46 protein-coding genes (2 of these 46 only partly in view) are annotated in these 57,671 nt (G+C 72.8%); 29 read left to right on the top strand and 17 right to left on the bottom strand.

What is annotated here, in order from left to right:
• Positions 1-18: the 5' portion of an O-methyltransferase gene (locus OG776_RS16710; protein ID WP_148010317.1), read on the bottom strand. It extends 681 nt beyond the left edge of the window; only the first 18 of its 699 coding nucleotides appear in the window; its start codon is at positions 16-18; the stop codon falls past the left edge of the window.
• A 239-nt stretch (positions 19-257) separates the two neighbouring features.
• Between OG776_RS16710 and sigE the strand changes: the two genes are divergently transcribed.
• The 5 genes from sigE (at position 258) to OG776_RS16685 (ending at position 5,581) form a co-directional block, all read left to right on the top strand.
• Positions 258-959: an RNA polymerase sigma factor SigE gene (gene sigE, locus OG776_RS16705; protein WP_329323717.1), complete on the top strand. Its 702-nt coding sequence runs from the start codon at positions 258-260 to the stop codon at positions 957-959.
• Entirely contained in the window at positions 956-1,933 is a 978-nt protein-coding gene (locus OG776_RS16700) for an anti-sigma factor family protein (protein WP_329321397.1), read from the top strand. Before sigE ends, OG776_RS16700 begins: the two co-directional genes overlap by 4 nt.
• 138 nt (positions 1,934-2,071) lie before the next feature.
• Positions 2,072-4,078, top strand: coding sequence for a S1C family serine protease (locus OG776_RS16695; RefSeq protein ID WP_329321395.1), 2,007 nt, complete (start codon positions 2,072-2,074; stop codon positions 4,076-4,078).
• A 189-nt stretch (positions 4,079-4,267) separates the two neighbouring features.
• Positions 4,268-4,720: a sec-independent translocase gene (locus OG776_RS16690; RefSeq protein WP_329321393.1), complete on the top strand. Its 453-nt coding sequence runs from the start codon at positions 4,268-4,270 to the stop codon at positions 4,718-4,720.
• 204 nt (positions 4,721-4,924) lie between these two features.
• Positions 4,925-5,581: a hypothetical protein gene (locus OG776_RS16685; RefSeq protein WP_187285688.1), complete on the top strand. Its 657-nt coding sequence runs from the start codon at positions 4,925-4,927 to the stop codon at positions 5,579-5,581.
• Between the two features lie 193 nt (positions 5,582-5,774).
• Here the strand turns inward: OG776_RS16685 and OG776_RS16680 are convergent, their stop codons facing one another.
• The 3 genes from OG776_RS16680 to OG776_RS16670 are packed head-to-tail and all read right to left on the bottom strand — an operon-like array spanning position 5,775 to position 8,816.
• A complete protein-coding gene (locus tag OG776_RS16680; protein ID WP_148010321.1) occupies positions 5,775-6,908 on the bottom strand; it encodes an Mrp/NBP35 family ATP-binding protein in 1,134 nt (377 codons plus the stop codon).
• Between the two features lie 44 nt (positions 6,909-6,952).
• Positions 6,953-7,537 carry a DUF1003 domain-containing protein gene (locus OG776_RS16675; RefSeq protein WP_148010322.1) on the bottom strand — a complete coding sequence of 195 codons (585 nt, stop codon included), beginning with the start codon at positions 7,535-7,537 and terminating at the stop codon, positions 6,953-6,955.
• Positions 7,527-8,816 carry a magnesium transporter MgtE N-terminal domain-containing protein gene (locus OG776_RS16670; RefSeq protein ID WP_329321390.1) on the bottom strand — a complete coding sequence of 430 codons (1,290 nt, stop codon included), beginning with the start codon at positions 8,814-8,816 and terminating at the stop codon, positions 7,527-7,529. Before OG776_RS16670 ends, OG776_RS16675 begins: the two co-directional genes overlap by 11 nt.
• 305 nt (positions 8,817-9,121) lie before the next feature.
• Here OG776_RS16670 and OG776_RS16665 point away from each other — a divergent pair, with 305 nt between their 5' ends.
• Entirely contained in the window at positions 9,122-9,871 is a 750-nt protein-coding gene (locus tag OG776_RS16665) for a hypothetical protein (RefSeq protein ID WP_148011031.1), read from the top strand.
• Positions 9,872-9,944: 73 nt separating this feature from the next.
• On the opposite strand, the gene OG776_RS16660 is transcribed toward OG776_RS16665, so the two are convergent.
• On the bottom strand, positions 9,945-10,487 hold the full coding sequence (locus OG776_RS16660) for a hypothetical protein (protein ID WP_329321388.1): 543 nt from the start codon (positions 10,485-10,487) through the stop codon (positions 9,945-9,947).
• A 32-nt stretch (positions 10,488-10,519) separates the two neighbouring features.
• Positions 10,520-11,632 carry a magnesium and cobalt transport protein CorA gene (locus tag OG776_RS16655; RefSeq protein WP_148010325.1) on the bottom strand — a complete coding sequence of 371 codons (1,113 nt, stop codon included), beginning with the start codon at positions 11,630-11,632 and terminating at the stop codon, positions 10,520-10,522.
• Positions 11,633-12,152: 520 nt separating this feature from the next.
• Here OG776_RS16655 and OG776_RS16650 point away from each other — a divergent pair.
• Entirely contained in the window at positions 12,153-12,737 is a 585-nt protein-coding gene (locus OG776_RS16650; RefSeq protein ID WP_148010326.1) for a suppressor of fused domain protein, read from the top strand.
• Between the two features lie 28 nt (positions 12,738-12,765).
• On the opposite strand, the gene OG776_RS16645 is transcribed toward OG776_RS16650, so the two are convergent.
• Positions 12,766-14,019 carry an MFS transporter gene (locus OG776_RS16645; RefSeq protein ID WP_329321385.1) on the bottom strand — a complete coding sequence of 418 codons (1,254 nt, stop codon included), beginning with the start codon at positions 14,017-14,019 and terminating at the stop codon, positions 12,766-12,768.
• Positions 14,020-14,189: 170 nt separating this feature from the next.
• Here OG776_RS16645 and OG776_RS16640 point away from each other — a divergent pair, with 170 nt between their 5' ends.
• The 3 genes from OG776_RS16640 to OG776_RS16630 all read left to right on the top strand — a co-directional run bounded on the left by OG776_RS16640 (position 14,190) and on the right by OG776_RS16630 (position 17,299).
• The gene (locus OG776_RS16640; RefSeq protein ID WP_148010328.1) at positions 14,190-14,831 is read left to right on the top strand and encodes a DUF6758 family protein; all 642 of its coding nucleotides are present in this window, start codon (positions 14,190-14,192) and stop codon (positions 14,829-14,831) included.
• Positions 14,832-15,678: 847 nt separating this feature from the next.
• Positions 15,679-16,536 carry a PHP domain-containing protein gene (locus tag OG776_RS16635; RefSeq protein ID WP_148010329.1) on the top strand — a complete coding sequence of 286 codons (858 nt, stop codon included), beginning with the start codon at positions 15,679-15,681 and terminating at the stop codon, positions 16,534-16,536.
• A 157-nt stretch (positions 16,537-16,693) separates the two neighbouring features.
• Positions 16,694-17,299, top strand: coding sequence for a MarC family protein (locus tag OG776_RS16630; protein ID WP_148010330.1), 606 nt, complete (start codon positions 16,694-16,696; stop codon positions 17,297-17,299).
• Between the two features lie 111 nt (positions 17,300-17,410).
• Here OG776_RS16630 and OG776_RS16625 read toward each other — a convergent pair whose 3' ends face one another.
• Complete coding sequence (locus OG776_RS16625) at positions 17,411-17,563, bottom strand: hypothetical protein (RefSeq protein ID WP_105968294.1); 153 nt, start codon at positions 17,561-17,563, stop codon at positions 17,411-17,413.
• 229 nt (positions 17,564-17,792) lie between these two features.
• On the opposite strand from OG776_RS16625, the gene OG776_RS16620 reads away from it, so the two are divergent.
• Positions 17,793-18,689: an NYN domain-containing protein gene (locus tag OG776_RS16620; RefSeq protein WP_148010331.1), complete on the top strand. Its 897-nt coding sequence runs from the start codon at positions 17,793-17,795 to the stop codon at positions 18,687-18,689.
• A 70-nt stretch (positions 18,690-18,759) separates the two neighbouring features.
• On the opposite strand, the gene OG776_RS16615 is transcribed toward OG776_RS16620, so the two are convergent.
• A complete protein-coding gene (locus tag OG776_RS16615; RefSeq protein ID WP_148010332.1) occupies positions 18,760-19,626 on the bottom strand; it encodes an alpha/beta fold hydrolase in 867 nt (288 codons plus the stop codon).
• Between the two features lie 308 nt (positions 19,627-19,934).
• Positions 19,935-22,304, bottom strand: coding sequence for a DEAD/DEAH box helicase (locus OG776_RS16610; RefSeq protein ID WP_329326452.1), 2,370 nt, complete (start codon positions 22,302-22,304; stop codon positions 19,935-19,937).
• Positions 22,305-22,763: 459 nt separating this feature from the next.
• Here OG776_RS16610 and OG776_RS16605 point away from each other — a divergent pair, with 459 nt between their 5' ends.
• Positions 22,764-23,534: a ferritin-like fold-containing protein gene (locus tag OG776_RS16605; RefSeq protein WP_187285689.1), complete on the top strand. Its 771-nt coding sequence runs from the start codon at positions 22,764-22,766 to the stop codon at positions 23,532-23,534.
• Positions 23,535-23,625: 91 nt separating this feature from the next.
• On the opposite strand, the gene OG776_RS16600 is transcribed toward OG776_RS16605, so the two are convergent.
• The 4 genes from OG776_RS16600 to OG776_RS16585 form a co-directional block, all read right to left on the bottom strand.
• Complete coding sequence (locus OG776_RS16600) at positions 23,626-23,895, bottom strand: hypothetical protein (RefSeq protein WP_148010336.1); 270 nt, start codon at positions 23,893-23,895, stop codon at positions 23,626-23,628.
• Between the two features lie 235 nt (positions 23,896-24,130).
• Entirely contained in the window at positions 24,131-24,358 is a 228-nt protein-coding gene (locus OG776_RS16595) for a DUF3107 domain-containing protein (protein WP_028801993.1), read from the bottom strand.
• Positions 24,359-24,493: 135 nt separating this feature from the next.
• Positions 24,494-25,135 carry a TetR/AcrR family transcriptional regulator gene (locus OG776_RS16590; protein ID WP_148010337.1) on the bottom strand — a complete coding sequence of 214 codons (642 nt, stop codon included), beginning with the start codon at positions 25,133-25,135 and terminating at the stop codon, positions 24,494-24,496.
• 254 nt (positions 25,136-25,389) lie between these two features.
• The gene (locus OG776_RS16585; RefSeq protein ID WP_148010338.1) at positions 25,390-25,608 is read right to left on the bottom strand and encodes a hypothetical protein; all 219 of its coding nucleotides are present in this window, start codon (positions 25,606-25,608) and stop codon (positions 25,390-25,392) included.
• Between the two features lie 158 nt (positions 25,609-25,766).
• Between OG776_RS16585 and OG776_RS16580 the strand changes: the two genes are divergently transcribed.
• The 12 genes from OG776_RS16580 (at position 25,767) to moeZ (ending at position 41,482) form a co-directional block, all read left to right on the top strand.
• The gene (locus OG776_RS16580; RefSeq protein WP_148010339.1) at positions 25,767-26,756 is read left to right on the top strand and encodes an alpha/beta fold hydrolase; all 990 of its coding nucleotides are present in this window, start codon (positions 25,767-25,769) and stop codon (positions 26,754-26,756) included.
• An 8-nt stretch (positions 26,757-26,764) separates the two neighbouring features.
• Positions 26,765-28,402 (top strand): DUF3152 domain-containing protein, encoded by a 1,638-nt coding sequence (locus OG776_RS16575; RefSeq protein ID WP_443077271.1) that lies wholly within the window; start codon positions 26,765-26,767, stop codon positions 28,400-28,402.
• Positions 28,403-28,481: 79 nt separating this feature from the next.
• Positions 28,482-28,574 (top strand): Ms4533A family Cys-rich leader peptide, encoded by a 93-nt coding sequence (locus OG776_RS16570; protein ID WP_315986905.1) that lies wholly within the window; start codon positions 28,482-28,484, stop codon positions 28,572-28,574.
• A gap of 151 nt (positions 28,575-28,725) precedes the next feature.
• A complete protein-coding gene (locus OG776_RS16565; RefSeq protein WP_148010341.1) occupies positions 28,726-30,444 on the top strand; it encodes an ABC transporter substrate-binding protein in 1,719 nt (572 codons plus the stop codon).
• Between the two features lie 4 nt (positions 30,445-30,448).
• Entirely contained in the window at positions 30,449-31,441 is a 993-nt protein-coding gene (locus tag OG776_RS16560) for an ABC transporter permease (protein ID WP_329321372.1), read from the top strand.
• Positions 31,438-32,454, top strand: coding sequence for an ABC transporter permease (locus OG776_RS16555; protein ID WP_329321370.1), 1,017 nt, complete (start codon positions 31,438-31,440; stop codon positions 32,452-32,454). Before OG776_RS16560 ends, OG776_RS16555 begins: the two co-directional genes overlap by 4 nt.
• A gap of 5 nt (positions 32,455-32,459) precedes the next feature.
• Complete coding sequence (locus tag OG776_RS16550; protein WP_329323713.1) at positions 32,460-34,358, top strand: ABC transporter ATP-binding protein; 1,899 nt, start codon at positions 32,460-32,462, stop codon at positions 34,356-34,358.
• A gap of 190 nt (positions 34,359-34,548) precedes the next feature.
• Positions 34,549-36,426: a DUF3492 domain-containing protein gene (locus tag OG776_RS16545; protein ID WP_261994630.1), complete on the top strand. Its 1,878-nt coding sequence runs from the start codon at positions 34,549-34,551 to the stop codon at positions 36,424-36,426.
• A 584-nt stretch (positions 36,427-37,010) separates the two neighbouring features.
• Positions 37,011-38,255: a hypothetical protein gene (locus OG776_RS16540; protein ID WP_443077364.1), complete on the top strand. Its 1,245-nt coding sequence runs from the start codon at positions 37,011-37,013 to the stop codon at positions 38,253-38,255.
• Positions 38,256-38,543: 288 nt separating this feature from the next.
• Positions 38,544-39,503 carry an NAD-dependent epimerase/dehydratase family protein gene (locus OG776_RS16535; protein WP_148010345.1) on the top strand — a complete coding sequence of 320 codons (960 nt, stop codon included), beginning with the start codon at positions 38,544-38,546 and terminating at the stop codon, positions 39,501-39,503.
• Positions 39,491-40,240, top strand: a complete 750-nt coding sequence (locus OG776_RS16530; RefSeq protein ID WP_148010346.1) for a spherulation-specific family 4 protein — start codon at positions 39,491-39,493, stop codon at positions 40,238-40,240. Before OG776_RS16535 ends, OG776_RS16530 begins: the two co-directional genes overlap by 13 nt.
• A 63-nt stretch (positions 40,241-40,303) precedes the next feature.
• Positions 40,304-41,482 carry an adenylyltransferase/sulfurtransferase MoeZ gene (gene moeZ / locus OG776_RS16525; RefSeq protein ID WP_148010347.1) on the top strand — a complete coding sequence of 393 codons (1,179 nt, stop codon included), beginning with the start codon at positions 40,304-40,306 and terminating at the stop codon, positions 41,480-41,482.
• A gap of 152 nt (positions 41,483-41,634) precedes the next feature.
• Here moeZ and OG776_RS16520 read toward each other — a convergent pair whose 3' ends face one another.
• The 3 genes from OG776_RS16520 to OG776_RS16510 form a co-directional block, all read right to left on the bottom strand.
• Positions 41,635-43,194, bottom strand: a complete 1,560-nt coding sequence (locus tag OG776_RS16520; RefSeq protein WP_148010348.1) for an alpha/beta hydrolase — start codon at positions 43,192-43,194, stop codon at positions 41,635-41,637.
• Positions 43,195-43,309: 115 nt separating this feature from the next.
• The gene (locus OG776_RS16515) at positions 43,310-44,860 is read right to left on the bottom strand and encodes an alpha/beta hydrolase (protein WP_329326449.1); all 1,551 of its coding nucleotides are present in this window, start codon (positions 44,858-44,860) and stop codon (positions 43,310-43,312) included.
• A 103-nt stretch (positions 44,861-44,963) separates the two neighbouring features.
• A complete protein-coding gene (locus OG776_RS16510; RefSeq protein WP_329321360.1) occupies positions 44,964-47,789 on the bottom strand; it encodes a lysylphosphatidylglycerol synthase domain-containing protein in 2,826 nt (941 codons plus the stop codon).
• 186 nt (positions 47,790-47,975) lie between these two features.
• Here OG776_RS16510 and OG776_RS16505 point away from each other — a divergent pair, with 186 nt between their 5' ends.
• From OG776_RS16505 to nudC, 5 genes are all read left to right on the top strand, one after another.
• Entirely contained in the window at positions 47,976-48,341 is a 366-nt protein-coding gene (locus OG776_RS16505; protein WP_261994632.1) for an MGMT family protein, read from the top strand.
• Between the two features lie 248 nt (positions 48,342-48,589).
• Entirely contained in the window at positions 48,590-52,042 is a 3,453-nt protein-coding gene (locus OG776_RS16500; RefSeq protein WP_329321357.1) for an ATP-dependent helicase, read from the top strand.
• 219 nt (positions 52,043-52,261) lie between these two features.
• A complete protein-coding gene (locus tag OG776_RS16495) occupies positions 52,262-55,834 on the top strand; it encodes an ATP-dependent DNA helicase (protein ID WP_329321356.1) in 3,573 nt (1,190 codons plus the stop codon).
• 10 nt (positions 55,835-55,844) lie between these two features.
• Complete coding sequence (locus OG776_RS16490) at positions 55,845-57,257, top strand: dipeptidase (protein ID WP_329321354.1); 1,413 nt, start codon at positions 55,845-55,847, stop codon at positions 57,255-57,257.
• 141 nt (positions 57,258-57,398) lie between these two features.
• On the top strand, positions 57,399-57,671 hold the 5' portion of the coding sequence (gene nudC / locus OG776_RS16485) for an NAD(+) diphosphatase (protein ID WP_187285690.1). It continues 669 nt past the right edge of the window; only the first 273 of its 942 coding nucleotides appear in the window; the start codon lies at positions 57,399-57,401; its stop codon lies off the right edge, out of view.

Here is a 57,671-nt window from a genome sequence, read left to right as displayed (position 1 = left end):
TGCCGGGAACCTGCTGATGGGACCGGGCGTTTAGAGGGATGGGGAAACGGACCAGGGGGAAGCGCATGGATCAGGTCGCGGAGCGGGAGGCGGAGCGAGGTGCCGGGCACGTGCTGACACAGCCATATGAGCGCGTATCAATTTCCCGTAAAACCGCTTATCCGGAGCTAACGGGCGAGGTGGCTATGGTAGGGGCTCCACTGGACACCACCAGAGCCGACAGGGGAGGTGCGGCTGCGCCTGTGGATCGGGGACGGGTGCTGCGGCGCCTGCTGCGATCAGCGGGTGAGCCGAAATCCGTGACCGACACCGCTGACACGTTCCATGCTGCTGCCCCCGCGCAGACCGCGACGTTCACCACCGACGCGGAACCGCAGGCGTGGACTCCGCCCACCTGGGAGGAGATCGTCAGCACGCACAGCGGCCGGGTCTACCGGCTCGCCTACCGCCTGACGGGAAACCAGCACGACGCAGAGGACCTCACCCAGGAGGTCTTCGTCCGCGTCTTCCGATCCCTGTCGACCTACACGCCCGGCACCTTCGAGGGCTGGCTGCACCGCATCACCACCAACCTCTTCCTGGACATGGTGCGCCGCAAGCAGCGCATCCGCTTCGACGCCCTCGGCGACGACGCGGCCGAGCGGCTGCCCAGCCGTGAGCCCTCCCCGCAGCAGGTCTTCAACGACGCGCACTTCGACGCGGACGTCCAGCAGGCGCTGGACACGCTCGCGCCCGAGTTCCGCGCCGCGGTCGTCCTCTGTGACATCGAGGGACTGTCGTACGAGGAGATCGCCGCCACCCTGGGCGTCAAGCTCGGTACGGTCCGCAGCCGGATCCACCGTGGTCGCTCGCAGCTGCGCAAGGGGCTCTCGCACCGGTCCCCCGAGGCCCGTGCCGAGCGCCGCGGCTTCGCGATCACGGGGGTTCCCGCGCTGGGAGGAGGGGGCGCGACCGCGTGAGTGGATCACGGCCTGACTCTGCGGAGCGGCGTGTTGCCGACCAGCACCTTGGGGACCGACTCTCCGCCCTGGTGGACGGAGAGCTCGGTCATGAGTCGCGCGAGCGCGTCCTGGCCCACCTCGCCACCTGCGCGAGGTGCAAGGCCGAGGCGGACGCCCAGCGCCGACTGAAGAACGTCTTCGCGGAAGTAGCTCCTCCGCCCCCTTCCGAGAGTTTCCTGGCCCGGCTCCAGGGACTGCCGGGGGGAGGTGACACCGACGGCGGTGACGGCTCACCGCTCGACGGCGGGATCTTCGGGGGAAGACTGCCCTCCGGCGCCGGGGCGACCGGAGTGTTCGGCGTGCGCGGCGAGCCCTTCGGGTACGTGCCCGCCGGGCCGCACGCGGACGTGCTGCCCCCTTCCGCCGGACGTGGCTTCCGTATCCATGACGTCAGCCGCCACGAGACCGAGAGATCGTCCTCGCGCGGTCTGCGCTTCGCCTTCGCCGCCGCCGGCGCGGTGTCGCTGGCCGCGGTCGCGCTCGGCGGGGTGTCGACCGGGGTCCCAGGCGACACCGCGGACGCGCGCGGCTCCGGCGGGAGCAACGTGACACCGATGCGCACCCCGGGCTCGGGAGCCGCGACGGCACCCGAGACACAGCGGCGCCGCTCCACCGGACCGCTGCTCGCCCAGGGCCAGCGCGGGTTCGGCGACGCCCCCGTGCAGCCCACCGAGGTCTCCGCGCCGCTGCTGCCCGGAGTCCCCGCTCCGGCGCCCCAGGGGCAGGACATGGTGCACACGCTGACGACCCCCGTGGTGGCCGGCGCCGCCGCGATGTCCCCCCTGATACGTCCGCTCACCGAGGTACAGCCGGCCGTGACGGCCGGCTGGTCGATGGCGCCCGACGTCGCGACCCCGGGGCTGCTCGCGGCCCCGGCCCCGTCCCCCTCTTCCTCCCCTCCCCCTCCGTTCTCCTCCCGCACCGCCCGCTGACCCGCCCTCTGCGCCGCGGCCCCGGAACCTGGTTGAATCCGGGGAGGGGCGCGTCCGCCGGAGGGATTCCCGGACGCGGTGTCGGCAATCTGCGGTGGCCGTCGGCGTGCTGTGCCACGGGCCGGGTGTGGGGAGAACATGGACGACGGGAAACCCGCGAAGGCGACGTGGTGGAACCGGCCGGTACCTCCGGTGGCCGAAGGGGGGACGACCCCGGGGGCCGCGGAGCGCGCCTCCGCGGAGGCGGCCTCCCCGCCCGAGGGTGATCCGGGGCGCGCGGGCGACGCGCGCGACGCCGACCCGGTCCGGAGCGACGGCTGCGGGCGGGACGAGACCTCCGTAGGGGACGAGGACTCGGGGTGGCACGCGGACTCCGAGCAGGACGGGGACTTCCGGCTCCAGCGGCCCGATCCGGCACCCGCCGCCGCGGCTGACGTGCCGGACACGACCGAGATGCCGCACACCGGGACCACCGTCACGACCGAGATGCCGCACACCGGGACCACCGTCACGACCGAGATGCCGCACACCGGGACCGACGCCCCGGTGCCCGGCGCCGTACCCACGTCCCCGGAGGCCGACGGCCGTCCCGTGCCCCTGCACGATCCCGACCCCTACAGCACCCCGCCGTACGGTGAGCCGGGCCCCTGGGCTCCCGCTCCGCCGGTCCAGCACCCGGCGGTCACCGCGGCGCACGGCATCCCCGCGACGGCTTCCGGCGACGCCCCCACGCGGACCACGCCCGCGCCCGTCACACCCGCGCCGGCGTACGGCACCCCCGCCCCGCCGATGGCGCCCGCACCGCCCCTGACTCCCGCGGCGGCGCCCGCACAGGGCACGCCCGCCCCCGTGGCCGTCTCCGGGGACGGGGAGGGGGTCCCGGCGGGATTCCCGGTCCCGGGAGCCTCTCCTGCCCCAGAGGGCCCTCCAGGCCCGTACGCGGACGCTTCCCGCCCCGCTCCGGACCCGTGGCGGAACTACGACCCCTGGGCCGCTCCGGGGCCGCTCCAGCAGAACGGCGCGGCGGCGCCCCGGACGCGGCGGCCGAGGCGGACGCTGGTCCTCGGGGCCGTGCTGATCGCCGTCCTGGCCGGAGGCGTCGGCGGAGCCGTGGGGGCCGCTCTGGAGCGCGAGGGCGCCACCGGGGACATCCGGCTGCCCCAGGCCGCGAAGGAGGCTCCCGGCAGGCCCGCGGACAGCGTCGCGGGGATAGCCGCCCGCGCGCTGCCCGGCGTCGTGACGCTGCACGTGCGCGGGACGGACGAGCAGGGCACCGGCACCGGCTTCGTGCTCGACGGCCGGGGCCACATCCTCACCAACAACCACGTGGTCGCGCCGGCCGGCAGCAGCGGCCGGATAACCGTGACGTTCAGCGGCGGCCAGAGCGCCGAGGCCACCGTCGTCGGGCGCGACAGCGGATACGACCTCGCCGTCGTCAAGGTGTCCGGGGTCGGCGGACTGCGTCCCCTGTCGCTTGGCAACTCCGACAGCGTCCAGGTGGGCGACCCCGTCGTCGCCATCGGGGCGCCCTTCGACCTCGCCAACACCGTGACCTCCGGGATCATCAGCGCCAAGGAGCGGCCCATCACGGCGGGCGGTGAGAAGGGCGACGGGAGCGACGTCTCGTACGTGGACGCCCTGCAGACCGACGCCCCCATCAACCCCGGCAACTCCGGCGGACCGCTGCTCGACTCCCGGGCGCGTGTCATCGGCATCAACAGCGCCATCCGCTCGGCTGACGGCAGCACCGACCCGCAGGCCGGCCAGGCCGGTTCCATCGGGCTCGGCTTCGCCATCCCCGTCAACCAGGCCAGACGCGTCGCCGAGGAGCTGATCAACACCGGCCGGGCGACCCACCCGGTGATCGGTGTCACGCTGGACCTGCAGTACGGCGGCGACGGCGCCCGGGTCGGCACGAAGACGACCGGGGGCCCGCCGGTCACCCCGGGCGGCCCCGGTGCCCGGGCGGGGATCAGAGCGGGCGACGTGATCATCGAGGTCGACGGGGTGCCCGTGCACTCGGGGGAGGAGCTGATCGTGCGGACCCGGGCGCACCGCCCCGGGGACCGGCTGCTGCTGACCCTCAGGCGGGACGGCGGCCGGAAACGGATCACCCTGGTCCTGGGCTCGGCCGACGGCGGCTGACACGGGCGGCGGACCGGTGGCCGCCCCCGGAAGGAGCGGCGGACATCCGGGAGAACTCGACGTGTACACGGACCCGGAGGCCCCGGGACAGTTCCGGACGGACGGGATCGGCGGGTACCGTAGATCCGGCCCGGACCACGGAACGACCGCCGGGGGCCGAGGACCGAAGGACATCGCAAGGAGCTTCAGGTGTTCAATGACATAGGACCGCTCGAGCTGGTGGCGCTCGTTGTCCTCGCCGTGCTCGTCTTCGGTCCGGACAAGCTCCCGAAGATGATCCAGGACGTCACGCGCACCATCCGCAAGATCCGCGAGTTCTCGGAGACGGCCAAGGCCGACATCCGCGAGGAACTCGGCCCCGAGTTCAAGGACTTCGAGTTCGAGGACCTGAACCCCAAGACGTTCCTGCGCAAGCAGCTGGACAACGACGAGCTGGGGCTCAAGGAGATCCGTAACGGCTTCGATCTGAAGAAGGAGATGGCCGAGGTCACGGACGCGGTGCACAGCGGTGCGTCCGAGTCGTCGGCTCCGGGCTCCGGCACGGCTTCCGGCTCAGGCTCCGGTTCGACCGTGGACATGACCAAGAAGCCCGAGAAGCCGGGCGAGGACGAGCGCCCGCCCTTCGACGCCGACGCCACCTGACACGTACTCCGGCCCGGGCGGGTCAGGAGTCCGGGGCGGCTCGGCGCGGCCGGAAATCGACGGCGGCCGCGACCCACGCGCCGGGTGCTTTCCCTGCTGCTCGGAGCGGTGTGGCTATGCTGCCCAGTTGTTGTGCGGACCGCTGAGGACGCCCGAGGGGGGCGGGCCACCCGGTCCGACGAGAGCAAGGAGGCGTCCGGGCAGATGGAGACGACAAGTCGGGTAGGCGCGCAGTCACCGGCCACGGAGGGCGGGCAGCAGCTCTCCTCCGCCCGGCGTACGGTCGACGGCTACCTGCTGGCGCCCTTCCCGTGGTACGGCCTCGACGAGGCCTTCACGGGACCGCGCTGGCTGATGCAGGTGGGCATGTCGGCGGACGGCGCCGTCGAACACGGTTCGATCGGGCACGGGGAGGAGCCCTCGGTGCGCAGCGAGTCGACCGAGGACAAGGAACGCTTCGCGGTCGTGGTGACCGTCGCGGCGAACCCCTCGCGCCGCAGCGCGGACGGTACGGGGCTGCTGGAGGCCACCTCGGTGTCCTCGGCGGCCTGGCTGGCCGGTGTGGGGCTGCTGTCCTTCACCTGGCCCGGCCAGATGGACCACACCCTGCGGGACGACTGGCTGGACCAGCAGACCGAGACGGCCTGGGTCCTCGCGGACGACCTCGACGGGCCGGACTGGTCCTCGCTGTCCCTCCCCGTGGACGGTGTGCCCACGCCGTTCCACTACCGGGAGTCCGAGTTCGGCTGGGTCCTCGCCGGGTCCACCCAGGAGGGCGTGCACGTCGGCGCGTACGGGCGCGGCATGAGCGCGTACGGGCTGGGCTTCGCCGTGGTCAAGGACATCGCCGCGTACGCGTGAGCGCACCGCGCGGCGCTTCGCGGGGGGTTCCCCGAGGGCGCTGCGGGGCGGCCGTCCGGCCGCGCGCCGGACACGGCCGGGTCGCGCGGCTCCCCGCGGCCCTGACGAGCCGGCCGCGCCCTTGACGAGCGGGCCGTGCCCCTGACGAGGTGGGCCCACCTCGCCGGGGCCGGAAGGTCCGGGAGACCGTCGGTCAGAACTTGTTCTTCGGGGTGATGCCGAGGGACATGCCCGACAGGCCGCGCTGCCGGCCGCCCAGCTTGCCCGCGATGGCGCGCAGGGCCGAGCCGGCCGGGGACGAGGGATCGGTCAGGACGACCGGCCTGCCGTCGTCGCCGCCCTCGCGCAGCCGGACGTCGATGGGGATGGAGCCGAGGACCGGGACGCTCGCGCCGGTGGTGCGGGTCAGCCCGTCCGCTACGGTCTGGCCGCCGCCGGTGCCGAACACGTCGACCATCTCGCCGCAGTGCGGGCACGGCAGGCCCGCCATGTTCTCGACGACGCCCACGATCTTCTGGTGGGTCTGGACGGCGATGGAGCCCGCGCGCTCGGCCACCTCGGCCGCCGCCTGCTGCGGGGTGGTGACGACGAGGATCTCGGCGTTCGGCACCAGCTGGGCGACGGAGATCGCGATGTCGCCGGTGCCCGGCGGGAGGTCGAGCAGGAGGACGTCCAGGTCGCCCCAGTACACGTCCGCCAGGAACTGCTGCAGGGCGCGGTGGAGCATCGGGCCGCGCCATACGACCGGGGCGTTGCCCGGCGTGAACATGCCGATGGAGATGACCTTCACGCCGTGTGCCGACGGCGGCATGATCATGTTCTCGACCTGGGTCGGACGCCCGTCGGCGCCGAGCATCCGGGGCACGGAGTGGCCGTAGATGTCCGCGTCGACGACGCCGACCTTGAGGCCGTCGGCCGCCATCGCCGCCGCCAGGTTCACCGTCACCGAGGACTTGCCGACGCCGCCCTTGCCGGAGGCGACCGCGTACACGCGGGTGAGGGAGCCCGGCTTCGCGAAGGGGACCTCGCGCTCGGCCTGGCCGCCGCGCAGCGCGCCCGCCAGTTCGCGGCGCTGTTCGTCGCTCATGACGTCCAGGGTCACGTCGACACGGGTGACGCCCTCGACCGCCGAGACCGCCTTCGTCACGTTCTCGGTGATGGTGTCGCGCATCGGACAGCCGGAGACGGTCAGATATACGGCGACCGCGACCGCGCCGTCCGCACCGATGTCCACCGATTTGACCATCCCCAGTTCGGTGATGGGTCGTTGGATCTCGGGGTCGTTCACCGTCGCCAGTGCTTCACGCACCGCGTCTTCCGTAGCCATAGGGACGATGGTACGGCGCCCGGCCCGGGGCCCGGAAAGCCCCGTCAGCGGTCGCCTGTGTCACGTCCGGGCGACCGTTCCGCCGGGAATACGGCGTGCCCGTCCGAATGGTCCTCCTCCAGCGCCCTGACCAGGTCCTCCAGCTCGGAGCGGATCCAGTCGCGGGTGGCGACCTCGCCGAGGCCGATGCGCAGGGCGGCGATCTCGCGCGTGAGGTACTCGGTGTCCGCGATCGACCGCTCGTTCTGCTTGCGGTCCTGTTCGAGGTTGACCCGGTCACGGTCGTCCTGACGGTTCTGCGCGAGCAGGATCAGGGGGGCCGCGTACGAGGCCTGCAGCGACAGCATCAGGGTCAGGAAGATGAACGGGTAGTTGTCGAACCTGAGGTCACGGGGTGCGCTGACGTTCCACACCACCCACAGGATGATGACGACCGTCATCCAGACGATGAAACGTCCGGTGCCGAGGAAGCGGGCGATCCGTTCCGAGAGCCGGCCGAAGGCCTCCGGGTCCCACTCGGGCAGCAGCCTGCGGCGGGGCGGCATCGGCTGGTCGAGGCGGCTGCGCGGCCGGGTGGTCGCGGTGGCCCCGGTGACGGCGCGTTCACGGGTCTCGCGGTCAGGCGTCATGGCTCCCCCCTCCGGCCTCGTCCTCGTGCAGATGGAACTCCGTCTCGCGCCAGTCCTCGGGCAGCATGTGGTCCAGTACGTCGTCCACGGTCACCGCGCCGAGCAGAGAGCCGCTCTCGTCGACCACGGGCGCGGCGACCATGTCGTACGCGGCGAAGAAGCCCGCGACGACCGGCAGCGCCGCGTCCGGCGCCAGGGGCTGCAGATCGTCGTCGAGGATCGAGCTGACCAGCGTGTACGGGGGATCGCGCAGCAGCCGCTGGAAGTGCGCGGTGCCCAGGTACTTGCCGGTCGGCGTCTCGTCCGGCGGGCGGCAGACGTACACCTGGGCGGCGAGCGCGGGGGACAGGTCGGAGTTGCGGACCCGGGCGAGCGCCTCGGCGACCGTGGCGTCGGGCCGCAGCACGATCGGCTCGGTCGTCATCAGACCGCCCGCGGTGCGCTCCTCGTACGACATGAGCCGCCGGACGTCGGCGGCGTCGTCCGGCCGCATCAGCGTCAGCAGCCGCTCCACGTCCTCCTCAGGGAGTTCGGCCAGCAGGTCGGCCGCGTCGTCGGGGTCCATCGCCTCCAGGACGTCCGCGGCGCGTTCCTCCTTGAGCTTGCCGAGGATCTCGATCTGGTCGTCCTCCGGGAGCTCCTCCAGGACGTCGGCGAGACGGTCGTCGTCGAGGGCGGCGGCCACCTCGCCGCGCCGCTTCGGGGAGAGGTGGTGCAGCACGTTGGCGAGGTCGGCGGCGCGCAGCTGCTCGAAGGTGGCGAGCAGGCTCTCGGCGCCCTGCCCGTGCTCCTCCAGCGAGAACCCGGTGACCGCGGACCAGTCGACGGTCAGGGTCTCGCCACGGGTGCGCCGGAAGGTCCCGCTGCGCGCCCGGCGCACGAAGACCCGGCCGATCTCCCACTCCCGCCGGGCCGGCAGCTGGCGGACCGACACGTCGAGGACGGTCACCTCCTCGTCCGTGTCGACGAGCCGCACCCGCCGGTCGAGGAGTTCACCGAAGACGAGCCGCTCGGTGGGCCGCTGCTCGAAGCGGCGGACGTTCAGGACACCGGTGGTGATGACCTGGCCGGACTCGATGCCGGTCACCCGGGTCATGGGCAGGAAGATGCGCCGTCTGGTGGACAGTTCGACGACGAGTCCCAGCAGCCGGGGCGGGCGCCGGCCGACGCGCAGCATGGCGACCAGGTCCCGCACCTGTCCGACCTGGTCGCCGTTCGGGTCGAAGACGGCGACACCGGCGAGGTGCGAGACGAAGATCCGGGGGGCGCCTGCGGCCATGCCCGCGCCTCCTTCTTTCCGTGCTGTCCCGGTAGGTGTTTCCCGTACTGCCCCGGTACGCGCGCCGGGTGGCGTCGGCGTACGCGTGCTTGGTCCCGCTCTGTCCGCGCAGGTGCGCTTCAGGCTAGCCCGTCCCGGTCGGATACGCCCTGGTGAGCGGTCCGGACGGACTGGCTCCGCCGGGCCGGTGCGGCACCGGTACGCTGCCGTACGCCGTGACGGGCACCGGTGCGGACCCTCCGCGGGGCGCCCCGGCACGGACACCCGCATGGACCCCGTACGAAAGGCAGCCCACCGTGACTGCGATGCTCCAGGGCCGTACCCGCAGGGCCGCACTGGTCGGCGCGATGTGCGCCCTGGTCGTGACGGGGACGGGCCTTACGGGGTGCGGCAGCGAGGATCCTGACGCGGGCACGAACGGGGTGGGGAAGCTGCCCGCCACCACGATCCAGACGAAGTCCCGCACCGCGGCGACCTCCGCGGACGCGGTCAGGCTCGCCGGAACCGTGGTGTCCAACGGGCGCACGTACAGACTCGACATGCGTCTGAAGGCGGACGGCGGCACCGGGTCGGTCACCTCGCAGGGGGCGAGCTTCAAGCTGCTGCGAGTGGGTGAACACCTCTTCCTCAAGGCGGGCGCCGAGTTCTGGAACCACCAGGACGACAAGGGCGGCACCAGCTCGGCGGACACGGCCGCGGCCGACAAGCTGGGCGACAAGTACGTGAAGGTGCCGACCGGGGACCCGGCCTACAAGCGCTTCATCAGCTTCACGGACAAGGACGTCCTCCTGGAGGGCCTGCTCACCCTGCACGGGGCGCTCGCCACGGACGGCCACCACGAGCAGTCCGGCGTCCGCACGATCCGTATCACCGGGGACAAGGGAGCGGGCGGCACCCTCGACGTGTCGCTGGAGGGTGCCCCCTACCCCGTTCTCCTGGTCCGCGCGGGCGGCGCCGGGACGCTTCGCCTCTCCGACTGGGGGAAGGGCTTCGCCCTCGCCGAACCGGCCAAGGACGAGACCGTCGACTACGGCAGGCAGCTGCCGGCCTCGTAGCGGGCGACGCGCCCCGCGCCCGCCGGCGCCGCCCTGGCCCAGAGGCGCCGGCGTCACGCCAAGTCGCCCCGGTCTACGACCGCTTGCGCTTCTTGAACAGGAGCCGGGGGACGGCCTCCGGGATCGGCTGCCGGGTCGTCGCCGGGCTCGGCGCGGGCGCGGCGGCCAGCGAGCCGTCCGGCAGCGGGAGCGTGCCCGCCAGGGGCTCCAGACGCAGCACCCGGCACTCGCGCGCCCAACGGGCAGGCATCTCCTCGCCGTCGGGCGCGTTCAGCCGCTTGCCCTTGAGCTCGGCGACCGTCTCCTGCCACGCGTCGGACCCGGACGCGAGCTCGACCACCCGCGCCGTCCAGGCCACCAACCGGCCGCCCTTGTCCTTGCTGCGCACGGTGACGACGGCCTCGCCCCCGTCGGCCAGACCCGGCAGCGGCTGCTCGCCGGGCCCGTCGCCGACCAGACAGGCCGCGCCGTCGTGCCACACGTGCCACAGGGCCTGGGCGGGCTCACCGGGGCCCGGAGCGCCGGCCGACGGCGTGCCGTCGCCGCGCACCCAGATCAGCCCGGACTTCTTGGTGGCCTCCTCGATGAGGGCCTGGTCGAGCACCTGTTCCGTCATGGCCTCAGCCTAGCCAGCGGGACGCTCCGGCGTCAGAGCCAGCCGTTGCGCTTCAGGATCCGGTGGATCGAGAGGCAGATGCCGACGGTGACCCCGAGCGTCAGCGGATAGCCGAACTTCCAGCGCAGCTCCGGCATGTAGTCGAAGTTCATCCCGTACACCCCGCACACCATCGTCGGCACGGCGATGATCGCGGCCCAGGAAGTGATCTTGCGCATGTCCTCGTTCTGCGTGACGGACGCCTGCGCGAGGTTGGCCTGGAGGATCGAGTTGAGCAGTTCGTCGAAGCCGAGGACCTGCTCCTGCACCCGGGCGAGATGGTCGGCGACATCGCGGAAGTACTTCTGGATGTCCGGGTCGACCAGCCGCATCGGCCGCTCGCTCAGCAGCTGCATCGGACGCAGCAGCGGCGACACCGCCCGCTTGAACTCCAGCACCTCACGCTTGAGTTGGTAGATGCGGCCGGCGTCCGTGCCGCGCGGAGTGCCTTTCCGTCCGAGCGAGAACACCTCGGTCTCGACCTCGTCGATGTCGTCCTGCACGGCGTCCGCGACCGCGATGTACCCGTCGACGACGTGGTCGGCGATCGCGTGCAGCACCGCCGAAGGGCCCTTGGCGAGCAGTTCGGGCTCGTCCTGCAGCCGGTGGCGCAGCGCCCGCAGCGAGCCCTGGCCGCCGTGCCGGACGGTGATGAAGAAGTCCCGGCCGGTGAAGCACATGACCTCGCCGGTCTCCACGACCTCGCTGGTGGCGGTGAGTTCGTCGTGCTCGACGTAGTGGATGGTCTTGAAGACCGTGAAGAGGGAGTCGTCGTAGCGCTCCAGCTTGGGCCGCTGGTGCGCCTGGACGGCGTCCTCCACGGCCAGCGGGTGCAGCCCGAAGACGCTCGCGATGCCGGAGAACTCGGCCTCGGTGGGCTCGTGCAGGCCGATCCACACGAAGCCGCCGTCGCGGTGCACCAGGCGCATCGCCTCGTGCGGGGTGAGCGGCTCGGGGGTCCGCACGCGGGCGCCGTCGCGGTAGACCGCGCAGTCGACCACGGCGGAGTCGGTCCCGGGGGCGCGGGTGGTGTCGTACGAGCCGCCGTCCTTGCGCAGGGAAGGGCGGGGGCGGACCGCGGCACGGAGGTCACGGATCATCGACATGGCAGGCTCCTTCACAACTGGAGGCCGCCGGCGACGGTTGGAACTGCCCGGAATGGGGACGTCCTGACTGCGGATGTTTGGCACGTCCACAAAGCGGGGAGCACCGCACCGTCGCGGTGGCAGCTTCGCTACTGATTCAGATCAGACAGATCAGGCGGGAACGAAGCGCTCTTCCGTGGTGCAACGCACGACGCTGACACGTATGCACACGTTTGCGGGAGGCGGCAGCCGGCCTGGGTGAGGGGAACCAGCTACAGAATTCAGCGACCGGAAGAGCGGGTGGTACTGCACGGTCGACTTCGGTCCATTGCAGCCCCACCTCCTCCGGCCGGTCCCCCGTGAGGGACGATCCATCCCCCGAGGGGGAGCTGTCTCCCGGCGAGGGAGAACAGTCAGTCAGTGCGTCGGAGCTCGAGAGCGACGCTTCTGCGTGCTGCCCCGACCAGCGGCCAAGACTATCAGCGCACCGAAGCGTCAAGCCCCCGCTTTGCCCGTTGCTGACGAGTTCTATGCTCGGTTCATGGCTGATGTTCTTCCTCTGGTCGAGGCCCGGTTGCGATCCGCGCTGGGCGAACCCGACGCGCGGGCCGCGGTCACCTTCCTCGGTACCGACCGCATCGAGGTGCTGCGTTTCACGGAGGGGGACGTCGTCCGCTACGCGACGCTCGGCATGTCCGCCCAGCCGATGGCGGACCCCACGGCGGTGCTCGCCGATCCGGTGAAGGGGCCGCGCGCCGAGCTGGTCCTCTCGGTGCGCGCGGGCCGCGCCGAGACCGACAAGGTGCTGCGCGCGCTCGCCGTCCTGGCCGCGTCCCCGCAGGTCGAGGGCGTGGTGGTGGCCGCCGGCGCCTCGCTCGACGTGGGCGGGCCGCTCTGGCCGGGCGCGCCCTTCACCTCCGTCCTGGTCGCGGAGTCCGGTGGGCTGGTCGAGGACCTGGAGCTGGACGCGCCGGCCGATCCCGTACGGTTCCTGCCGCTGCTCCCGATGACGCCGAACGAGGCCGCGTGGAAGCGGGTGCACGGCGCCGGGGCGCTCCAGGAGCGCTGGCTGAACGCCGGAACGGACCTGCGCGATCCGTCGCGCGGGTCCGTTCCGCTGGACTGAGGGCGGGTCAGTTCCCGGCCGGAAAAAATCAGTTGGCAAAAACCGTGACACCGTCCTCGGAGGCGTGTCGCGGCTGGAGTTCGTCCGCATCGTGGGTGAGCGAGGTCCGCCGCGCCCAGACCACCGCGGCACCGGCCAGCGCCGTGGCCCCCGCGACCAGGAACGCGACGCGGACCGAACTCCACTCCTCGATCTTCGGCGCGAAGTAGGGCGCCGCGGCGGCCGCGAACCAGCGCACGAAGTTGTACCCGGCGCTCGCCACCGGGCGCGGCGCGTCCGACACGCCCAGCGCGAGTTCCGTGTACACGGTGTTGTTCACGCCGATGAAGGCGCCCGAGAGGATCGTGCAGACCACGGCGGTGGTGTGGTCGCCGTACCCCAGCACCAGCACGTCCGCGGCGAGCAGTACGAGGGAGGCGCCGAGCACCTTCAGCGAACCGAACCGTGCCTGCATACGGGGCGCGACGACGACCGAGAACGCCGCGAGCAGGACGCCCCAGCAGAAGAAGACCGCGCCGGACCGGTAGGGCGTCATGTCCAGTACGAACGGCGTGAAGGCCAGCACGGTGAAGAACGTGTAGTTGTAGAAGAACGCGGAGACGGCCGCGGAGGCGAGGCCGCCGTGGCCGAGCGCCTTGAGCGGGTCGAGCAGCCCGGTCCTGCGGGCCGGCTTCGGCTGCTCCTTCAGGAAGGCCGTGACACACAGGAAGCCGACCGCCATCAGGAACGCGGTGCCGAAGAACGGGTAACGCCAGCTGGCGTTGCCGAGCAGGGCGCCGACCAGCGGTCCGCACGCCATGCCGAGGCCGAGCGCGGACTCGTAGAGCAGGATCGCCGCGGCGCTGCCGCCCGCCGCCGCGCCGACGATGACGGCGAGGGCGGTCGAGACGAACAGGGCGTTGCCGAGCCCCCAGCCGGCCCGGAATCCGACGAGTTCGCCGACCGACCCGGAGGTGCCCGCGAGGCCCGCGAAGACCACCACGAGCGCGAGGCCGAGCAGCAGGGTCTTCTTGCCGCCGATGCGGCTGGAGACGAAACCGGTCAGCAGCATCGCCACCGCGGTGATCAGGAAGTACGAGGTGAAGAGCAGCGACACCTGGCTCGGCGTGGCCTCCAGTCCCTTCGCGATGGAGGGCAGGATCGGGTCGACGAGCCCGATGCCCATGAAGGCGACGACGGAGGCCCCGGCGGTCGCCCAGACGGCCTTCGGCTGACGCAGGAGGCCGCCCGCGCCCCGGGCGAACGTGTCCCCTTCGGCGGGGTGTGCCGTGCTGGCGGACATGTGCGCTCCTCTGACTGCGCCGGAACCATGGAGAGGTCGTTGCCTTATACATACAATAAGTTAGCCGAGCTAATTAGTGCAAGTTACATCTAATTCCTCGCGGTGACGGCGCGCTCCGGACGGGTGATCGTCCTTGACGCGGCGAAAGACGGGGAGGACCGTGGGGCTCTATGAGGGGCGAACCCAGTTGCCCGAAGTGTGGTGGCCGGGTCAGGGCTCCCGGCCTCTTTGCCGATTCCTGGCAGTGCGATGTGCACGGGAACGTTCATCCGCTGCAGCCCGTGATCCCGCCCAGCGTCGAGGCCCTCGGTGTCGTGGTGCACCGTGCCCGGGTGCCGGTGTGGATGCCGTGGCCGCTGCCCGTCGGGTGGCTGTTCACCGGCGCCGGCTTCGCGGGCGACGACCGCAGCGGCGGGCGCGCGACCATGGTGGCCTGCTCGGGCCCCGGACCGCTCGGTGGCATCGGGGAGCTGATCCTGGTCGCCGAGGAGCTCGGCGTCGGCCTCGGCGCCCGCTACGCCGGCATCGACGCGCCCGACCCCGGGCCCTACATGAGTGTCGAGAAGCCCCCGCAGGCCAAGGTCCTCGCCGCCGGCCGGCCCACACCGCTGTGGCATGTGGCCGGCGCCCCCGACGACCGCGCCGTCTTCGCGGGCGAGGCGCTCGGGCTGTGGCTGTGGGCGGTCGTCTGGCCCGAGCAGTCCGGACTGCTGATGTACGACGAACTGGTGCTGACCGACCTGCGGGACGCGGGCGCGGAGGTCGACCTGCTGCCCTGCGGGGCGCTGTCCCCCCGCATCCTGGAGCCGTAGCGCTCCGCTGGGTGGCAAGGGGTGGGGTGGCGCCGGGAGCGCCGGGAGCGCCGGGAGCGCCGGGAGCGCCGGGAGCGCCGGGAGCGCCGGGAGCGCCGGGAGCGCCGGGAGCGCCGGAGGCCCGGCGGGGCGCGGGCGGGCGGCCTCGGGCCCTGAGTGGTGTGGCGTGGTAGGGGCGGGCAGAGCCTGGGTCCCGAGTGGTGTGGTGCGGGCGGGCGGCCTCTGGTCCCGGGAGTGGGGTGGCGTGGTACGGGCGGCTTTGGCCCCGAGTGGTGTGGTGTGGTGCGGGCCGGTGGCCTGGGGTCCCGTGTGGGTGTGGCGCGGTGTGGGCGTACGCGTACGGCGTGCGCGGGGCGCGGGGCGCGGGGCGCGGGGCGCGGGGTCAGTGGGCTGTCGCCCCTGGACCCCCGGCTTCGCCCGGGGCTCGGCCGTCCGCGGGGGCCGGGCGGGTTTCCGGGGGGAGCGGGTGCGGTGTCGGGGTTCCGGTGTCGGTCGATGGCGTCGGTGCGGGCGTGCCCGGTGTGTCGCGTCGCGCCGGAGGGGGTGCGGTGGCCGGCCCGGGCGCCCGCCCCACGGCGCTGGTACGGGCCTCGGGTGCGGGCGACCGGCGGGTCCACCTCTCGGGCGCGGGCTCGCGCATCCAGCCCGTCCGGCGTGTGGGGGCGAGGCCGTTCAGGCCGATACCGGGGGTCGCGGGCGGCAGCCCACGTCGGGTGAGCCGGGGCACACCCGGGGCACGGCAGTCCCCGTAGGGGGCGCGCCCCCGCTGCGGGTGTGACAGGGCCGCTCCGGAACCCCGTTATCCTTGGGTGTCCCGTCCGTCCCGTCACCGCCTGGAGTCCGCGTAGTGCGTATCGACCTGCACGCCCACTCCACGGCTTCCGACGGCACGGACACCCCGGCCGAGCTGGTCCGCACCGCGGCCGCCGCCGGTCTGGACGTCGTCGCGCTGACCGACCACGACACCACCCGCGGACACGCGGAGGCCGTCGCGGCCCTCCCCGAGGGACTCACCCTCGTCACCGGCGCCGAACTCTCCTGCCGCCTCGACGGCGTCAGCATGCACCTGCTGGCCTACCTCTTCGACCCCGCGGAGCCTGAGCTGCTCGCCGAGCGCGAGCTGATCAGGGACGACCGGGTGCCGCGGGCCCGGAGCATGGTCGCCAAGCTCCAAGGGCTGGGCGTGCCGGTCACCTGGGAGCAGGTCGCGCGGATTGCGGGCGACGGTTCCGTGGGCCGGCCGCACGTCGCCTCCGCCCTGGTCGAACTGGGGGTCGTGGGCAGCGTCTCCGAGGCCTTCGGCGGCGACTGGCTGGCCGACGGCGGCCGCGTCTACGTACCCCGGCACGAGACGGACCCCTTCGAGGCGATCCGGCTGGTCAAGGCGGCGGGCGGCGTGACCGTCTTCGCGCACCCGGCCGCCGTGAAGCGCGGCCGCACCGTGCCGGAGGCGGCGATCGCCGAGCTGGCCACCGCGGGGCTCGACGGCATCGAGGTGGACCACATGGACCACGAACCGGCGACCAGGGCGCGCCTGCGCGGTCTCGCGGCCGAGCTGGGGCTGCTCGTCACGGGGTCCAGCGACTACCACGGCAGCCGCAAGACCTGCGTCCTCGGGGAGTACACCACCGACCCCGAGGTGTACGGCGAGATCACCCGCCGGGCCACCGGCGCCTTCCCGGTACCGGGAACCGGCGGAGCCTGACCCCGCTCGGGACCCGGATCCCCACCCGTATCACCCCGCACCCGCCCGGCGCCGTCGGCCGTGTGCCCCGTCCCGCCCCGCGGGACGCCCTTCCCCGGCGGTGACCGCCCTCCTCGGCTATGCCGCTCTCCCCACCTGCGCAAGGCTTCAACGACCCATGTTCGACGTCGCCGTCTTCGGCTCCCTCTTCCTCACCCTCTTCGTGATCATGGATCCCCCCGGGATCACCCCGATCTTCCTCGCGCTCACCGCGGGCCGCCCCGCCAAGGTGCAGAAGCGCATGGCGTTCCAGGCCGTCTGCGTGGCCGGCGGGGTGATCGCGGTCTTCGGACTGCTCGGCCACCAGATCCTGGACTACCTGCACGTCTCCGTGCCCGCGCTGATGATCGCGGGCGGACTGCTGCTCCTGCTGATCGCCCTGGACCTGCTGACCGGCAAGACCGACGAGCCGAAACAGACCAAGGACGTCAACGTCGCGCTCGTACCGCTCGGCATGCCGCTGCTCGCGGGCCCCGGCGCGATCGTGTCGGTGATCCTGGCGGTGCAGAAGGCCGACAGCGTCGCCTCCCAGGTGTCCGTGTGGAGCGCGATCCTCGCCATCCATGTCGTGCTCTGGTTGGTCATGCGCTACTCGCTGCTGATCATCCGCGTCATCAAGGACGGGGGCGTGGTGCTGGTGACCCGGCTCGCGGGCATGATGCTCTCGGCGATCGCCGTCCAGCAGATCATCAACGGTGTCACCCAGGTCGTCCGGGGCGGCTGAGCGGCCACCGGCGCGGCGGTCCCGTCGTATACGCGAAACCCCGTACGGCGTCGATGCCGTACGGGGTTTCGAAGTCTGAGACGTCGAGGACGTCCGAGAGGTGTCCGCGGGTTATGAAGCGGACGAATCGGCCGGGCGGATCCACAGTCGCTGCCCTATGGCGGCGGCCTGCTGAACGATCCGGTTGACGGAGGCGGCGTCAACGACGGTGCTGTCCACGGGCGTGCCGTCGACATCGTCGAGTCGCATGATTTCGAAGCGCACAGGCTTCTCCCTTCGTCTGGTCATCCTCCTGAGGAGAACTACTCGGTGGTGGAGCGCGCGAGCTGAGGCAACCCCCGCTTCCGTTCGTATTCAACGGTGTGCGTGTTACAAACATTCCCTACGCTAAGGAAATTTTTCGAGAAGCTAATTACCGATCGGTAAGAAGTGGGGAGGAGACTGAACGGGACCAGTTGTGTTCGCAGCGTGACCGCCGGGAGAATGGGGGGTGATGAACGACGACCTCGCGGCGCTCGGCGCCCGCATCGACCGCACGAACGAGCTGCTGCAGCGCATGCTCGCCGAGGTGGCGAAGACGCCCTCGACCCACGCGATCTTCGTCGACGCCGGATACCTGTACGCGGCCGGGGGGCGGCTCGTCGCCGGGACCGAGGACCGACGCTCCTTCGACCTCGACGCCGAGGGCCTCATCGAGGCGCTCATCGACAAGGCCCGCACCATCTTCGCGGACAGCAGGCTGCTGCGGGTGTACTGGTACGACGGCGCGCGTCGCCGCATCCACACCGCGGAGCAGCAGACCATCGCCGAACTCCCCGACGTCAAGGTGCGGTTGGGCAACCTGAACGCCAACAACCAGCAGAAGGGCGTCGACTCCCTGATCCGGTCCGACCTGGAATCCCTGGCCCGGCACCGCGCCATCAGCGACGCCGCCCTGCTGGGCGGCGACGAGGACCTGGTGTCGGCGGTGGAGGCCGCCCAGGGCTACGGCGCGCGGGTCCACCTCTGGGGCATCGAGGCGCCCGAGGGCCGCAACCAGGCCGAGCCGCTGCTCTGGGAGGTCGACAGCCAGCGCACCTTCGACCTCGACTTCTTCAAGCCCTACGTCTCCCGGCGGACCGCCACCACGTACGAGGCGAACGCGGTGAGCAGGCCCACACGTGAGGACGTGCGGTTCGTGGGCGCCCAGATCGCCGCGAAGTGGCTGGCCGCGCGGGGCCGCGAGGCGCTGGTGGACCTGCTGCCGGGCCATCCCTATCTGCCCGGGTCGGTCGACCAGGAGCTGCTGGTCGAGGCGGAGGGGCTGCTGCAGTACTCCCTGCGGGGGCAGGCGGACCTGCGCCGCTCGCTCCGGGACGGCTTCTGGGAGCATCTGCAGGCGCAGTACTGACCGCTCTCCGCCCCCGGTCACCGGGCGGCGCAGGAGCCGCGGCCGCGGAGCACGGACCGGGGGCCATGGGCTACTCGGAGGTGGCGTGGTCCCAGAAGTCGGCCAGCGCACGGGCGGTCGGCAGGGGCTGGTCGGTGTTGGGGGAGTGCTCGGCGCCCCTCACGACCGTGCGCCGGGCGTCGAGACGTACGGCCATCTCGTCCAGCAGCTCCACCGGCCAGGTGTCGTCGTGCGAGCCGGACAGGACGTGTTTCGGCAGCGGTACGGCGGCCAGCTCGGCGACACGGTCGGGTTCGGTGCACAGCTGGCGGCCCGTCGCGATCAGCTGGGCGGGGCTGGTGGCCAGCCATCGGCGCCGCAGGTCGTCGCTGTCGTCCAGCCCCTCGTCGAGCTCCCCCGTCTCGGTCTCCTCGGGCGGCTCCATCGCCCGGATGGCGTCCCACACCTGGCCCATGTCCATCACGGCGAGCGCGTCCCGGAGCAGTTTGACGCGCTGCTGCTGGGAGACGGAGATCTGCGCGGGGCCCGAGGACATCAGGGTGAGGGAGGCGAACGGAGCCGGGTCCAGGAGGACGGCGGCCCGGGAGACCTGTCCGCCGAGGGAGTGCCCGACGAGGTGCACGGGGGTGCCGAGGGCCGTCGCCTGCGCGAGCACGTCGCGCGCCAACTCGTCCTGCGCGTAGGCCGATTCGTCGTGCTCGGGTCCGTCGCTCTCGTACTGGCCGCGTCCGTCCACGGCGACGGTCCGGTACCCGCGCGCCGCCAACGGCTCGTGCAGCGCGATGAAGTCCTCCTTGCTCCCGGTGAAACCCGGCAGGAGCAGGGCGGTTCCCCGTACGGAGGCACCGGCCTCGATCACCGCGAACTCGCCGCGCGCGGTGCCCAGCCGGTACGCGCGCGCTCCGGCCGGCGGGACGAAGGAGGGGGGACGGCTCATGGGTCCTGAGGTTATCGGGCCTCGCCGCGCGGTCCACGGTCCGGGGCGTCTGTTCGGGTTGCCGGCCCGGGTTGCCGGCCCGGTGTGCCGGCCCGGGGTGACGGCTTGGGGCGGAGGTGCGGGGCCCTGAGTGCCGGGGCCCAGGATGGCGGTGCGGGCGGTCCGCCGGTGTCGGGCGGCGGGGTGCTCGCCGGGCGGCCGGGATGCGTACGGCGGCGGCGGGTGCGGCGCCCGGTGGGTGCGGCGCGGTGGAACGCCGATGGCCCGGCCCCCCCCTTCGGCGGGGGGCCGGGCCATCGGGCTGAGGATCAGCTCTCCGCGGGCTCCACGACAGCGGCGGCGGCCTTGCGGGTGCGGCGGCGCGGCGCCGCCTCCTCCGCCTCCGGAGCCGCCATGGCGGCCTCCGCCGTCTTGCGGGTCCGGCGGCGCGGCTTGGCCTCCGGGTCCTCGACGGCGGCCGTCTGGGCGGGGATCGCGGCCTCGCCGGTCGTCGCGGCGGCCTTGCGGGTCCGGCGACGGGGCGCGACGGGCGCCTCGGCGGCGTCCGCGGCCGTCTCGGTGGCCACCTCGGGCGTGGCCTTGGTGGTCGCCTTGGCGCGCGTACGGCGCGGCTTCGGCTCCGTGGCCTCGGCGACCTCGGCGGGCGCCTCGGTCGTGGCCACCGCGGCCTTGCGGGTCCGGCGCGGCTTGACGGCCGGCGTCTCGGCGACACCCTCCGCCGTGTCGAGCGCGGCCTCGGCGGCCTTGCGGGTGCGGCGGCGCGGCTTTGCCTCGGGCTCCTCGACGGTGGCCGTCAGGGGCGCGCTGTCCGCCTCGACGGTCTCCGCGACGGCCTTGCGGGTCCGGCGACGGGGCTTGGCCTCGGCGACCTCCGCGCCGTCAACAGTGTTGTCCGCGGCGGGAGTTGCCGCGGTCGCTGCCTTGGCACGGGTGGTGCGCCGCGGCTTGGCCTCGGCGACCTCCGGCGTGCCCTCGACCGTGTCGAGGACGGCCTCCGCCGTCTTGCGGGTGCGGCGGCGCGGCTTGGTGGCCGGTGCCTCCGCGACGGCCTCGGCGGGCGCCGTGGCGACGGTCTCGGTGACCGGGACGGTCTCCGCGACGACCGTGACGGTCTCGGCCGGGGCCTGTGCCGTCCTGCGGGTGCGGCGGCGCGGCCGTGCGTCCTCGGTGCCCTCGGCCGTCGCGACCGCGGTCTCGGCCGGGGCCTCGACCGCTTCGACGGCCGTGGCGACCGCCACCGGCTCCGAGGACGAACCGACGCGCGTACGGCGACGGCGGCGCGGCGTACGGGGCTCACCGGCCTCCGTGGCGGCGGGCTCGGCCGGAGCCTCCTGCTGGGCGGGGGACGTGCCGGCGGTTCCGTCCAGCGGTGTGCCGTTGCGGGTACGACGGCGACGGCGCGGGGTGCGCTCCGGACGCTCCCGCTGCTCGCGCTCGACGGCGGGCGCCGCGCTGCGGCCACCGCGGCCGCGCGGACCACGGCCCCCGGTCTCCCCGAGGTCCTCGACGGCCTCGGCCGCGAGTCCGGCGCGGGTGCGCTCGGAACGCGGCAGGACACCCTTGGTGCCGGCCGGGATGTTCAGTTCCTCGAAGAGGTGCGGGGAGGTGGAGTACGTCTCCGGCGGGTTGCCGAAGCCGAGGTCCAGCGCCTTGTTGATGAGCTGCCAGCGCGGGATGTCGTCCCAGTCGACGAGGGTGATCGCGATGCCCTTGGCGCCCGCGCGGCCGGTGCGGCCGATGCGGTGCAGGTACGTCTTCTCGTCCTCGGGGGACTGGTAGTTGATGACGTGCGTGACGCCCTCGACGTCGATGCCGCGGGCGGCGACGTCGGTGCAGACCAGGACGTCGACCTTGCCGTTGCGGAAGGCGCGCAGCGCCTGCTCGCGGGCGCCCTGGCCGAGGTCGCCGTGGACCGCGCCGGAGGCGAAGCCGCGCTGCTGGAGCTGGTCGGCGAGGTCCGCCGCCGTCCGCTTGGTGCGGCAGAAGATCATCGCGAGACCGCGGCCGTCGGCCTGCAGTATGCGCGAGACCATCTCGGGCTTGTCCATGTTGTGCGCGCGGTAGATGAACTGCGCGGTGTTCGCGACGGTCGCGCCGGAGTCGTCCGGCGCGGCGGCGCGGATGTGCGTGGGCTGCGACATGTAGCGGCGCGCGAGACCGATGACCGCGCCCGGCATGGTCGCCGAGAACAGCATGGTCTGACGGCGGGCCGGCAGCATGTTCATGATCTTCTCGACGTCGGGCAGGAAGCCCAGGTCGAGCATCTCGTCGGCCTCGTCGAGGACGAGGGCCCTGATGTGCTTGAGGTTGAGCTTCTTCTGGCCCGCGAGGTCCAGCAGGCGGCCCGGGGTGCCGACGATGACGTCGACGCCCTTCTTGAGGGCCTCGACCTGGGGCTCGTACGCCCGGCCGCCGTAGATGGCGAGCACGCGCACGTTGCGGACCTTGCCCGCGGTGAGCAGGTCGTTCGTCACCTGGGTGCACAGCTCGCGCGTCGGGACGACGACGAGCGCCTGCGGGGCGTCGGTCAGCTGCTCGGGCTTGGCCCGGCCGGCCTCGACGTCCGCGGGGACGGTGACGCGCTCCAGGAGGGGGAGGCCGAAGCCCAGCGTCTTGCCGGTGCCGGTCTTGGCCTGGCCGATGACGTCGGTGCCCGAGAGGGCGACGGGGAGCGTCATCTCCTGGATGGGGAAGGGGTTGACGATGCCGACGGCCTCAAGGGCCTCGGCCGTCTCGGGAAGGATTCCGAGCTCTCGGAAAGTCGTAGTCAGGGTGCTGCCTCTTCTGTGTACGCGGTGCGAGGCGAGCGCGGGGGTCGTGAAGGGGACCGTGCCGGGGACGTCGGCCGCCTGTCGGGCGGGCCGAGTGGCATGGGACCACTGCCGACGCTCGAGCGCTCGTACCGCTGAGGGTCCCTCCGGATGTCGTACGCGTCGTGCCGTACGGACGAGAGGGCTGTCGGGTCGGAGCCGATCGGGCCACCGACCGGGCATCCTCATTCGTGCGGCCCGTCGAATACTCGCCGGGCGCATTACCACCATACCCCGGAATCGCGCATATGCGATGGCCGATTTGGTCACGTAGTCGTCGTCACACTCGATGAGCAGGGACTTCCCTGTCGCGGTGAGCGGGCTATTGTGCGCTTCATGACGACGCCTGACAACGCCGCTGACACGTCCGCCGAGGCATCCGGCGACACCGCCCCCGCGGCCACCGGAGTCGCCGCGCAGAACTGGGACACGGCCTCCGCCGACCCCCAGTACCGCGCGGCGGTCGTGGATCTGCTGGGAGCGCTCGCGTACGGCGAGCTGGCGGCGTTCGAGCGGCTCGCCGAGGACGCCAAACTGGCGCCGACGCTGAGCGACAAGGCGGAGCTGGCCAAGATGGCGTCGGCCGAGTTCCACCACTTCGAGCGGCTGCGGGACCGGCTGTCGGGCATCGGTGAGGAGCCGACCGGGGCGATGGAGCCGTTCGTCGCCGCCTACGACGGCTTCCACAAGCAGACCGCGCCGTCGGACTGGCTGGAGGGGCTCGTCAAGGCCTATGTCGGCGACTCGATCGCCAGTGACTTCTACCGGGAGGTCGCCGCGCGGCTGGACGAGGACACGCGCGGTCTCGTCCTCGGTGTCCTGGACGACACCGGTCACGCGAGCTTCGCCGTGGAGAAGGTCCGCGGCGCGATCGACGCGGACCCCCGGGTGGGCGGCCGGCTGGCGCTGTGGGCGCGGCGGCTGATGGGCGAGGCGCTGTCCCAGTCGCAGCGGGTGGTCGCGGACCGCGACGCGCTGTCGACGATGCTCGTGGGCGGGGTGGCGGACGGCTTCGACCTCGCCGAGGTCGGCCGGATGTTCTCCCGGATCACCGAGGCCCACACGAAGCGGATGGCGGCACTGGGTCTCGCCGCCTAGGCCCTGTGCCGGGCCCTGCCCGGTCCGGTCCGGACCCTGCCCTGCGCGGTCCGGGCCCTGCCTCTACGGGATGCGCCGTCGCCCGGTGCGGTCACGCCGTCGCCGAGCGGCGGCGAAATCTTTCCGCCGGGCGCAGCAGCAACGAGAGCAGTGCGGCGGAGACGACCGCGGCGCCGAAGAGGATCACCGGGTAGTACGCGGAGCCGAGCGCCGTGTGGGTGAGGAAGGCTCCGAAGAGTCCGCCCGCGACGCCGGTCGACAGGACCAGGCTGCGCGCGGGCAGGCGGTGCGGCAGGCGGTGCGAGGCGGCCCACGCGAGGGCCAGACCGAGCATCGCGGCGCCGAGCGCTTCCAAGAACATGGTGGGGGTCCCTCCCGCACGGCCCGTGCAAATCGGTCACAGGCGATGTACCCGTGACGTGCGGAACGCAACCCTCCCCTGTGATCGATCTGTGCTCCGTCCGTGGCGTGCCGGAGGAGACGCGCGAGGCGTGGACAGGGCGCCGCGTGAGGCACGGCGGGCCGCCGGGCGGACACGCGGAGGGGCCCGGTGACATGCCGTCACCGGGCCCCTCCGTACAGGCGACCGCAGCCGACTACAGCGCGCTGAATCCCACCTTGCGCTGCGTGGGCTCGCCGAGCTCCACGTAGGCGAGGCGGTCGGCCGGAACCAGGACCTTGCGCCCGTGGTCGTCCACGAGGCTCAGCAGCTGCGACTTGCCGGCCAGCGCCTCGGACACCGCGCGCTCGACCTCTTCCGGGGTCTGACCGCTCTCCAGAACGATCTCGCGGGGCGCGTGCTGCACGCCGATCTTGACCTCCACGGCTTTGTCCCTCCGACGGTCAGTCATGTGCGCGTTCATCCGCGCCGTACGCAGCACACATTAGCCCGGTGAGGGGACGTTCACGCTCCGCCCGGGAACGCCAGGAGCGAACAGCGGGCGGGAACAAAGTGACGGTCAGTGGTGGTCGGTGCCGTGCAGCGGGAAACCCGCGATGCCGCGCCACGCCAGCGAGGTCAGCAGCTGCACCGCCTGGTCGCGCGGCACGCTGCGGTCGCTGTGCAGCCACGAGCGGGCCACCACCTGGGCCAGGCCGCCCAGACCGGAGGCGAGGAGCATCGACTCGGCACGCGAGAGACCCGTGTCCTCCGCGATGACGTCGCAGATGGCCTCGGCGCACTCGTGCGTCACCTTGTCCACGCGCTCGCGGACCGCCGGCTCGTTCGTGAGGTCCGACTCGAACACCAGTCGGAAGGCGCCGCCGTCGTCCTCGACGTACGCGAAATACGCGTCCATGGTGGCGCGGACTCGCAGCGAGTTGTCCGTGGTGGACGCGAGCGCTGTCCGTACCGCCTGCAGCAGTGACTCGCAGTGCTGGTCCAGCAGGGCTAGATACAGGTCCAGCTTGCCCGGGAAGTGCTGGTAGAGGACCGGCTTGCTGACGCCCGCCCGCTCGGCGATGTCGTCCATGGCGGCCGAGTGGTACCCCTGAGCAACGAATACTTCCTGGGCGGCGCCGAGGAGCTGGTTGCGTCGGGCACGGCGCGGCAGGCGAGTGCCCCGCGGGCGCGCCGCCTCTGTCTGCTCGATGGCTGTCACGCCGCCTCCCAAAATTGTCCACGTGCGGTGTGCGCCGCGCCGCCATCGTACTTTTCGGTAACCCTGGTGTGCGCGGTGCGAGCGGAGAATTTCACGGACCGGACGCGGGCGATAGCGGCACAGAGGCGGCCGAACGCGGGCAGGGCGGGCGCCGTGGCACCCGGAACACCCTGGATCTCCCTGGTCGGTCGGCCGGTTCCGGCCGACCGGTCGGCCGCGGTGCCCGCCTTCTCCGTCCTCCGGCCGGTCCGTGGCTAGCGGTAGTCGTCCTCGTCGAGCTCCACGACTCTGGCCTGTTCGGCGAGGTCCGCCTCGTCGGCGTTCGGGGAGTCGCCCGCGGCCCGCAGGGTGTCGTCCCGCGGTGTCAGCTCCGCGTGCTGCTCGGCGGCGTCGGCCTCGGGGGCCTCCGGGTCGAGGTCCGGGCTCTCGTCCGCTGCGGTGAAGGTCTCGGGGTCCGTGGGGTCGACTGTCATGGTTCCTCTTCCCGAGTGGTGCGAGTGCGCTCCTGTGGGTCTACGAGTGCCCTCGTCTGAAGCCTAGGAGACACCCGATCCAGACGCTATGCGATTCCTCCACCATCTGTGACGGCGAACACATGAACCACTGCGTGATCGTCTCGTAACATTGCCGCATGTCTTCGACCGAGCTGCCCTCCGTGCTGGCCGCCACCGTCACACCGAGGGTCGCGACCGTCCGGGTCGCGGAAGGGGAACGGCTGAGATCGGTCGGCCTGCCCGGGATCACGCTGACCGTACGGTCCCGGCCACCCGCGCGCGAGGGGCTGCCGCCGGCGCTGTACGTGCACGGGCTGGGCGGCTCCTCGCAGAACTGGTCGGCGCTGATGCCGCTGCTCGACGGGCTTGTGGACAGCGAGGCCCTCGATCTGCCGGGCTTCGGCGACTCGCCGCCACCGGACGACGGGGACTACGGCATCACCGGGCACGCGCGCGCCGTCATCCGCTACCTGGACGCCGCCGGGCGCGGTTCCGTCCATCTCTTCGGCAACTCGCTGGGCGGCGCCGTCGCCACCCGGGTCGCGGCCGTCCGGCCCGACCTCGTCCGTACCCTCACGCTCGTCTCGCCCGCGCTGCCCGAGATCCGCGTGCAGCGCACCGCGTGGCCCACCGCGCTGCTCGCGGTGCCCGGGGTGGCGGGGCTGTTCACCCGGCTCACCAAGGACTGGGGCGCCGAACAGCGTGTCCGCGGCGTCACGGCCCTGTGCTACGGCGACCCCGGCAACGTGTCGCCCGAGGGGTTCCGCGAGGCGGTCGAGGAGATGGAGCGGCGGCTCGCGCTGCCCTACTTCTGGGACGCCATGACCCGCTCGGCGCGCGGGATCGTGAACGCGTACACGCTGGGCGGCCAGCACGGACTGTGGCGGCAGGCCGAGCGGGTGCTCGCGCCGACGCTGCTCGTCTACGGCGGCCGCGACCAGCTCGTCGGCTACCGCATGGCACACCGCGCCGCGCGCGCGTTCCGCGACAGCCGGCTGCTGTCGCTGCCGGAGGCGGGGCACGTCGCGATGATGGAGTACCCGGAGACGGTGGCCACGGCCTTCCGTGAACTCCTCGCGGAATCCGCCGAGTCGGCCCTGCCGGCCGTCATGGGCGCGGGGAGCTGAGGCGGGGCGTGGGACGTCACAGTCGTCGGGGGCGGCCGGAGAAGAACGACACGGGGGAGAGGCCGGCAGCGGCACCCGGTGCGGTGCCGCGCCCGGCTCAAGGGCCGGGAGACGCGCCTCGGGAGATCTCGCGCGGCGCTCTGGGCCCCCAGCCGCCGAGTCCCCGGGCGGGCGGGACCCCGGCCGCGGGCGCGCCCCGCGGGACGGACGGGACCCCGGCGCGCGGAGTGCCGCGCTTCCAGGACCGTTTCCAGGACGGGACTCCGGCGCACGGGGTACCGCGATTCGTCGAGGGAACGCTCCCGCGCGGGGCGGCGCGTCCGGCCGACGGGACGCCCGCGCGCGGCCTCCCGCGGACGGCCGACGGCACGCCTGCCCGCGGTGTCCCGCGGACGGCCGAGGGCAGCCCCGCCCGGACCCGCGGCGGGCACCCCGAGCAGCGTGAGACCGGCGGCGGCTGGGGCGAGTTCAGGGGCGGAGCGCCGGGTGGAGCGCCGGCCGGCGCCGCGTACGGCGGGCCGCGCGCGGCATCGCGGGCCACCCCTTCCGGCGGATACGCGGGGCCCGTGGCACCGGGTGTGCCGCACATCCCGGGCCAGCGCCAGGAGGCCGACGCGGGGTCCGGGGCGGGGTCCGGACGCGGCCCCCGGCAGGCCTACGTCGACGCCTTCGACGAGGACGGCACCGGGGACGGCGCCGGAGACACCGGCCTCTTCGCGCCCCGGCGGGCCACCGCACTCCGCGGCGACCCCTACGGTCCCGCCGTCGAGCGGGATCCGCGGACCACCGGGGACCCGGCGCCCGGACCCGAGGAAGAGGGCAGGCAGCGAGGCGGCAAGGGGCGGACGTTCACCGGTATCGCCGCGGCCGCCGTCACCACCGTGCTCGCCGTCGTGGTGGCCGGACAGGTGGCGACCGGACGCCACGGCGACGGCACGCACACCCAGTCCGCGGCCGGTGCGGGCGGGGGGGCCCTCGACCCCGCCGCACCCGGCGCCGGCCGGGCCGCCGCCTCCGGCACACCGAGGCCGGAGACCGTGCGGACACTGACGTACGACCAGAAGATGGGCGAGAAGTACGAACTCGGCGCGAAACTCAAGGCGTCGGGCCGGTTCGACGCCGTCCCCGGGGCCGACAGGGCGCCCGGCGAGGGCCGGAAGTACACCTATCGAGTGGATGTGGAACAGGGCCTCGGGCTTGACGGCGCCCTCTTCGCGCAGGCCGTGCAGAAGACCCTCAACGACCGGAGGAGCTGGGCCCACGACGGCGCCCGCACCTTCGAACGGATCTCCTCCGGCCGGCCCGACTTCGTGATCACGCTGGCGAGTCCCGGCACCACCGCCGAGTGGTGCGCCAAGTCGGGCCTGGACACGACCGAGGACAACGTGTCCTGCGACTCGGCCTCCACCCAGCGCGTCATGATCAACGCGTACCGCTGGGCCCAGGGCTCCAGGACCTACGGCGCCGCGATCCACCCCTACCGGCAGATGCTCATCAACCACGAGGTCGGCCACCGGCTCGGATACGGCCACGTCAGCTGCCAGAAGGACGGCGCGCTCGCCCCGGTCATGCAGCAGCAGACCAAGTTCCTCGACCATGACGGGATTCACTGCCGACCCAACCCCTGGCCGTATCCAGGCAGTTGACCGGGAGACGACAGGAGTCCCAGCCGTCACGGACTGGGCCACGTTGACATGCTCCGAAAGTTCGTTCATATTTCTGCGCATGTGGTCCAGTCCTGCCGTCCGTCGCGCCGCCATCGAGCTGGCGCTGATCGGCGTGACCGCGCTCTGCGTGGCGGACATCCACTGTCGCTGACGACCGCCCCCGGCGTGCACGTCGCGATTCCGTTCCCTCCGTGACCGTGACGGTCCGTGACCTTTCGGCGACCTGACGCCGGGGCAGACGTCTGTTCATTTTCGTCTCACTCCTCGTCTCTTTGTCTCACCATCCGAGAGGTCGTCTTCCGATGCGTCAACCGTCCGTGAACAGAGCCCGTGTGGCCACCGTTTCGCTCGCCCTGGTCGTGGCGGCGGGCGCCGCCGCCTGCGGGCCCGAGGACAACGATGCCAAGGGCGCCGGCGGCGACTCCACGCTCCGGAAGGGAGGCACGCTCACCGTCCTCAACGCCAACCCGCAGGAGGACTTCGACCCGGCGCGCCTGTACACCTCCGGCGGCGGCAACGTCCCCTCCCTCGTCTTCCGCACGCTCACCACACGCAACCGAGAGAACGGAGCCGCCGGCGCCGAGGTCGTCCCGGACCTCGCCACCGACACCGGGCGCCCGAACAAGGACGCGACCGTGTGGACGTACACCCTGAAGAAGGGCCTCACGTACGAGGACGGCACGCCGATCACCTCCGCCGACATCAAGTACGGCATCGAGCGCTCCTTCGCGGCCGAACTCAGCGGCGGCGCACCCTACTTGAGGGACTGGCTGATCGGAGGCGCCGACTACCAGGGCCCCTACAAGGACAAGAAGGGCCTCGACTCGATCGAGACCCCGGACGACCTGACCATCGTCTTCCACCTCGACAAGCCGGAGGGCGAGTTCCCCTACCTCGCCACCCAGACGCAGTTCACGCCCGTCCCCAAGGCCAAGGACACCGGCACCAAGTACGAGGAGCACCCGGTCTCCTCGGGCCCCTACAAGGTCGTCAGGAACGAGAACGACGGCGAGCGGCTCGTCCTGGAGCGCAACCCGCACTGGTCCGCGTCCACCGACGCCGAGCGCAAGGCCTACCCCGACCGGATCGACGTACGGTCCGGTCTGGACTCGTCCGTCATCAACCAGCGGCTGTCCTCCTCGCAGGGCGCGGACGCCGCGGCCGTCACCACCGACACCAACCTCGGCCCGGCCGAACTCGCCAAGGTCACCGGGGACAAGGAACTCGCCGCGCGCGTCGGCACCGGGCACTTCGGCTACACGAACTACATCGCCTTCAACCCGAAGGTGAAGCCGTTCGACGACCCCAAGGTGCGCCAGGCGATCTCGTACGCCGTCGACCGCACGTCGGTGATCAACGCGGCGGGCGGCTCCTCCCTCGCCGAGGCGGCCACCACCTACCTGCCGAACCAGAAGTCCTTCGGCTACACGCCCTACGACCACTTCCCGGCGGGCGCGTCCGGCGACCCGGCCAAGGCCAAGGAACTCCTCAAGGAGGCCGGCCACCCGAACGGCCTCGCCGTCACGCTCACCCACTCCAACGACAAGGACTTCGAGACCAGCCCGGAGATCGCCACCGCCCTCCAGGACGCCCTGAAGAAGGCCGGCATCACCGTCAAGCTCCAGGGCCTGGAGTCCAACGACTACAAGGACAAGATCCACGGCGCCAAGTCCGAGCCCGGCTTCTTCCTCGCCCACTGGGGTGCCGACTGGCCCTCCGGCGGCCCCTTCCTCGCCCCGATCTTCGACGGCCGCCAGATCGTCGAGGACGGCGCCAACTTCAACACCGGCTTCCTCGACGACAAGGCCGTCAACGACGAGATCGACGCGATCAACAAGCTGACCGACCTCGACGAGGCCGCGCGGCGCTGGGGCGCGCTCGACAAGAAGATCGGCGAACAGGCCCTGACCGTCCCGCTGTTCCACCCCGTCTACAAGCGCCTCTACGGCAAGGACGTCAAGAACATCGTGATCAGCGACTGGACCGGCGTGCTGGACATCTCCCAGGTCGCGGTGAAGTAGCGCCGTGAGCGAGGCAATCGTCGCCTCCCGGGCCCCGGGGACGGACCCTTCCGTCCCCGGGGCCTCCGGGGCCCGTCAGTTCTGGCGGCGGCTGCGCACGCAGCGCGCCGCCCTCGTCGCGGCGGCCTTCGTGGCGCTGCTCGTCCTGGTCGCCCTCACCGCACCGCTGCTCACGGCGGTCGAGGGCCAGGACCCGACCACCTACCACCCGGCGCTCGTCGACTCCGCGCGCGGCGGCGTACCGATCGGCTCGTTCGGCGGAGTCAGCGGCTCCCACTGGCTCGGCGTCGAACCGCAGACGGGCCGCGACCTCTTCGCCCGGCTCGTCCACGGCGCCCGGGTCTCCCTCGGAGTCGCCTTCGCGGCCACCCTCGTACAGGTCCTCATCGGCGTCGTCGTCGGTGTCGCGGCCGCCCTGGGCAACCGCTGGGTCGACCAACTCCTCAGCCGCGTCACGGACATCATCATCGCGATGCCGCTGATGATCATGTCCCTCGCGCTGCTCGCGATCGTGCCCAGCGGCTTCCCGCGCCCCGTCCTGGTCGCCCTCATCATCGGCCTGGTCGCATGGGGCTCGACCGCGAAGATCGTGCGCGCCCACGCGCTGACCCTCAAGGAACTCGACCATGTGGCGGCGGCCCGGCTCAGCGGCTGGGGCCCCTGGCGCGTCGCCCGCCGCGAACTCCTGCCCGCCCTCGCCGCGCCCGTCATCACGTACGCGGCCCTCCTCGTCCCCCTGAACATCACCGTCGAGGCGGCGCTCAGCTTCCTGGGCGTCGGCGTGAAGCCGCCGACCCCCTCCTGGGGCCAGATGCTGACCGCGGCCGACGTCTGGTACCAGGCCGCACCGCAGTACCTGCTGCTCCCGGCGGGCTCCCTGTTCCTCACCGTGCTCGCGCTGACCGTCCTCGGCGACGGCGTGCGCACGGCCCTCGACCCGCGCGCGGCCTCACGGCTGCGCGTCGGCACGGGACGCAAGCGGGAGGCCAGGGCATGAGCGGCCTGCCCGGGGCCGGCGGATTCACCGGATTCGCCGTACGGCGTCTGGTCGGCGCCGTCGTCACCCTGCTCGCGATCTCCGTGATCATCTACCTCGTCTTCTACGTCGCCCCCGGCGACGTCGCCCAGATCACCTGCGGCCCGCGCTGCTCGCCCGCCCAGGTGCACCAGGTCTCCGAGCAGTTGAGGCTCGGCGACCCGCTGTACCTGCGCTACTGGCACTTCCTGCAGGGCATCGTCGCCGGACACGACTACTCGACGGGCACCTCCGTGCAGCACTGCGGCGCGCCCTGCCTCGGCCTGTCGTACCAGAGCGACCAGCAGGTCACCCACCTCATCTGGACGAAACTGCCGGTCACCCTCTCGCTCGTGCTCGGCGCGATGGTGCTGTGGCTGGTCCTCGGCGTCGGCACCGGAGTGCTCTCCGCGTGGCGCCGCGGCAGGATCACCGAGCGTGTGCTGACCGGCGTCACGCTCGCGGGCACCGCCACACCGGTCTTCGTCATCGGCCTGGTGCTGATGATCGTCGTCTGCGGTCAGCTGCAGTGGCTGCCCTTCCCGCAGTACGTGCCCTTCACCGAGGACCCCGAGCAGTGGGCGTGGAACCTGCTGCTCCCCTGGCTGGCGTTCGCCCTGATCGAGGCCGCCAAGTACGCCCGGCTGACCAGGGCGTCGATGCTGGAGACCCTCGCCGAGGACCATGTCCGCACCTTCCGCGCCTACGGCGTGGGGGAACGTTCGATCATCGGCAGGCACGCCCTGCGCGGTGCGATCGCGCCGGTCATCGCACTGAACGCGAACGACGTCGGCTCCGCGATCGGCGGCGCCGTGCTCACCGAGACGATGTTCGGGCTGCCCGGTCTCGGACGGGAACTCGTGCACGCCGTGCAGGTCGTCGACCTGCCGGTGGTCGTCGGGATGGTGCTGGTGACCGGCTTCTTCGTGGTCCTGGCCAACGCCGTCGCGGACGTGCTGTACGCGGTGGCCGACCGGCGGGTGGTGCTGTCGTGAGTCTCGTGACAACCGGTGAATCCCTGGACGGCGGGCCGGACGGCACCGGCGCCCCGCTCGTGGACGTCCGGGACCTCGTCGTCGGGTTCGGGGACCTGCGCGCCGTCGACGGACTGTCCTTCACCCTCGCGAAGGGTGCCGCGCTCGGGCTGGTCGGCGAGTCCGGCTCCGGCAAGTCCACGGTCGCCTCCGCGCTGCTCGCGCTGCACCGGGGCACCGGAGCGCGCGTCGACGGCGCGGTGCGGGTGGCCGGAGTCGACGTACAGGCCGCCTCCGACGACGAACTGCGGCGGCTGCGGGGCGGGAAGGCGGCGATGGTCTTCCAGGACCCGCTGTCGTCGCTCGACCCGTACTACGCGGTCGGCGACCAGATCGCCGAGGTGTACCGCGTCCATGTGAAGGCGTCCCGGCGCGCCGCCCGCGCGCGTGCCGTCGAGGTCCTCGACCGCGTGGGCATCGCGGACGCCGCCCGCCGCGCCCGCGCGCGTCCGCACGAGTTCAGCGGCGGCATGCGGCAGCGCGCGCTGATCGCGATGGCGCTGGCCTGCGCGCCCGACCTGCTGATCGCCGACGAGCCGACGACGGCCCTCGACGTGACCGTGCAGGCCCAGATCCTCGACCTGCTGCACACCCTGCGGGAGGAGACCGGGATGGGGCTGCTGCTCGTCACGCACGACGTGGGCGTGGCCGCCGAGAGCGTCGACGACGTGCTCGTCATGCGGCACGGGAGAGCGGTCGAGCACGGGCCGGTCGCGGCGGTCCTCGGGGCGCCGCGGGAGGAGTACACCCGTGAACTGCTGGGCGCGGTACCCCGCGTGGACGTACCGCGGGTACGGCTCGGGGGTGCGGGGGCGGCCGCCGGGGGGAGCGGGGGTGTGCCGGGGGGTGGTGCCGTGGGCGGTGGTGCCGTGCCGGGCGGCGCCGCGTCGGGCGGCGGTGTCTTGGACGGTGGTGTGCCGGTTGGTGGTGCGCCCGTCGGTGGTGAGAGCTCCGGTGGGGCGTCGGCCGGTGGCGTGTCGGGGGGCGGTGTGCCGGGCGGTGCCGCGTCTGACGGTGGTCTGGACGACGGTGAGTTCTCCGGCGGCGGCCCGTCCGGCGATGGGGAGGTCGGTGAGATCGTTCTCGAAGCGGTCGGTCTGCGGCGCGAGTTCGGGCGTGGCAGGCGGCGGTTCACCGCCGTGGACGGGGTGTCCCTCACGGTCCGGCGCGGCGAGACGCTCGGCGTCGTCGGCGAGAGCGGCAGCGGGAAGACCACACTGGGACGCATGCTGGTCGGGCTGCTGGAGCCGACCGCCGGGTCGGTCCGGTACGAGGGCCGGGTGCGGTCGGGGATCCGGCCCGCCGTCCAGATGGTCTTCCAGGACCCCGTCTCCTCCCTCAATCCCCGGCGCAGCGTCGGCGAGTCGATCGCCGATCCGCTGCGGGCGCGCGGCGAACGGGACGAGACCCGCATCCGGGGGCGCGTAGGGGAGCTGTTGGAGCGCGTGGGGCTCGAACCGGCGCACTACGACCGCTACCCGCACGAGTTCAGCGGCGGACAGCGTCAGCGCGTCGGCATCGCGCGGGCGCTCGCCGCCGACCCGCGTGTCATCGTCTGCGACGAACCGGTCTCCGCGCTCGACGTCACGACCCAGGCCCAGGTGGTCGCCCTGCTCGCGGAACTGCAGCGCGAACTCGGGCTGGCGCTCGTCTTCGTGGCCCACGACCTGGCCGTCGTGCGCCAGGTCAGCGACCGGGTCGCGGTGATGCGGCGCGGCCGGATCGTCGAACTCGGCTCCGCCGACGAGGTGTACGAGTCCCCGCGGGACCCCTACACCAAGCAGCTGCTGGCCGCCGTTCCGGCGCTCGATCCGGAGGTCGCGGCGGAGCGGCGCAGGGCCCGCCGGCAGCCGGCGGCGGTGTGACAGGACGTCACGGAACGATCTCCTAGCGCGAGACAACGCGACCTGCGCGGGAAAGTTACGACCGTTCACCCCTTTTGGTGGCGCGATGGACAACCGTCCATCGCGCCACCGTCATGTCCGCATACGTTCTTCCCGCTGCGAGCCGTCGGGTCAACGGCGGCTCCCCACAGGGGAGATCGGGGGTGCACTCGTGCGCATCGGACTGCTTACGGAGGGTGGCTATCCGTATGTGAACGGTGACGCCAAGCTCTGGTGCGACCGGCTCGTGCGCGGGCTCGGGCAGCACGAGTTCGACCTCTACGCGCTCAGCCGCAGCCGGCAGCAGGAGGACGAGGGCTGGGTACCGCTGCCGCCTCAGATCAGCCGCGTACGGACGGCTCCGCTGTGGACGGCCGACGACGAGGGGGCGGCGCACGGACGCGGAGTGCACGGACGCCGGGCGCGACGGCGGTTCGCCGAGTGCTTCGGGGAACTGGCGGCGGCCGTGTGCGCGGGCCCGGGGGGCCGGAACGCGCCCGACGGTTCCGGAGCCTCAGGTGGTGCGGGGGCCGTCGCCGGCTTCGGCGGTGCCGGGACGGTCTTCGGCGGTGCGGGGGCCGTCGGGGGACCCGGTGTCGCGGGAGAGGCCGGAGAAGCGGGCGCGTCCGGGGTCTCCGACGGCTCGGGGGCTTCTTTCGGCCCTGAGGCGGACCGTTTCGCCACCGCGCTCTACGGACTCGCCGAACTCGCCCGCGACGAGGGCGGCCTGGCCGGGACGCTGCGCTCCGAGGCCGCCGTGCGCGCATGGGAACGCGCCTGCCGCGCGCCGGGCGCACTACGCGCCGCGCGCACCGCCCGCGTACCCGATCTGCTCTCCGTGGCCGCCCACGTCGACCGGTCGCTGCGCCCCCTCTCGCTGGACTGGTACGGCGACGACGGACTCGGCGCGGTCGACCTCTGCCACGCGACCGCCGGCGGCTCGGCCGCCCTGCCCGGCCTGCTCGCCCGGCACTTCGCCTCGGTCCCGCTGCTCGTCACGGAGTACGGGGTGCCGCTGCGCGCGCACTATCTGGCCTCCTCCGCCACCGAGGAAGCTCCCGCCGTACGGGCGCTGCGCGCGGCCTTCCACGGCAGGCTGGCCACCGAGGTCTACCGCCGGGCCGCGCTCATCACGCCCGGCAACACCCACGCCCGCCGCTGGCAGGAGCGCTGTGGTGCCGACCGGGCCCGGGTGCGCACCGTCTACCCCGGCATGGAGGCGTCCCGCTTCGCGGAGGTGGGGGAGCGCGCCGAGCACGCCGGCGGCGCGGACCCGGACACCCTGGTGTGGGTCGGCCGCGTCGAACCGTCGAAGGACCTCGTCTCCCTGCTGCACTCGTTCGCCGAGATCCGCAAGGAGCGGCCGAAGACCCGGCTGCGGATCTTCGGAGCCCCCGCCGAGGGGCCGGACGGCGCGCTCTACCTGGCGCACTGCAAGGCGCTGGCCGCCCATCTCTTCCCCGACGAGGCCGAGGGCGCGCACGCCGTCGGCGACAACCCGGTGTCCTTCGAGGAGATCGGCGGTCCGGAGGCCCCGGGGATCGCGGAGGCGTACGCGTCCGGCGCCCTGGTCGTGCTGTCCAGCGTCGTCGAGGGCTTCCCGATCAGCCTCGTCGAGGCCATGTTCTGCGGCCGGGCCACGGTCTCCACCGATGTCGGCGCGGTCGTCGAGGTCATCGGCGGTACGGGGCTGGTGGTGCCGCCACGCAATCCGCGGGCGCTCGCCGAGGCGTGCGTGGCACTGCTGCGCGACCCCGAACGGCGCGCACGCCTCGGCGCGGCGGCCCGCGAACGAGCCCTCGAACTGTTCACCGTCGAGCAGAACGTCGAGGCATTTCACGGCATTTACCTGGAGATCGTCTCGCACTCGCCGATCCGGCGGATCGTCCTGGACGACGCCGGCGAACCCCTGCCGTTCGCCGTGCCCGCCGAGGCCCACGTACCCGGCCGCTGGACCGAGGCCCGTCTCGTCGCCGCCGGATGGACGCGCCGTGCGCCGGGGGCCCCGGTCCGCGCGACGCTGCCGATGACCGCGGGGGAGGGCGCGTGACGAGCGAACCGGGCCGAACCGAAGGACGACTCGACGCACTGGACCGGCCCGAGGCACCGGAGAGCCCCGGCACCTGGGACGGGCGGACGGTGGCGTGGCCGGGGGGCGACGGGCCCGCGGCGCACGAAAGGCCTGCGGCGCACGCGCGGCCTTCGGCGGACGAGGGGCCCACGGTGCACGAAAGGCCCGCGGTGGAAGAGGAGTTGGTGGGTTTCGTGGGGTCTGCGGCCGGCGTGGGGGCTATGGGTTCCGTGGGTGCCGCGGGTCACCCGGGGGCCAGGGCTTCCGTGGAGTCCCCGGGCGACCTGGGCTTCTTCGTGGACGAAGGGTGCGGGACGGACCAGGGGTACGCGGAAACCATTACGGGGCGCGCGGCGCAGGAAGAACGGCGCGCGGCGCACGAAGAACAGCGCGCGGCGCACGGCGAGGCGGACCCGTGTACACGCGTGGGCGTCACGGACGGAGGCGGCCCGGTGGAATCCGCGCCGGACCCGGGACCCACACCGGTGCGCGAGGCCACAGACGGGACGGCCGGTGCGTCGGAGGACGCGTGCACGTCCGAGGACGGACCGCCCCACGTGTCCGTGCCGGGAGCCGGATCGGCGACTGCCCCGGCCGCCACAGGCGACACGGGGCGTACGGACTGCCCGGACGTCGCGGCCGTCCCGGGCGTCGCGGGCATCGCGGGCGGTGCGGACTCCCCGGACGTTGTGGACGCCAAGGCCGCCCCGGCCGACCGCACCGGGCACTCCCGCAGACCCCCCGGCCGCCGGAACGCCGTGGACCCCGTGAAAGCCCTGATGCACCGGCACCGCGAGCTCTGTGAACGTGCCGTCGACCCCCTGGAGATCGCGGCCGGCCTGGAGGCGCACGGGCTGACCGACCGGACCGCCACCCGCTTCCGGCACCGTGACGTGTTCTCCCTCGCCGAGGAGATGTACGCACGCCGGGCCCGTGACGTGGAACCGGCCGCGCGGACGGCCCCGGCGGAACGCTCCGGCGCACGCGCCGGCTGGGCCGTGCTCGCTCTGCTGCCGGGCATCCTCTGCGCGGCGACCGTGGGCGGACTGCGGTTCACCGAAGGACACACCCGACTCGCCGTCGCCGCCACCGGCATCCTCGCCGTGTCGGCCGGACTGCGCGCCGCCCTGCGCCGCGGCCCGCTCGGCACCTCCCGCCGCGCGACGAACGGCACCCGGGCGTGGACCTGCTGGCTGATCGCGTACGCCCTGTTCGGCGACGGACTGCTGAGCGCCGCCCTCTCCGGCGGCCCGGACGACCCCTGGCCGCCGGCCACGGCGCCGGTGCTCGCCCTCGCCCTGTCCTGCGCCCCCGCGGTCTGGTGCGCCCACCTCTTCATGGCGCGCGCCCGCCGCGGACTGGCCGCCAGCCGGGGCCTGGCGGAGTTCGCGGTCACCGTGCGCCCGCTGCTCCTCGGCGTGGTCGCCCTCTACCTGTGTGCCCTCGGCGCCCTGCTCGCGCTGTGCGGGACAGTCCTGGACCAGCCCCCCGCCTACGCCGGAGCGGGCGCCCTCGGCGCGCTGCTGCTGCTCGCCCGACTGCTCGCGGCGCGCGGCTTCGGCCACGCCCCCGCCGTGGTGCTCGACGCCGTCGGCGCGGCCGAGGCGACCGCGACGGCCACGGTCTTCGCCGGCCGGCTGCCCGGCTGCGCCTTCCTCTGCACGCCCGTCGAGACCGTCGCCCAGGCGTGGGGCCCCGGCGCCGTCCCCGCTCTGGCGTGTGGCACCGGCGCACTCGTCCTCCTGGTCCACGCGACCCGCACCCTGACCCGGGCATCGGCCCACGCGGCACCCGACGGGACGCCATGAACACCGCCCCCGTCCCCGAACTCCCCGGCCCGGGCCGCGCGCCCGGCCGCGGTCGGCGCCGCGTGCCGCCCGTGCCGCACCAAGATCCGCGCGCCGCGACCCGCCCACGGGCCTCCCGGCCGTCGCGATCCGCCGCGAGCGCCACGCGAGGGTCCGGCCCCGCCGCCGGACCCACCTCTCCCGCGGGGCCGACACCGCGGGCCTCCCTTCCGACCCACGGCACCACCCCGAAGGAGAACGCCAGATGATCACCTCCCGAACCGGAGAATCCGCCCCGGGAGCCGCCCGATGAGGGTCCTGCTGATCGGAGCCAACGGATACCTCGGCCGTTTCGTCGCCGACCGGCTGCTCGCCGACCCGGCCGTGCAGCTCACCGCCCTCGGCCGCGGTGACGACGCCGACGTACGGTTCGACCTCGCCTCGGGCAGCCCCGGCGCGCTCACCCGCTTCCTGGACGCGGTGCACCCCGGGGTCGTCATCAACTGCGCCGGGGCCACCCGCGGTGGCGCCCGCGAACTGACCCGGCACAACACCGTCGCCGTCGCCACCGTCTGCGAGGCCCTGCGGCGCAGCGGGTGCGGGGCGCGGCTCGTCCAGATCGGCTGCGGAGCCGAGTACGGGCCGAGCCAGCCCGGCTCCTCCACCGCCGAGGACGCCGTCCCCCGCCCCGGCGGCCCCTACGGCGTCAGCAAACTCGCGGCCACCGAACTGGTCCTCGGCTCCGGACTCGACGCCGTCGTCCTGCGCGTCTTCTCGCCCGCCGGGCCCGGCACGCCCGCCGGATCGCCGCTCGGCCGCCTAGCCGAGGCCATGCGACGCGCCATGCAGTCCGGCGACGGCGAACTCAAACTCGGCGGACTCGGCGTCCAGCGCGACTTCATCGACGTCCGGGACGTCGCCCGTGCCGTCCACGCCGCCTCCCTCTCCGCCGCACAGGGCGTCATCAACATCGGCTCGGGACGCGCCGTCCGGCTGCGCGACGCCGCCTCCGTCCTCGCCCGCGTGGCCGGCTACGGCGGCACACTGCACGAACTCGACGGTCCGCCCGGACCCATGAGGGCATCCATCGGACACCCCCGCCCCGAACCCGACCACGCGGGCCCGGTCGCGTACCCGTACCCGGACGGCTGCGGCAGCTGGCAGCAGGCCGACGTGCGCACCGCGCGCGACCGCCTCGGCTGGCGCCCCCGGATCAACCTCGAGGAGTCCCTGGCCGACATCTGGATGGAGGCGGCATGCCGCATCTGACCAGCGCCGCGGCGGGCACCGCGAGCACCGACCTGAGAACGGGCTTCGGCATCCCCGGCTATGCGCACCCCCTGGTCGCACCGGGGGAGTGGGGCACGCTCACCCGCCCCGGCACGCCCCTGCACTGGGTCGTCCTGAACGTGGCCGAAGGACCCGGCGTCCGTCCCGACCCGCACTGCCTGGAGGCCGTCGGCCGACTGCGCCGCGCCGGAGTACGCGTGCTCGGGCACCTGGACGTCGGCCACGGCGCCCGTGCCGTCGCTGAGCTGATCTCCGACGCGCACCGGTACGTCGACTGGTACCGGGTCGGCGGGTTCCTCCTGCACCGCTGCCCCACCGGACGCGCCGCGCTTCCGGAGGTCCGCCGCGCGGTCACCGGGCTCCGCGCGCTCCTGGACGACCCGCACATCGTGCTCGGGCACGGCACCCACCCCTACCCCGGCTATGCCGAGAACGCCGACCAGCTGGTGACGTTCTCCGGTTGCTGGAGCGACTACCGCTGGTCGCAGGTCGCCGAGTGGACCGCCGACTACGCGCCCGAGCGCTTCTGCCATTTCGTGCACGGGGTGCCGCGCGGCCATCTGGACGAGGCGCTGCGGATCGCCCGCTGGCAGGGAGCCTCGACCATCTACTTCACCGACCGCACCGACCGGGGCGGCCGCACCGACCCTTGGGAGACCATGCCCGGCTACTGGGACGAGATCGTCTCGCGGATCGGAACGGGTGTCTCGGAATGAAGAAGGGCGTGGCAGTGTTACGGGGAGAACAACTGTAGTGATTGACCGACCAACGGAGTCCCCGTGTCGCTGCCACCCCTGGTCGAGCCGGCTGCCGAGCTCACCGTAGACGAGGTCCGCAGGTACTCCCGCCACCTGATCATCCCCGACGTGGGCATGGACGGGCAGAAGCGGCTGAAGAACGCCAAGGTGCTGTGCGTGGGCGCCGGCGGCCTCGGGTCCCCGGCGCTGATGTACCTGGCCGCGGCGGGCGTGGGCACGCTCGGCATCGTGGAGTTCGACGAGGTCGACGAGTCGAACCTGCAGCGCCAGATCATCCACAGCCAGGCGGACATCGGCCGCTCCAAGGCCGAGTCCGCGCGCGACTCCGTGCTCGGCATCAACCCGTACGTGAATGTGGTCCTCCACGAAGAGCGGCTCGAGGCCGAGAACGTGATGGACATCTTCAGCCAGTACGACCTGATCGTCGACGGCACGGACAACTTCGCGACCCGCTACCTGGTCAACGACGCGTGCGTGCTCCTCGACAAGCCGTACGTGTGGGGCTCGATCTACCGCTTCGACGGTCAGGCGTCCGTCTTCTGGTCCGAGCACGGCCCCTGCTACCGCTGCCTCTACCCGGAGCCCCCGCCCCCCGGCATGGTCCCCTCCTGCGCCGAGGGCGGTGTCCTCGGCGTGCTGTGCGCCTCCATCGGCTCCATCCAGGTCACCGAGGCGATCAAGCTGCTCGCGGGCATCGGCGAACCCCTGGTGGGCCGTCTGATGATCTACGACGCCCTGGAGATGCAGTACCGCCAGGTCAAGGTCCGCAAGGACCCGAACTGCGCGGTCTGCGGCGAGAACCCCACCGTCACCGAGCTCATCGACTACGAGGCCTTCTGCGGTGTCGTGTCCGAGGAGGCGCAGGAGGCGGCGGCCGGCTCCACGATCACTCCGAAGCAGCTCAAGGAGTGGATCGACGACGGCGAGAACATCGAGATCATCGACGTCCGCGAGATCAACGAGTACGAGATCGTCTCGATCCCCGGCGCCAAGCTGATCCCGAAGAACGAGTTCCTCATGGGCACCGCCCTGGAGACCCTCCCGCAGGACAAGAAGATCGTCCTGCACTGCAAGACGGGTGTCCGCAGCGCGGAGGTCCTCGCCGTCCTGAAGTCGGCCGGTTTCTCGGACGCTGTGCACGTCGGCGGCGGCGTGATCGGCTGGGTCAACCAGATCGAGCCGGACAAGCCCGTCTACTGAGCGACAGCCGAGCCCGTCCGCCGGGCGACGCCGGACGGGCTCGCTCACCGGGGGACGGGTGACGGGCCGGTCCGTCGAGTACCACCGGCCGGTCCCGGACTTGCGACGGCGGGGGTCTCGCACACGACAGGTGTGGGGGACCCCCGCCGTCGTCATGAGCAGACCTTGCCGTCCTTCGGTACCGTCCCGTCCAGCAGATAGCCGTTCACCGTGGAGTCGACACAGTCGCTGCCGCTTCCGTAGGCGCCATGGCCCTCGCCCTTCCAGGTGAGCTCCACCCCGACACCCTTGCCCAGCTCGTCGGCCATCCTGCGGGCCCCCTCGTACGGCGTCGCCGGGTCCCCGGTGTTGCCCACGACCAGGACGGGCGCGGCTCCCGGAGCACCGACCTCCGGCGTGTCGAACTGACCGGCGACCGGCCAGTCGTGACACCAGCCCGCCGTGTCCCAGCCCATGAAGTCGCCGAACACCGGCGAGATCTTCTCGAACTCGGGCAGCAGCTTCCTCGTCTCCTCGGGCGTCGGCCGCTGCTTGTCGTCCAGGCACGATATGACCCGTTGGGAATGGGTCGTCGTGCCGTAGTGACCCGAGGAGTCGCGGTCGTTGTACCCGTCGGCGAGCGCGAGCAGTTCGGTGCCGTCACCGTCCTCGGCGCTCTGGAGCGCATCGGTCAGACGCGGCCAGCCCGCCTTGCTGTACAGCGGCAGGACGATGCCCGTGAGAGCCAGGGTCTGGGTGAGCTTGCGCCCGCCGGTGGTCGGCAGCGGCTTCGCGTCGATCCGGTCCAGCAGGTCCACGATCTTCCGGGAGCCCCGCGCGGGGTCCTGGCCGGTGGACTTGAGGTAGTCGTCCAAGGCGCGCTGGAACCCCAGGGTCTGGTTCTTGGCGTGGCCCACCGTGTCGGCACTCGGGTCGACCACGGCGTCCAGCACCAGCCGTCCCACGTTCTTGGGGAACAAGTGGGCGTACACGCCGCCGAGTTCGGTGCCGTACGAGATGCCGAAGTAGTGCATACGGCTGTCGCCGAGGACCTGGCGCATCAGGTCCATGTCGCGGGCCGTGTCCGTGGTCGACACGTGCGCCATCAGCTTTCCGGCGGCCTTCTCGCAGCCCTTGCCGAAGTCGGCGGCGTCCTTGAAGTAGGCACTCTCCTCGGCCGCGTCGTCCGGAGTGGCGTCCACCGACTCGGCGGCCTGGATCGCCTTGTCGCCGCGGCAGCGCACCCCCTCGCTGGCGGCGACACCGCGCGGGTCCCAGCTCACCAGGTCGTAGCGCTCGTGGAGCGGGCCGACGAGGCTCTCGTAGTTGGGCATCGTGGAGACACCGGAACCGCCGGGGCCGCCGAAGTTGAACAGGAGGGAGCCGAGCCGCTTGCCCTGCCCGCCGGTCGCCTTCGAGCGGATGAGCGCGAGGCCGATGGTCTTCCCGTCCGGTTTCGCGTAGTCGAGCGGCACCTTGAGCGTCGCGCACTGCCAGCCGCCACCCTGAGCGGCGGCACCCGAACCGCTCCCGCAGCGGCCCCAGTCGGGCTTCTGCGAGGTGAGCGCGACCGGCAGCGCCGAGGCGACGCCGGACGACGGCGCGCCGGCGGACGGGGTGCCGCTGTTCTTCCCCTCGTCGTCCGCGCCTTTGCCGTTCCCGGACGAGCCGCCGCAGCCGGCCACCAGCAAAGCGGCCGCAACCCCGGCCGTCCACCGTGCGAAACGCCTCATGAGCTTCCCCCTCACCCGTGGTCCGCCGGATGCCGCGGATCACCTGCACGCCATACTAGGCGTCCGCGGCGGACCACCTCTGACCCCTGTGGATAACCTTCTGACCTGCTATTTTCTAGGTGCAGACGGTTCCGGCCGGTGGTACGGTCCCGTTCAGCAGGTAGCCGTCCACCGCGTTGTGCACGCACTTGTTCCCGCTGTCGTAGGCGCCGTGTCCCTGGCCCTTGTAGGTCAGCTCGACGCCGACCCCCTTGCCCAGCGCCTCCACCATCCTCTTCGCGCCCTCGTACGGTGTCGCGGGGTCACCGGTGTTGCCGACGACGAGGATCGGCGCCGACCCGGCGGCGCCGACGTCCGGGTGGTCGGCGGCCCCCGGGACGGCCCAGTCGGTGCAACTCAGCATTCCCCAGGCCAGATAGTCGCCGAACAGGGGTGACGCGGCGCGGAACTCCGGAAGTCTCGCCTCGACGTCGGCGACGGTGTAACGCGGCTTCTCGTCCGCGCAGTTGATGGACACGTTCGCCGCGGTGAGATTGCTGTACTGGCCGTCCTCGGTGCGGCCGTTCAGCGAGTCCGACAGCAGCATCAGTACCTTGCCGTCCCCGCTGTAGGCCTGTTCCAGACCCTCCGTCAGGTACTCCCAGAAGTCCTTGGAGTACAGGGCCTGCGCGATGCCGGTGGTCGCGGCGGTGCGGGTCAGCTCGCGCGGGAAGACACCGGGGATCGGCTTGCCCTCCAGGCTCTCGAGGAACGTGCCGATGCGGTCCTTGACGTCCTTCGGTGTGTCACCGATCGGGCACGGATCCTTCTTCGAGGTGCAGTCCTCGGCGAAGTTGTCGAGCGCGAGCTGGAATCCCCTGGCCTGCCCGAGCGCGCCCTGTTCAGGGTCCTGCGTCGGGTCGACCACTCCGTCGAACACGGCCCGTCCCACGTTCTTGGGGAACAGGTGGGCGTACACGCCGCCGAGTTCGGTGCCGTAGGAGATGCCGAAGTAGTGCAGCTTGTCGTCGCCGAGGACCTTCCGCATGAGGTCCATGTCGCGGGCCGCGTCGGTGGTGCGCACATGCGGGATGGTGCGGCCCGAGTTCTTCTCGCAGGCCGCGTTGAACGCCTTCGTGTTGTCCACGAGCGCCTTGCGCTGGGCGGCGTCGTCGGGGATGGCGTCCTGCTGGAAGTACGCGTCGAGCTGGGTGTCGTCCTCGCACTTCACGCCGTCGCTGCGGCCGACGCCCCGCGGGTCGAAGCTCACCAGGTCGTACCGGGTGCGCAGCTTCGCGTAGTCCCCGCCGAAGGCGGGCAGCGTGGTCACACCGGAGCCGCCGGGGCCGCCGAAGTTGAAGACGAGGGAGCCGATGCGCCGGGCGGGATCGCCGCTCGTCCGGGCCCGGATCAGCGCGATGCCGATCGTGTCGCCCTTGGGGTCGGCCCAGTCGAGGGGGGCCTTCATGGTGGCGCACTGCCACTGCGCACCGCCGGGCAGCGGAGAGGGCGCGCCGCCACCGCCCTCGGACTCCGAGGGAGCCGGGCAGTCCTGCCAGTTCAGCTTCTGGGCCGTCAGGTCCCCGTGCCCGTCCCCCGACCCGCCGCCGCAGCCCGTCAGCGCACAGGACAGCAGGACGGCGGTCACGGTGAGAGCGGCGGCGCGTGACGGCGACGGGTTCGGCATGTCTCCCATCCTGCGGGCGCGCAGGGCCGTTCGCTCGGGACGCGGTCCGTGCGGGTGAGAGCACGGCGCGCCCGTCCGGCCACGGCGCGCACCTCGCCCGTTTCTACAGGGCGCCCTTGCGGGTGAGGTGGTTGAAGAACAGCCAGCCGGGCAGCACCGGCAGCCACAGGGTCAGCAGCCGGTACAGCAGCACCGCGGGCGCGGCGACCTCCTTGGGGAGGCCGACGGCGATCAGACCGACGGTGAGCGTCGCCTCGACCGCGCCGACACCGCCGGGGGTCGGCGCCGCGGAGCCGAGCGCGTTGCCCGCGAGGAAGACGACGGCCACGCTGGCGAGGCTGAGCGTGGTGGTCTCCTCGTGGCCGAAGGCACGGATCGACGCGTCCAGGCACATCACGAAGCAGGCGGTCAGCAGCAGCATGCCGCCGATGCCGGTGACCAGCTTCTGCGGGCGCTGCAGCACGTCCAGCATGCGCGGCACGACGCCGGCGAACAGCGACCTGACCCGGGTGACGACGAACTTCCGCAGGAACGGCACCGACGTCACGACGAGGACCAGCACCGCGACGGTCAGCAGACCGGCGATGACCGTGCGGGACGGCGACAGGGACGGTGTCTTCTCCGTACCGGTCAGATAGCCGAAGGACAGCAGCATCAGGATGTGACAGCCGAGCCCGAACAGCTGCGAGGCGCCGACGCTCGCCACCGCGAGCCCCGGCCGCACCCCGGCGCGCTGCAGGAAACGTGTGTTCAGTGCGACACCGCCGACCGCCGCGGGCGCCACGATCTTCACGAACGAGCCGGCCACCTGCGCCGCCACGGTCCGCAGGAACGGCACCCGTTCGGGCACGAAGCCCAGCAGGCTCATCGCCGCCGCGAAGTAGCTCAGCGCCGAGAACAGCACGGCCGCCGCGACCCAGCCCCACTCGGCGCTCTCGAACAGGGTCGCGAACTCGATGTGCGTGAGCTGTGTCAGAAGGAAGTACGCGCCGATGGCACCGGCGATGAAACTGATCAGCGTGCGCGGCCTGATCCGCTCCAGACGGGCCGGTTCGACCGGCGCCTGCGGTCTGATCCGCAGCACCTGGTGGCGGATCTGGGTGAGCAGATCCTCCTCACGGGCCTCGTCCAGCGCTTCGTCCAGCGCCCGCTTCTCGGCCCGCTGCTCCGCCCGTACGGCCTTCTTGCCGGGCTTCTCGGCCACGGTCTCGGCCGACTGCGCCTGTTCCGCGCGCGCGAGCCTGTCCTGCCGTGAGGCCTCCAGCACCGCGTCCCGCTCACGCTGGGCGCGCTCCCGGGCCAGTTTGCGCAGCGTCGCGCGCGTGGAGCGGGACAGCGCGATGGGCTGCAGCAGCGGCAGACAGTCGGCGACGGCGTCAGGACCGAGCACACCCACCGCCGACGCCACCGTGCGCTCGGCGCCGACGCGCAGCCCCAGGGTGGTCAGCAGCTGAGCGATGTCCATGCGCAGCAGCAGGTCACCGGCCGCGATCTCGCCACCGCGCAGATCGGTGAGGATCACCGTGCCGGAACGATCCACCAGGATCGCGTCCCCCGCGAGCCTGCGGTGCGCGATGCGCCGCGACTGCAGCGCCTGCACCTGATGCCAGGTGTCCCGCAGCAGAGCGTCGGTGATGAGCTCCCCGGGCAGTGAGTCCAGGGTCCGCCCGCCCGTGTGCTCGTAGACGAGCATCACGGCGTCCGGGCCCAGCTCGGAGGTCGCGATCAGCTTCGGCGCGTTGGCGCCGGCCGCGATGGCCGCGTACGCGAGGAGCGCCTCCTGCTCCAAGGCCTGGCGCAGCGACTGGAGGCTGCGCCGGGTGGCGAGACCGCGCAGGGTCAGGTTGCGCCACACCCGGTAGAAGAAACCCTGGGCCTGCTGCTCCCGGTCGACCACCGTCACGTCCAGCGGCGGACCGTCCTCCAGGGTGACGAAGTAGCGCCGGCCGCGATCGCCGTTGTCGGACGTGTCCGGGGTCTCCTCGCGGGCCGCGCTGACGGGATGGAAACCGACGTGCCGCAGGCCCGCCATCAGCGTCCGCCCGGTCGGCCGCACGTTCGGCGACCCGACCGCGTACAGCGTCCCGTAGGCGATGGTCCAGCCGATCAGCACCGTCAGGATGATCGAGAACGGTGTCGTGTAGCCGGTGACCAGCATGGAGAAGGCGTCCAGGAGCAGCACCACCCACAGCACCGCGCGCCAGCGGGGTCGGCGGGACATGCCGACGGCCGTCATGTACGCGATCACCGGCGCCAGATAGCCGTGCACCGGGTCGGTGAGGGCGTGGATGTCCCCCGGGGAAGGCTGGGTGAGGGCCTCCTGGATGGAGCTCGGCGCCGCCTTGGCGACCCACAGGTCGGTGGCGAGGGTCACTCCGTGCGCCAGGACCGCGGCGAGCACGCCGTCGGCGATGCGCAACCCGTCCCGCTTGATCAGACGCTCGATGGCGAAGGCGACCGGCACCAGCAGGATCGCGATGCTCGACGCGAGCCCCGCGATCTTGATGAGCAGGTCGGGCGCCTGGCCGGTGCCCTTGTTGATGTCCTGTTCGAGTCCCGAGGTCGTCCCGTGCGCGAACGCCGCGACGGCGAGCAGCACGACGATCGCGAGGAAGCCGACCAGCAGCCGCATCAGGTCCGACGGTCGGTGCACGCGCGCGGGGAGCAGCGGTTCGTCGCCCTCCACCTCGTCGTTGTGTCCCTCGTCACCACAGTCGTCGTCGGCCGTCGGCCGCCGGTTCCCGGAGCCGGACGGACCGCCCGAGGGCTTCTCGTCCGCCCTGGAGGGGGAATCGGTCCTCGCGTCGGGCTCCCCCGACGTCCCGCCGGCGCCCCCGGCACCGGCATCGGCGGCTTCCTCGGCCTCCGGGCGCGACGAAGCGGCGGAGGTGCTCTCCGCGCCTTCGGGGTGCACGCCCTGCTGCCTCATGGTCTCTTCTTGATCTCGTATCACCGGTCACCGCCCGCACGATGGTGGCATGCCCCACCGACACACGGGGGCATCAGGGTGCAAATGCGGGGGCGCACAGTCTGCCCGAAGTGCGCCTTCGGGGCGAGGGATACCGACAGTGGCCGTCGCGTCACACTGTCGGTGGCGTGGGGCAGGATGGGGCGGATGAGCGAGGAGAGCCTTCCGGCCGACGAACTGCCGGAGTACGCGGAGCGGGTCCTGGAGGTCGCCGACCTCATTCCCCCCGGGCGCGTCATGACGTACGGGGACGTCGCGGAGTGGCTGGGGGAGGGCGGCCCGCGCCAGGTGGGACGCGTGATGGCCCTCTATGGAGGAGCGGTCACATGGTGGCGGGTCGTCCGCTCGGACGGCGTCCTCCTGCCGGGCCACGAACTCGAAGCGCTGGACCGCTACCGGGAGGAGGGCACGCCGCTGAAGGAGGCGAGCCGGGCCTCCGGGGGGCATCTGCCACGCGTCGACATGAGACGAGCACGATGGGACGGCGACGAACGCGCGCAGGGTCACACCTGACAGCTTCCGCCATCGGACCGGCGGACGGGACGCCTGTGGCCCGTACGGGGGAAACGCGGCACGTCCGTGACATGCCGTACGTTCGACGAACGAGGGACGCACCAGGGGCGGGGGAAGCACGGGAAGCCACCCTTCCGCGACGCCCACCGGCGTACCGTCGACGGCGCGCATCCCCCTCATCCCGCGGCCACCCCCCTCGGCCCGCGGCGCTCCGCCCACCAGCACGACCTCCAGGACCGGCGAACCACGTGAGCTCCTCTTCCTCCACCAGGCGCCTGCCGCACCCCCCGGTGCGGCAGGGGACCCGCGGCGCGTACCGACTGGTGCGCACCGCTCCGGTCCGGGTGGGCCCCCCTCGTCTGGACGCAGGACAGCGCACGGTGGTTGACCACGCCTCGGGCCCGCTCCTCGTCCTCGCCGGCCCCGGCACCGGCAAGACGACCACCCTCGTCGAGTCCGTCGCCGCCCGGATCGCGCACGGCGGCGACCCGGAACGCATCCTGGTCCTCACGTTCAGCCGCAAGGCGGCCGTGGAGCTGCGCGACCGCATGGCGCTGCGCATCGGCGCCGCCCGCGCCCCCCGCGCCACCACCTTCCACTCGTTCTCCTACGCCCTGGTCCGCGCCCACCAGGACAGCGACCTCTTCGTGGAACCGCTGCGCCTGCTGTCCGGACCCGAACAGGACGTCGCGGTGCGCGAGCTGCTCGCGGGCCAGCCCGACCTGGAGCGGCTCGGCCTCGCCCATGTGCGCTGGCCCGACGAACTGCGCGCCTGCCTGACCACACGCGGCTTCGCCGACGAGGTCCGCGCCGTCCTGGCGCGCAGCCGCGAACTGGGCCTCGGCCCCGACGCCCTGACCGCCTTCGCCCGCCGTATCGGACGCCCCGACTGGAGCGCCGCCGCCGCCTTCCTCGCCGAGTACCTCGACGTCCTCGACCTGCAAGGAGTGCTCGACTACGCCGAACTCGTCCACCGCGCGGTACTGCTCACGGGGCGCCCCGGCGTCACCGAACGGCTCGCCGCCCAGTACGACGCCGTCTACGTGGACGAGTACCAGGACACCGACCCCGCCCAGGTACGGCTCCTCGCCGCCCTCGCCGGCGGCGGCCGCACCCTGATCGCCTTCGGCGACCCCGACCAGTCGATCTACGCGTTCCGCGGCGCCGACGTGAACGGCATCCTGGACTTTCCCGACGCCTTCCCGCGCGCGGACGGCCACCCCGCCCCGGTCGAGGTGCTCCGCACCTCCCGGCGCTCGGGCGCCACCCTGCTCACCGCCACCCGCCTGCTCACCCAGCGCATGCCGCTGACCCGGCTGCCCGCCCAGAAGGTGCGCGCCCACCGCGAACTGACACCGGTACGGGACGGCGGCACGGTCGAGGCCTACACGTACCCGACGGCGGGCACGGAACTCGACAACATCGCGGACATCCTGCGCCGCGCCCACCTGGAGGACGGCGTCCCCTGGAGCGACATGGCCGTCCTGGTGCGCGCCGGCTCCCGCACGATCCCGGTGATCCGCCGCTCGCTCACCGCGGCCGGTGTTCCCCTCGACATCGACGGCGACGACCTGCCACTGCGGCACGAACCCGCCGTGACCCCGCTGCTCACGGCACTGCGGGCCGTCGCCCGCGCCGAGTCCGGGACGAGCGCGGGCAAGGGCGGCCATGGCGGTGAGGGCACTGGCACGGACGGCGCCACCGGCCCGGACACCGACGGCGCCACGGGCGACGGCGCGGCGCCGAGGCCCGACGGCGACGACCCCGAGGACGCGGACGCGCCGCCCGAGGAGGACACCGCTCTCCAGGAGTCCGCGTCCTGGCTCGACACCGAGACCGCGCTCACCCTGCTCGCGTCCCCCCTCGCCGGCATGGACGCCGCCGACCTGCGGCGCCTGGGCCGCGCGCTGCGCGACGAGGAACGCGCCGCCGGCAACCACGTACCACCGCCCTCCGACGAACTGCTCACCCTCGCGCTGGCCGAACCCGAACGGCTCGTCGCCCACGACCCCGCCTACGCCCGTGGAGCCCAGCGCCTCGGCGCGCTGCTGCGCACGGCACGAGAGCGCCTGGCGGGCGGCGGGACGGCCGAAGAGGCGCTGTGGGACCTCTGGAACGGCACACCCTGGCCACAGCGCCTGGAACGGGCCGCCCGGCGCGGCGGCGCGGCCGGCCGCAACGCCGACCGCGACCTCGACGCCGTCTGCGCCCTGTTCGCGACCGCGGCCCGCGCCGAGGAACGCACCGGCGGACGCGGCGCCCTCAACTTCCTGGAGGAGATCGACGCCCAGGACATCGCCGCCGACACCCTCACCCGCCGGGCCGTACGCCCCGACGCCGTGCGCCTGATGACCGCGCACCGCTCCAAGGGCCTCGAATGGCACCTCGTCGTCGTCCCGGGCGTCCAGGAAGGACTCTGGCCCGACCTGCGCCGCCGGGGCTCCCTGCTGGAGGCCGACCGCATCGGACGCGACGGACTCGCCGAACCGCTCACCCCCGGAGCGCTCCTCGCCGAAGAGCGCCGCCTGTTCTACGTGGCAGCCACCCGCGCGCGCGAACGGCTCGTCGTCACCGCGGTGAAGGCACCCGCCGACGACGGGGACCAGCCCTCCCGCTTCCTCACCGAACTCGGCGTCGAACCCAAGGACGTCACCGGCCGGCCCCGCCGCCCGCTGTCCGTGGCCGCGCTCGTCGCCGAACTGCGCGCCACCACCGTCGACCCGCGCGTCTCGGAACCCCTCCGCCGGGCCGCGGCCCACCGCCTGGCCAGACTCGCCGCCCTCACCGACGACGACGGCCGCCCCCTGGTGCCCTCCGCCCACCCCCACCGCTGGTGGGGCATGTACGACCCGACGGAGAGCAAGGTCCCGCTGCGCGACCGCGACCAGCCCGTCGTGCTCTCCGGAAGCGCCCTCGACCAGCTCGCCAACACCTGCGCCCTGCAGTGGTTCCTGGGACGCGAGGTGAAGGCCGACGCGCCCGCGACCGCGGCCCAGGGCTTCGGCAACGTCGTGCACGTCCTCGCCGACGAGGTCGCCTCCGGACGCACCCCCGCCGACCTCGACGTCCTCATGGAGCGCCTCGACTCCGTGTGGAACGCGCTCGCCTTCGACGCGCCCTGGAAGTCGGCGCAGGAGAAGGAGCACGCGCGCGTGGCCCTCGAACGCTTCCTCGCGTGGCACGTCGACTCCAACCGGGTCCGCCCCGGCCGCACACCCGTGGCCAGCGAGCACGACTTCGACGTGACCCTCGAAGCCGGCTCCTACGAAGTACGCATCCGCGGCTCGATGGACCGCGTCGAGACGGACACCGAGGGCCGCGCCTACGTCGTCGACTTCAAGACCGGCAAGAACGCGCCCAGCGCCGCCGAAGTGGCCCACCACCCCCAGCTCGCCGTCTACCAGCTCGCGGTCCGCGAGGGCGCCGTAGACGACGCCTTCGACGGTGTGCGCCCCGAGCCGGGCGGCGCCGAACTCGTCCAGCTGCGCCAGGGCGCCGCCCGGAAGAACGGCGGCGAGACCCTCCCCAAGGTGCAGGCCCAGGAACCTCTCACGGGGGAGTGGATCGGCGATCTGCTGGCCAACGCCGCGGGCAAGGTCCTCGACGAACGGTTCTCACCGACCACCGGCCAGCACTGCACGCACTGCGCGTTCCGGGCGTCCTGCAGCGCCCGCGCGGAGGGACGCCACGTCGTCGAGTGACGGCGGCCGGACCGCGGACGGACCACCAGCGGCGTACGACCGGCCCACCAGCGGCGTACGACCGGCGCCGGCGCACGCCCACCGAAGCGTCCCGGCGCGCACGGCGTCAGCGGACGCGGCCTGAGTGACGTACGACACCACACGTGCTGACCAGCGGTTCCCCCGCCCCGCCGGCCGATCCGGCCGCCGCTGTCAGTGGGCGCGGCTAGCCTCTCTGACGTGCCAGCCCGCATCACCGATCCCGAACAGCTCAAGGAGCTCCTCGGCATCCCCTTCACCCCGGAGCAGACGGCCTGCATCACCGCACCGCCCGCCCCGCAGGTGATCGTGGCCGGAGCCGGATCCGGGAAGACCACGGTGATGGCGGCCCGCGTGGTCTGGCTGGTCGGCACCGGACAGGTCGCCCCCGAACAGGTCCTCGGCCTGACCTTCACCAACAAGGCGGCGGGCGAACTCGCCGAACGCGTCCGCAAGGCCCTGATCAGGGCCGGCGTCACCGACCCCGACGTCATCGACCCCGACAACCCGCCCGGCGAACCGGTCATCTCCACCTACCACGCCTTCGCCGGCCGCCTGCTGACCGACCACGGGCTGCGCATCGGCCTCGAACCCACGTCCCGGCTGCTCGCCGACGCCACCCGCTACCAGCTCGCCGCCCGCGTCCTGCGCGAGTCACCGGGACCGTACCCGGCGCTCACCCGCTCCTTCCCCGACCTCGTCGGCGACCTCCTCACCCTCGACTCCGAACTCTCCGAACACCTCGTACGCCCCGAGGAGCTGCGCACGCACGACGCCGGACTGCTGCACGCCCTGGAGAGCGCCCGGCTCACCAACGACGACCTCCGCAAAGTCCCCGAGGCCGCCGCGGCCCGGCGTGAACTCGCCGAACTCGTCGTCCGCTACCGCGCGGCCAAACGCGAACGCGACCTCCTCGACTTCGGCGACCAGATCGCCCTCTCGGCCACCCTGGCCCGCACCCGCCCCGAAGTCGGCGACATCCTCCGGGACGAGTTCCGCGTGGTCCTGCTCGACGAGTACCAGGACACCTCCGTCGCACAGCGCGTGCTGCTCGCCGGACTGTTCGGCGCCGGCACAGGACACCCCGTGACCGCCGTCGGCGACCCATGCCAGGCCATCTACGGCTGGCGCGGCGCCTCCGTCGCCAACCTCGACGACTTCCCCGAACACTTCGCGCAAGCGGACGGCCGCCCCGCCGCCCGCCAGTCCCTCAGCGAGAACCGCCGCAGCGGCGGCCGCCTCCTCGACCTCGCCAACGGCCTCGCCGAGCCTTTGCGCGCCATGCACGCGGGCGTGGAGGCCCTCCGGCCCGCCCCCGGAGCCGAGCACGACGGCGTCGTCCGGTGCGCGCTGCTGCCCACCCACGCCGAGGAGATCGACTGGCTCGCCGACTCCCTCGCCCACCTCGTACGCACCGGGAAGGCACCCGGCGAGATCGCCGTCCTGTGCCGCACCGCGAGCGACTTCGCCGAGATCCAGGGCGCGCTCGTCGCCCGCGACATCCCCGTCGAGGTCGTCGGCCTCTCCGGGCTGCTGCACCTCCCCGAGGTGGCCGACCTCGTCGCCGTCTGCGAAGTCCTCCAGGACCCCGGCGCCAACGCCTCCCTGGTCCGTCTGCTCACCGGACCGCGCTGGCGGATCGGCCCGCGGGACCTCGCCCTCCTGGGACGGCGCGCCCGCCTCCTCGTGTCCCACGCGCGCGTGGGCGCCGACGACGACGCCGACCGCCGGCTCGCCGCGGCGGTCGAGGGGGTCGACCCCGCCGAGGTGATATCGCTCGCCGACGCCCTCGACACGTTCCTGGAGCTGCCCGTCGACACCGGACGGGACGACGACGGACTGCCCTTCTCCCCGGACGCCCGCGTGCGCTTCGCACGGCTCGCCGCCGAACTGCGCGACCTGCGCCGCTCGCTCGCCGACCCCCTGATGGACGTCCTGCACCGGGTGCTCGCCGTCACCGGACTGGAGGTCGAGCTCTCCGCGTCCCCGCACGCCCTCGCGGCCCGCCGCCGCGAGACCCTCGCGAACTTCCTCGACGTCGCCGCGTCCTTCGCCGCGGGCGACGGCGAAGCCACCCTGCTCGCCTTCCTCGGCTTCCTGCGCACCGCCGCGCAGTACGAGAAGGGCCTCGACAACGCCCTGCCCGGCGGCGAGAACACCGTCAAAGTGCTCACCGCCCACAAGTCCAAGGGCCTGGAGTGGGACGTCGTCGCCGTCCCCGGCCTCGTCACCGGAACCTTCCCCAGCACCCAGGGCCGCGAGAAATGGACCGCCCAGGGCAAGGTCCTGCCGCACGCGCTGCGCGGCGACGCCGACACCCTGCCCGACGTCGACACCTGGGACGCCAAGGGCATCAAGGCCTTCCACGAAGCCATGAAGGACCACCAGCGCACCGAGGAGCTCCGCCTCGGCTACGTGACCTTCACCCGTCCCCGCTCGCTCCTGCTCGGCTCCGGCCACTGGTGGGGCCCCTCACAGAAGCGCCCGCGCGGCCCCTCCGACTTCCTGCACGCCCTGTACGACCACTGCGCCGCGGGACACGGCGAGATCGAGGCCTGGGCCGACGAACCGTCCGAGGACGAGGAGAACCCGGCCCTCCACGAGGCGGCGGCCGACCACGCCTGGCCGCTCCCGCTCGACGACACGGCACTCGCCCGCCGCCGCGCGGCCGCCGAGACCGTACTCGCCCACCTGGAGCGCATGGCGTCCCACCAGGAACCGCATCCCGCCGCCCACGACCCGTCCTCCCGGGACGACCCGGAGTGGCCACCCCCGCCGGACGGCGACGAACCGGCCTTTGACGACGGATTCCCTCCGGAGGAGGACGACGGCCCTCCTCCGGCCTACGACGGCCCCACCGAAGGCGACGACACCCTCCTCGTGGGCGACGACTCCGACTGGGACTCCTGGACACCCCACCGCCCCACGCTGCCGCACCAGGCGCCCGCCCCGGAGAACCGACCGGCCCCCGAGCCCCCACGCGCGCGGGACGCCCGCCCCCACCCCGAGGACGACCCCGTACGCCTCACCCCCGAGGAAACCCGCACCCTCGCCTCCTGGGACCGCGACCTCGACGCCCTCACCGGAGAACTCCTGCGCGCCCGCGCGGCCGTCACCGACGTCCCCCTGCCCGCCTCCCTCACCGCCTCACAGGTACTGCACCTGGCCGCCGACCCCGACGGCCTCGCACAGGAACTCGCGCGCCCCATGCCGCGCCCCCCACAGGCCGCCGCCCGCCGCGGCACCCGCTTCCACGCCTGGGTGGAGTCCCGCTTCGAAGAACTGCGGCTGCCCATGCTCGACCCGGACGACCTGCCCGGCAGCGACGCCGAGATCGCCGACGAACGCGACCTCGAAGACCTCAAGGACGCCTTCGAACGCACTCCCTACGCGCACCGCACCCCCCACCGCGTCGAGACCCCCTTCCAGCTCGCCATCGCCGGACGCGTCGTCCGCGGCCGCATCGACGCCGTCTACAAGGAGGACGACGGCGACCGCACGACGTACGAGATCGTCGACTGGAAGACCAGCCGCTCCCGCACCGCGGACCCCCTCCAGCTCGCCGTCTACCGCCTCGCCTGGGCCGAGCAGCAGGGCGTGCCCCCGGAGACCGTCAAGGCCACGTTCGTGTACGTCCGCAGCGGCGAGATCGTCCGGCCCCGCCACCTCCCCGACCGCGCCGCCCTGGAACGACTGCTCACGCGGGACACCCAGGACCGGTGGCGGACCGCGGGCGAAGAACCGCCGGACGAACACACCCCCACGGGCGGCTAGGCTCGTGAGCATGAGCAAGCCCGTTGACAACGCCGTCAGCACCGTCCGCGCGTACGTCCAGAACCACCGCACGGCCTTCCTCGACGACCTCGCCGAATGGCTGCGCATCCCCTCCGTGTCGGCCCAGCCCGACCACGCGGCGGACGTGAGACGCAGCGCCGACTGGCTCGCCGCCAAACTCCGGGAGACCGGCTTCCCCACCGCGGAGGTCTGGACGACCGACGGCGCCCCCGCCGTCTTCGCCGAATGGCCGTCCGAGGACCCCCAGGCGCCCACGGTCCTCGTCTACGGGCACCACGACGTACAGCCCGCCGCCCGCGAGGACGGCTGGGACACCGACCCCTTCGAACCGGTGATCCGCGGAAACCGCCTCCACGCGCGCGGAGCCGCCGACGACAAGGGCCAGGTGTTCTTCCACACACTCGGCGTCCGCGCCCACCTCGCCGCCACCGGACGCACCGCCCCGGCCGTGCACCTCAAACTCCTGATCGAAGGCGAGGAGGAATCCGGCTCCCCGCACTTCCGCGACCTCGTCGAGACCCACGCCGACCGGCTCGCCGCCGACGCGGTGATCGTCTCCGACACCGGCATGTGGTCCGAGGACACCCCCACCGTGTGCACCGGCATGCGCGGGCTCGCCGAATGCGAGATCGAACTGCACGGACCCGCCCAGGACATCCACTCCGGCTCCTTCGGCGGCGCCGTGCCCAACCCCGCCACGGCCGCCGCCCGCCTCGTCGCCGCCCTCCACGACGACCACGCGCGCGTGGCCGTCCCCGGCTTCTACGAAGGCATCACCGAACTCACCGACGAAGAGCGCGCGCTCTTCGCCGAACTGCCCTTCGACGAAGCACGCTGGCTGACCACCGCCAAGTCGTCGGCCACCCACGGAGAGGCCGGACACACCACCCTGGAGCGCATCTGGGCCCGCCCCACCGCCGAGGTCAACGGCATCGGCGGCGGCTACCAGGGCCCCGGCAGCAAGACGATCATCCCGTCCTCCGCCATGGTCAAGCTCTCGTTCCGGCTGGTCGCGGGCCAGGACCCCGACCACATCGAGAAGGCCGTCCGCGCCTGGGCCGCCGACCAGCTCCCCGACGGCATCCGGCACGAGATCACCTTCGGCGCCGCCACCCGCCCCTGCCTCACCCCCCTGGACCACCCCGCCCTGCAGTCCGTCGTACGAGCCATGGGCCGCGCCTTCGAGCAGCCCGTCCGCTACACCCGCGAGGGCGGCTCCGGGCCCGCGGCCGACCTCCAGGAAGTCCTCCACGCCCCCGTGCTCTTCCTGGGCATCTCCGTCCCCTCCGACGGCTGGCACGCACCCAACGAGAAGGTCGAACTCGACCTCCTCATGAAAGGCGTCGAGACCAGCGCCCACCTGTGGGAAGACCTGGCCGAGAACTGGCGCGAGGCACACTGAAGAAGCCCGTCCACATCCGGAAGAAGCCCCATTCACACCCAGAAGACCGCCCCGCGCACCACCCCGCACGCCCGCCCCGCCGTACGTCCTGCTGAACCGCCCGCCGAAATAACCGTTCCACCGGGGGAGTTGGAAGCACCCGTGACCACCTGGACCGACCGCACCGCCGACCGTCCCATCTCGCTCACCGCCCCGAGCGGCATCGACCGGGCCGCCCACCACCGGCTCGACGAGGCCTGGCTCGCGGCGGCCTGGAGCCACCCCACGACCCGCGCCTTCGTGGTCTCCGGTGGTCAGGTCCTCATCGACGAGACCGCGGACGGCACCACCGAACTCGTCATGACCGCCTCCTTCGAGGCCCCCCTCACCGAGGCACACCGGTACTTCCTCGGCACGGACGACGACGGTGTGAGC

The organism is Streptomyces sp. NBC_01689 (assembly GCF_036250675.1).
Taxonomy (GTDB): domain Bacteria; phylum Actinomycetota; class Actinomycetes; order Streptomycetales; family Streptomycetaceae; genus Streptomyces.
Note: the sequence above shows the minus strand (reverse complement) of the source record. Positions and strands in the feature narration are given on the sequence as shown.

Excerpts from the sequence above, each read along its gene's own strand:
- OG776_RS16695 (WP_329321395.1), top strand. The coding sequence starts at position 2,072 with ATGGACGACGGGAAACCCGCGAAGGCGACGTGGTGGAACCGGCCGGTA.
- OG776_RS16685 (WP_187285688.1), top strand. The coding sequence starts at position 4,925 with ATGGAGACGACAAGTCGGGTAGGCGCGCAGTCACCGGCCACGGAGGGC.
- OG776_RS16680 (WP_148010321.1), bottom strand. The coding sequence starts at position 6,908 with ATGGCTACGGAAGACGCGGTGCGTGAAGCACTGGCGACGGTGAACGAC.
- OG776_RS16675 (WP_148010322.1), bottom strand. The coding sequence starts at position 7,537 with ATGACGCCTGACCGCGAGACCCGTGAACGCGCCGTCACCGGGGCCACC.
- OG776_RS16670 (WP_329321390.1), bottom strand. The coding sequence starts at position 8,816 with ATGGCCGCAGGCGCCCCCCGGATCTTCGTCTCGCACCTCGCCGGTGTC.
- OG776_RS16665 (WP_148011031.1), top strand. The coding sequence starts at position 9,122 with ATGCTCCAGGGCCGTACCCGCAGGGCCGCACTGGTCGGCGCGATGTGC.
- OG776_RS16660 (WP_329321388.1), bottom strand. The coding sequence starts at position 10,487 with ATGACGGAACAGGTGCTCGACCAGGCCCTCATCGAGGAGGCCACCAAG.
- OG776_RS16655 (WP_148010325.1), bottom strand. The coding sequence starts at position 11,632 with ATGTCGATGATCCGTGACCTCCGTGCCGCGGTCCGCCCCCGCCCTTCC.
- OG776_RS16650 (WP_148010326.1), top strand. The coding sequence starts at position 12,153 with ATGGCTGATGTTCTTCCTCTGGTCGAGGCCCGGTTGCGATCCGCGCTG.
- OG776_RS16645 (WP_329321385.1), bottom strand. The coding sequence starts at position 14,019 with ATGTCCGCCAGCACGGCACACCCCGCCGAAGGGGACACGTTCGCCCGG.
- OG776_RS16640 (WP_148010328.1), top strand. The coding sequence starts at position 14,190 with ATGAGGGGCGAACCCAGTTGCCCGAAGTGTGGTGGCCGGGTCAGGGCT.
- OG776_RS16630 (WP_148010330.1), top strand. The coding sequence starts at position 16,694 with ATGTTCGACGTCGCCGTCTTCGGCTCCCTCTTCCTCACCCTCTTCGTG.
- OG776_RS16620 (WP_148010331.1), top strand. The coding sequence starts at position 17,793 with ATGAACGACGACCTCGCGGCGCTCGGCGCCCGCATCGACCGCACGAAC.
- OG776_RS16615 (WP_148010332.1), bottom strand. The coding sequence starts at position 19,626 with ATGAGCCGTCCCCCCTCCTTCGTCCCGCCGGCCGGAGCGCGCGCGTAC.
- OG776_RS16610 (WP_329326452.1), bottom strand. The coding sequence starts at position 22,304 with ATGACGCTCCCCGTCGCCCTCTCGGGCACCGACGTCATCGGCCAGGCC.
- OG776_RS16600 (WP_148010336.1), bottom strand. The coding sequence starts at position 23,895 with ATGTTCTTGGAAGCGCTCGGCGCCGCGATGCTCGGTCTGGCCCTCGCG.
- OG776_RS16585 (WP_148010338.1), bottom strand. The coding sequence starts at position 25,608 with ATGACAGTCGACCCCACGGACCCCGAGACCTTCACCGCAGCGGACGAG.
- OG776_RS16580 (WP_148010339.1), top strand. The coding sequence starts at position 25,767 with ATGTCTTCGACCGAGCTGCCCTCCGTGCTGGCCGCCACCGTCACACCG.
- OG776_RS16570 (WP_315986905.1), top strand. The coding sequence starts at position 28,482 with ATGTGGTCCAGTCCTGCCGTCCGTCGCGCCGCCATCGAGCTGGCGCTG.
- OG776_RS16565 (WP_148010341.1), top strand. The coding sequence starts at position 28,726 with ATGCGTCAACCGTCCGTGAACAGAGCCCGTGTGGCCACCGTTTCGCTC.
- OG776_RS16555 (WP_329321370.1), top strand. The coding sequence starts at position 31,438 with ATGAGCGGCCTGCCCGGGGCCGGCGGATTCACCGGATTCGCCGTACGG.
- OG776_RS16535 (WP_148010345.1), top strand. The coding sequence starts at position 38,544 with ATGAGGGTCCTGCTGATCGGAGCCAACGGATACCTCGGCCGTTTCGTC.
- OG776_RS16530 (WP_148010346.1), top strand. The coding sequence starts at position 39,491 with ATGCCGCATCTGACCAGCGCCGCGGCGGGCACCGCGAGCACCGACCTG.
- OG776_RS16520 (WP_148010348.1), bottom strand. The coding sequence starts at position 43,194 with ATGAGGCGTTTCGCACGGTGGACGGCCGGGGTTGCGGCCGCTTTGCTG.
- OG776_RS16515 (WP_329326449.1), bottom strand. The coding sequence starts at position 44,860 with ATGCCGAACCCGTCGCCGTCACGCGCCGCCGCTCTCACCGTGACCGCC.
- OG776_RS16510 (WP_329321360.1), bottom strand. The coding sequence starts at position 47,789 with ATGAGGCAGCAGGGCGTGCACCCCGAAGGCGCGGAGAGCACCTCCGCC.
- OG776_RS16505 (WP_261994632.1), top strand. The coding sequence starts at position 47,976 with ATGAGCGAGGAGAGCCTTCCGGCCGACGAACTGCCGGAGTACGCGGAG.
- OG776_RS16490 (WP_329321354.1), top strand. The coding sequence starts at position 55,845 with ATGAGCAAGCCCGTTGACAACGCCGTCAGCACCGTCCGCGCGTACGTC.